At 63.6% G+C, this 56,482-nt stretch carries 54 protein-coding genes and 1 tRNA gene (1 of these 55 cut by a window edge); 36 read left to right on the top strand and 19 right to left on the bottom strand.

The window, feature by feature from the left end; all coding sequences use genetic code 11:
- The 4 genes from AC1DXN_RS22560 to AC1DXN_RS22545 all read right to left on the bottom strand — a co-directional run.
- Positions 1–325: the beginning of a carbohydrate ABC transporter permease gene (locus AC1DXN_RS22560; RefSeq protein WP_477248651.1), read on the bottom strand. Its footprint begins 737 nt before the window's first position; only the first 325 of its 1,062 coding nucleotides appear in the window; the start codon lies at positions 323–325; its stop codon lies beyond the left edge, outside the window.
- An 80-nt stretch (positions 326–405) separates the two neighbouring features.
- The gene (locus tag AC1DXN_RS22555) at positions 406–1,839 is read right to left on the bottom strand and encodes an ABC transporter substrate-binding protein (protein WP_477248650.1); all 1,434 of its coding nucleotides are present in this window, start codon (positions 1,837–1,839) and stop codon (positions 406–408) included.
- A 46-nt stretch (positions 1,840–1,885) separates the two neighbouring features.
- A complete protein-coding gene (locus AC1DXN_RS22550) occupies positions 1,886–2,998 on the bottom strand; it encodes an ABC transporter ATP-binding protein (RefSeq protein WP_477271189.1) in 1,113 nt (370 codons plus the stop codon).
- 430 nt (positions 2,999–3,428) lie between these two features.
- The gene (locus AC1DXN_RS22545) at positions 3,429–4,076 is read right to left on the bottom strand and encodes a TetR/AcrR family transcriptional regulator (RefSeq protein ID WP_477271499.1); all 648 of its coding nucleotides are present in this window, start codon (positions 4,074–4,076) and stop codon (positions 3,429–3,431) included.
- A gap of 105 nt (positions 4,077–4,181) precedes the next feature.
- Between AC1DXN_RS22545 and AC1DXN_RS22540 the strand changes: the two genes are divergently transcribed.
- The 3 genes from AC1DXN_RS22540 to AC1DXN_RS22530 are packed head-to-tail and all read left to right on the top strand — an operon-like array spanning position 4,182 to position 6,676.
- Complete coding sequence (locus AC1DXN_RS22540; RefSeq protein ID WP_477271187.1) at positions 4,182–5,378, top strand: Tm-1-like ATP-binding domain-containing protein; 1,197 nt, start codon at positions 4,182–4,184, stop codon at positions 5,376–5,378.
- Positions 5,379–5,389: 11 nt separating this feature from the next.
- The gene (locus AC1DXN_RS22535) at positions 5,390–6,253 is read left to right on the top strand and encodes a phosphoenolpyruvate hydrolase family protein (RefSeq protein WP_477271185.1); all 864 of its coding nucleotides are present in this window, start codon (positions 5,390–5,392) and stop codon (positions 6,251–6,253) included.
- 3 nt (positions 6,254–6,256) lie between these two features.
- On the top strand, positions 6,257–6,676 hold the full coding sequence (locus AC1DXN_RS22530) for a cupin domain-containing protein (protein ID WP_477271183.1): 420 nt from the start codon (positions 6,257–6,259) through the stop codon (positions 6,674–6,676).
- A gap of 15 nt (positions 6,677–6,691) precedes the next feature.
- Here the strand turns inward: AC1DXN_RS22530 and AC1DXN_RS22525 are convergent, their stop codons facing one another.
- Positions 6,692–7,882: a M24 family metallopeptidase gene (locus AC1DXN_RS22525; protein WP_477271181.1), complete on the bottom strand. Its 1,191-nt coding sequence runs from the start codon at positions 7,880–7,882 to the stop codon at positions 6,692–6,694.
- Positions 7,883–8,259: 377 nt separating this feature from the next.
- Here AC1DXN_RS22525 and AC1DXN_RS22520 point away from each other — a divergent pair, with 377 nt between their 5' ends.
- The 6 genes from AC1DXN_RS22520 to AC1DXN_RS22495 all read left to right on the top strand — a co-directional run bounded on the left by AC1DXN_RS22520 (position 8,260) and on the right by AC1DXN_RS22495 (position 14,055).
- Positions 8,260–9,870 carry an ABC transporter substrate-binding protein gene (locus AC1DXN_RS22520; RefSeq protein WP_477271179.1) on the top strand — a complete coding sequence of 537 codons (1,611 nt, stop codon included), beginning with the start codon at positions 8,260–8,262 and terminating at the stop codon, positions 9,868–9,870.
- A gap of 262 nt (positions 9,871–10,132) precedes the next feature.
- Complete coding sequence (locus AC1DXN_RS22515; protein ID WP_477271177.1) at positions 10,133–11,119, top strand: ABC transporter permease; 987 nt, start codon at positions 10,133–10,135, stop codon at positions 11,117–11,119.
- A complete protein-coding gene (locus AC1DXN_RS22510; RefSeq protein WP_477271175.1) occupies positions 11,116–11,946 on the top strand; it encodes an ABC transporter permease in 831 nt (276 codons plus the stop codon). The genes AC1DXN_RS22515 and AC1DXN_RS22510 overlap by 4 nt, the downstream gene beginning before the upstream one ends.
- Positions 11,943–12,773, top strand: coding sequence for an ABC transporter ATP-binding protein (locus AC1DXN_RS22505; protein ID WP_477271173.1), 831 nt, complete (start codon positions 11,943–11,945; stop codon positions 12,771–12,773). Before AC1DXN_RS22510 ends, AC1DXN_RS22505 begins: the two co-directional genes overlap by 4 nt.
- A complete protein-coding gene (locus tag AC1DXN_RS22500; protein ID WP_477271171.1) occupies positions 12,770–13,552 on the top strand; it encodes an ABC transporter ATP-binding protein in 783 nt (260 codons plus the stop codon). The genes AC1DXN_RS22505 and AC1DXN_RS22500 overlap by 4 nt, the downstream gene beginning before the upstream one ends.
- Complete coding sequence (locus AC1DXN_RS22495) at positions 13,549–14,055, top strand: L-2-amino-thiazoline-4-carboxylic acid hydrolase (RefSeq protein ID WP_477271169.1); 507 nt, start codon at positions 13,549–13,551, stop codon at positions 14,053–14,055. Before AC1DXN_RS22500 ends, AC1DXN_RS22495 begins: the two co-directional genes overlap by 4 nt.
- 62 nt (positions 14,056–14,117) lie before the next feature.
- Here the strand turns inward: AC1DXN_RS22495 and AC1DXN_RS22490 are convergent, their stop codons facing one another.
- Genes AC1DXN_RS22490 through AC1DXN_RS22470 form a run of 5 tightly spaced genes read right to left on the bottom strand, consistent with a single transcriptional unit; the run spans position 14,118 to position 19,160 of the window.
- Positions 14,118–14,900 carry a DeoR/GlpR family DNA-binding transcription regulator gene (locus tag AC1DXN_RS22490; RefSeq protein WP_477271167.1) on the bottom strand — a complete coding sequence of 261 codons (783 nt, stop codon included), beginning with the start codon at positions 14,898–14,900 and terminating at the stop codon, positions 14,118–14,120.
- A gap of 2 nt (positions 14,901–14,902) precedes the next feature.
- Complete coding sequence (locus AC1DXN_RS22485; RefSeq protein WP_477248717.1) at positions 14,903–15,706, bottom strand: HAD-IIB family hydrolase; 804 nt, start codon at positions 15,704–15,706, stop codon at positions 14,903–14,905.
- A 7-nt stretch (positions 15,707–15,713) separates the two neighbouring features.
- A complete protein-coding gene (locus tag AC1DXN_RS22480) occupies positions 15,714–17,006 on the bottom strand; it encodes an iron-containing alcohol dehydrogenase (protein WP_477421664.1) in 1,293 nt (430 codons plus the stop codon).
- Between the two features lie 15 nt (positions 17,007–17,021).
- Positions 17,022–18,476, bottom strand: a complete 1,455-nt coding sequence (locus AC1DXN_RS22475; protein ID WP_477421662.1) for a xylulokinase — start codon at positions 18,474–18,476, stop codon at positions 17,022–17,024.
- 6 nt (positions 18,477–18,482) lie between these two features.
- Positions 18,483–19,160 (bottom strand): 4-hydroxythreonine-4-phosphate dehydrogenase, encoded by a 678-nt coding sequence (locus tag AC1DXN_RS22470; protein WP_477271163.1) that lies wholly within the window; start codon positions 19,158–19,160, stop codon positions 18,483–18,485.
- Positions 19,161–19,305: 145 nt separating this feature from the next.
- Between AC1DXN_RS22470 and AC1DXN_RS22465 the strand changes: the two genes are divergently transcribed.
- From AC1DXN_RS22465 to AC1DXN_RS22445, 5 genes are all read left to right on the top strand, one after another.
- Positions 19,306–20,688, top strand: a complete 1,383-nt coding sequence (locus tag AC1DXN_RS22465; protein ID WP_477271161.1) for an ABC transporter substrate-binding protein — start codon at positions 19,306–19,308, stop codon at positions 20,686–20,688.
- 96 nt (positions 20,689–20,784) lie between these two features.
- Entirely contained in the window at positions 20,785–21,684 is a 900-nt protein-coding gene (locus AC1DXN_RS22460) for a carbohydrate ABC transporter permease (RefSeq protein WP_477271159.1), read from the top strand.
- Positions 21,685–21,694: 10 nt separating this feature from the next.
- Entirely contained in the window at positions 21,695–22,528 is an 834-nt protein-coding gene (locus tag AC1DXN_RS22455) for a carbohydrate ABC transporter permease (protein ID WP_477248631.1), read from the top strand.
- Positions 22,529–22,539: 11 nt separating this feature from the next.
- Positions 22,540–23,595, top strand: coding sequence for an ABC transporter ATP-binding protein (locus AC1DXN_RS22450; RefSeq protein WP_477271157.1), 1,056 nt, complete (start codon positions 22,540–22,542; stop codon positions 23,593–23,595).
- Positions 23,592–23,756 (top strand): hypothetical protein, encoded by a 165-nt coding sequence (locus AC1DXN_RS22445; RefSeq protein ID WP_477271155.1) that lies wholly within the window; start codon positions 23,592–23,594, stop codon positions 23,754–23,756. The genes AC1DXN_RS22450 and AC1DXN_RS22445 overlap by 4 nt, the downstream gene beginning before the upstream one ends.
- Before the next feature lie 12 nt (positions 23,757–23,768).
- Here the strand turns inward: AC1DXN_RS22445 and ggt are convergent, their stop codons facing one another.
- The 5 genes from ggt to AC1DXN_RS22420 are packed head-to-tail and all read right to left on the bottom strand — an operon-like array spanning position 23,769 to position 30,322.
- Positions 23,769–25,355 (bottom strand): gamma-glutamyltransferase, encoded by a 1,587-nt coding sequence (gene ggt, locus AC1DXN_RS22440; RefSeq protein WP_477271153.1) that lies wholly within the window; start codon positions 25,353–25,355, stop codon positions 23,769–23,771.
- Positions 25,356–25,394: 39 nt separating this feature from the next.
- Positions 25,395–26,696 carry an NAD(P)/FAD-dependent oxidoreductase gene (locus AC1DXN_RS22435; RefSeq protein ID WP_477271151.1) on the bottom strand — a complete coding sequence of 434 codons (1,302 nt, stop codon included), beginning with the start codon at positions 26,694–26,696 and terminating at the stop codon, positions 25,395–25,397.
- Positions 26,697–26,698: 2 nt separating this feature from the next.
- A complete protein-coding gene (locus AC1DXN_RS22430) occupies positions 26,699–28,084 on the bottom strand; it encodes a glutamine synthetase family protein (RefSeq protein WP_477271149.1) in 1,386 nt (461 codons plus the stop codon).
- Between the two features lie 5 nt (positions 28,085–28,089).
- Entirely contained in the window at positions 28,090–29,373 is a 1,284-nt protein-coding gene (locus AC1DXN_RS22425) for a glycosyltransferase (RefSeq protein ID WP_477271147.1), read from the bottom strand.
- A 10-nt stretch (positions 29,374–29,383) separates the two neighbouring features.
- Positions 29,384–30,322: a GntR family transcriptional regulator gene (locus tag AC1DXN_RS22420; RefSeq protein WP_477271146.1), complete on the bottom strand. Its 939-nt coding sequence runs from the start codon at positions 30,320–30,322 to the stop codon at positions 29,384–29,386.
- 236 nt (positions 30,323–30,558) lie between these two features.
- Here AC1DXN_RS22420 and AC1DXN_RS22415 point away from each other — a divergent pair, with 236 nt between their 5' ends.
- The 9 genes from AC1DXN_RS22415 (at position 30,559) to AC1DXN_RS22375 (ending at position 38,390) form a co-directional block, all read left to right on the top strand.
- Positions 30,559–31,623: a polyamine ABC transporter substrate-binding protein gene (locus AC1DXN_RS22415; RefSeq protein WP_477271144.1), complete on the top strand. Its 1,065-nt coding sequence runs from the start codon at positions 30,559–30,561 to the stop codon at positions 31,621–31,623.
- Between the two features lie 104 nt (positions 31,624–31,727).
- Positions 31,728–32,570: an ABC transporter permease gene (locus AC1DXN_RS22410; RefSeq protein ID WP_477248716.1), complete on the top strand. Its 843-nt coding sequence runs from the start codon at positions 31,728–31,730 to the stop codon at positions 32,568–32,570.
- On the top strand, positions 32,563–33,357 hold the full coding sequence (locus tag AC1DXN_RS22405; protein ID WP_477248623.1) for an ABC transporter permease: 795 nt from the start codon (positions 32,563–32,565) through the stop codon (positions 33,355–33,357). The genes AC1DXN_RS22410 and AC1DXN_RS22405 overlap by 8 nt, the downstream gene beginning before the upstream one ends.
- On the top strand, positions 33,354–34,427 hold the full coding sequence (locus AC1DXN_RS22400; protein WP_477271142.1) for an ABC transporter ATP-binding protein: 1,074 nt from the start codon (positions 33,354–33,356) through the stop codon (positions 34,425–34,427). Before AC1DXN_RS22405 ends, AC1DXN_RS22400 begins: the two co-directional genes overlap by 4 nt.
- Positions 34,428–34,442: 15 nt before the next feature.
- Positions 34,443–35,717: a glycosyltransferase gene (locus tag AC1DXN_RS22395; RefSeq protein ID WP_477271140.1), complete on the top strand. Its 1,275-nt coding sequence runs from the start codon at positions 34,443–34,445 to the stop codon at positions 35,715–35,717.
- Entirely contained in the window at positions 35,714–36,064 is a 351-nt protein-coding gene (locus tag AC1DXN_RS22390) for a cupin domain-containing protein (RefSeq protein WP_477271138.1), read from the top strand. The genes AC1DXN_RS22395 and AC1DXN_RS22390 overlap by 4 nt, the downstream gene beginning before the upstream one ends.
- Before the next feature lie 79 nt (positions 36,065–36,143).
- Positions 36,144–36,485: a cupin domain-containing protein gene (locus AC1DXN_RS22385; RefSeq protein WP_477271136.1), complete on the top strand. Its 342-nt coding sequence runs from the start codon at positions 36,144–36,146 to the stop codon at positions 36,483–36,485.
- Positions 36,486–36,516: 31 nt separating this feature from the next.
- Positions 36,517–36,861, top strand: coding sequence for a cupin domain-containing protein (locus tag AC1DXN_RS22380; protein ID WP_477271134.1), 345 nt, complete (start codon positions 36,517–36,519; stop codon positions 36,859–36,861).
- Between the two features lie 20 nt (positions 36,862–36,881).
- Positions 36,882–38,390, top strand: a complete 1,509-nt coding sequence (locus AC1DXN_RS22375) for an aldehyde dehydrogenase family protein (protein WP_477271132.1) — start codon at positions 36,882–36,884, stop codon at positions 38,388–38,390.
- Positions 38,391–38,415: 25 nt separating this feature from the next.
- Here AC1DXN_RS22375 and AC1DXN_RS22370 read toward each other — a convergent pair whose 3' ends face one another.
- Positions 38,416–39,102 (bottom strand): GntR family transcriptional regulator, encoded by a 687-nt coding sequence (locus AC1DXN_RS22370; protein WP_477271130.1) that lies wholly within the window; start codon positions 39,100–39,102, stop codon positions 38,416–38,418.
- Between the two features lie 293 nt (positions 39,103–39,395).
- On the opposite strand from AC1DXN_RS22370, the gene AC1DXN_RS22365 reads away from it, so the two are divergent.
- Genes AC1DXN_RS22365 through atzF form a run of 8 tightly spaced genes read left to right on the top strand, consistent with a single transcriptional unit; the run spans position 39,396 to position 47,696 of the window.
- Complete coding sequence (locus AC1DXN_RS22365; RefSeq protein WP_477271128.1) at positions 39,396–40,523, top strand: BMP family ABC transporter substrate-binding protein; 1,128 nt, start codon at positions 39,396–39,398, stop codon at positions 40,521–40,523.
- Positions 40,524–40,550: 27 nt separating this feature from the next.
- A complete protein-coding gene (locus tag AC1DXN_RS22360) occupies positions 40,551–41,675 on the top strand; it encodes an ABC transporter permease (RefSeq protein WP_477271127.1) in 1,125 nt (374 codons plus the stop codon).
- Complete coding sequence (locus AC1DXN_RS22355) at positions 41,675–42,601, top strand: ABC transporter permease (RefSeq protein ID WP_477271125.1); 927 nt, start codon at positions 41,675–41,677, stop codon at positions 42,599–42,601. Before AC1DXN_RS22360 ends, AC1DXN_RS22355 begins: the two co-directional genes overlap by 1 nt.
- 14 nt (positions 42,602–42,615) lie before the next feature.
- A complete protein-coding gene (gene biuH, locus AC1DXN_RS22350) occupies positions 42,616–43,317 on the top strand; it encodes a biuret amidohydrolase (protein WP_477271123.1) in 702 nt (233 codons plus the stop codon).
- A 9-nt stretch (positions 43,318–43,326) separates the two neighbouring features.
- The gene (locus AC1DXN_RS22345) at positions 43,327–44,856 is read left to right on the top strand and encodes an ABC transporter ATP-binding protein (protein ID WP_477271121.1); all 1,530 of its coding nucleotides are present in this window, start codon (positions 43,327–43,329) and stop codon (positions 44,854–44,856) included.
- Positions 44,856–45,524: a cysteine hydrolase family protein gene (locus AC1DXN_RS22340; RefSeq protein ID WP_477421660.1), complete on the top strand. Its 669-nt coding sequence runs from the start codon at positions 44,856–44,858 to the stop codon at positions 45,522–45,524. The genes AC1DXN_RS22345 and AC1DXN_RS22340 overlap by 1 nt, the downstream gene beginning before the upstream one ends.
- Complete coding sequence (locus AC1DXN_RS22335; RefSeq protein WP_477271117.1) at positions 45,517–45,867, top strand: cupin domain-containing protein; 351 nt, start codon at positions 45,517–45,519, stop codon at positions 45,865–45,867. The genes AC1DXN_RS22340 and AC1DXN_RS22335 overlap by 8 nt, the downstream gene beginning before the upstream one ends.
- Entirely contained in the window at positions 45,864–47,696 is a 1,833-nt protein-coding gene (gene atzF, locus AC1DXN_RS22330; protein WP_477271115.1) for an allophanate hydrolase, read from the top strand. The genes AC1DXN_RS22335 and atzF overlap by 4 nt, the downstream gene beginning before the upstream one ends.
- Before the next feature lie 61 nt (positions 47,697–47,757).
- Here atzF and AC1DXN_RS22325 read toward each other — a convergent pair whose 3' ends face one another.
- Positions 47,758–48,627: a helix-turn-helix domain-containing protein gene (locus tag AC1DXN_RS22325; RefSeq protein WP_477271113.1), complete on the bottom strand. Its 870-nt coding sequence runs from the start codon at positions 48,625–48,627 to the stop codon at positions 47,758–47,760.
- Between the two features lie 106 nt (positions 48,628–48,733).
- Between AC1DXN_RS22325 and AC1DXN_RS22320 the strand changes: the two genes are divergently transcribed.
- From AC1DXN_RS22320 to AC1DXN_RS22300, 5 genes are all read left to right on the top strand, one after another.
- On the top strand, positions 48,734–50,005 hold the full coding sequence (locus tag AC1DXN_RS22320; RefSeq protein WP_477271111.1) for an ABC transporter substrate-binding protein: 1,272 nt from the start codon (positions 48,734–48,736) through the stop codon (positions 50,003–50,005).
- Between the two features lie 107 nt (positions 50,006–50,112).
- Positions 50,113–50,973: a carbohydrate ABC transporter permease gene (locus tag AC1DXN_RS22315; RefSeq protein WP_477271109.1), complete on the top strand. Its 861-nt coding sequence runs from the start codon at positions 50,113–50,115 to the stop codon at positions 50,971–50,973.
- Positions 50,970–51,806: a carbohydrate ABC transporter permease gene (locus AC1DXN_RS22310; RefSeq protein ID WP_477271107.1), complete on the top strand. Its 837-nt coding sequence runs from the start codon at positions 50,970–50,972 to the stop codon at positions 51,804–51,806. Before AC1DXN_RS22315 ends, AC1DXN_RS22310 begins: the two co-directional genes overlap by 4 nt.
- Positions 51,807–51,815: 9 nt before the next feature.
- Positions 51,816–52,895 (top strand): ABC transporter ATP-binding protein, encoded by a 1,080-nt coding sequence (locus AC1DXN_RS22305; RefSeq protein WP_477271106.1) that lies wholly within the window; start codon positions 51,816–51,818, stop codon positions 52,893–52,895.
- Positions 52,896–52,929: 34 nt separating this feature from the next.
- Positions 52,930–54,981 (top strand): aldo/keto reductase, encoded by a 2,052-nt coding sequence (locus AC1DXN_RS22300; protein WP_477271104.1) that lies wholly within the window; start codon positions 52,930–52,932, stop codon positions 54,979–54,981.
- A gap of 63 nt (positions 54,982–55,044) precedes the next feature.
- On the opposite strand, the gene AC1DXN_RS22295 is transcribed toward AC1DXN_RS22300, so the two are convergent.
- Positions 55,045–55,980: an ATP-grasp fold amidoligase family protein gene (locus AC1DXN_RS22295; protein ID WP_477271102.1), complete on the bottom strand. Its 936-nt coding sequence runs from the start codon at positions 55,978–55,980 to the stop codon at positions 55,045–55,047.
- Between the two features lie 285 nt (positions 55,981–56,265).
- Positions 56,266–56,342: transfer RNA gene (locus AC1DXN_RS22290), tRNA-Met, on the bottom strand.
- Between the last annotated feature and the right edge of the window lie 140 nt (positions 56,343–56,482).

The following is a 56,482-nucleotide window of genomic DNA, read 5'->3' as shown; positions in this document are numbered from 1 at the left end:
AGCGGATCGTCTGCTGGTTTGCCTGGTAGGCGAAGAACGAAAGGCCCAGCGACCACAGCAGGGGGAAGATATTCATCACAAACAGAACGGCGATTGCCGGAGCGACCAGCAAGGCGCCGAAGTAGTGGCGGCGATACGCGTTGACGGTAAATGCGGCCGCGACCAACGCCGCCATGGCGCCCACCACCCAGAAGGAGACAGCCGCCGGCAAGCCCGCCATTGATATGGCCGACACGACGACAGCGACAGCGATGGCGAGTTTCCAGTTGTGGGCAACAACCGCGGTAAGGCGTGGTGTCTGCAGCGTGCTTGAAACAGCGGTCATGGGAGTCCGAAATATGGAGCGCCTGACGTGGCAATGACGGGGAGCGGCTTTTGCCCGCTCCCCGCAGCTATGTCGGAAGGTTACTGGATAAGACCATCGTTCTTCAGGAGGTCCTCCTGGAACTTGGCGATGTTATCCAGAGTGGTCTTGGCGTCCTGCTTGCCAGTGATGGCTAGGTCGTACTGGTCCTGCTGCTGGGTGAGCAGTTCGAAGAACTGCGGCACGTGCCACATGTCCTTCTGCCAGTCGAGCGAATTCGCCCAGGCGCGGTCCCACGGGCGATAGGTCGCATACTTCGGATCGCTGTAGACAGACTTGATCGCGGACTGGCCGCCGGCGGCGGCGAACTGGTGCTGGATATCAGGCGAGAGCCACCACTTCACGAAGCCCACCGCTTCCTTGATTTGCTCAGGCGTCGTCCAGGTGGTGAGAACGAAAGGCTGTCCGCCGATCTGTGACGTACGATTCACCTTGCCGTCGGCGCCGCGCAGGCCTGGCGCCAATCCGAACACCAGCTTGTCGGAAACCTTCGACGTCTTGGGATCGAGCGAGGCTTCGGCGAGACCGATCCAGTCGATGTTCATGGCCACCTTGCCTTCACGGAACAACTGGTCCGAGACGAAGATGTCCATGGTGCCGGTCTTGACCACCGGCGGCATGTACTTCAGCAATTTGAGGAAATGCTCCATGCCCTCGATGGACTTCGGGGAGTTTACGACGCCTTCGGCATGTCCGGTCGGGGCCTTGGTTTCATCCCAGATGCCGCCGCCATGCTCCCAGACGAACGTGTGGACCGAGCTCGTCGAGAAGTCGTAGCCTTTGCCTGCCTGATAGGCGATGCCGTAGAAATCGTCATCCAGCACCTGGCCGGCGAGCTTGTCGCCCTTCTTGCGCTGGAAGAATTCGCCAACATGCTCGAAGGTGTTCCAGTCCATGGCGTCGATTTCTTCGCCGGTGCAGGGCAGCTTCTCATTGTACTTCGCCTTGTAAGCGGCCTGCTCGTCGGCGTTGCAAAGCACGTCCTTGCGGCCGTAGGTGACCAGCACGTCCGGGAACTGCGGGAAGCCGTAGTAGTTCGGCGTGCTGTTGGGATAGGTCGAGTAGGCGTTGAGCACGGCGGGATGCATCGACTCCATCGTCGCCTTGAGTTCCGGGTCGGCATCGATGAGATCGTTGATCTTGCGGAAGTAGCCGCCTTCGACGAAGGCGCCCAGCCACTGCGAGTCCGACACGATGAAGTTGTACTTCTTTTCGCCCGAGGTCAACGAGGCGTTGACGCGGGTGTAGAAATCCGGCCACGGAATGAAGTCGACATCGAGCTTCACGGTATTGCCAGACTTGGGCTTGTACTGCTCGTCGAAGAACTTCTTCATAATGCGGGTCGGGGGCCAATCCGGCACCGCCATCGTCAACGTCACTTCTTCGGCAGAGGCATAGGTCACGCCTCCCACCAGTAGCGTGGCAGCGAAGCTTGCGGCTGTCGCTAGGCCTTTCACTTTGGTCATCGCCGTCATTCGCGTTTCCTCCCTTGGTTAACCGTATTGCTTCTCGCCGTTCGCGTCAGGTCATTGCCTGGCCGCTCGCGGCGCGGAAGACGTGGATTTTCCTGTTATCGATGGCGATCGATGCCGAATCGCCGGTCCTGATGCTGGCGGCGATCGCTTCCGGCAGCACCATGCGCAACATCTGGCCACCGGCCTCGACCGAGACGATCGTGATGTCGCCGAGCGGTTCGACCAGACGCACATTCGAGGCAACCCCGGCTTCGCCCTTGGCGGCGAGCCGAATGTCGCTCGGGCGAATGCCGATCAGCGCGGCCTCGCCGGCATCGGCAGTCTCTGGCGCCGTCGCCGGAACCAGAGTCCCGAGCGGCGTGTCGAAAGACCTGGTGTCGGCGCGCACCGAGGCCGTGAACAGATTCATGTGCGGCGAGCCGATCTTGCTGGCGACATAGGTATGGATCGGCTGCTCGTAAAGCTCGTCCGGCGTGCCGATCTGGACGATGCCGCCATCGCGCATGACGGCGATCGTCTCGCCCATCGAGAGAGCCTCGAGCTCGTCGGGCGTGGCATAGATCACGGTCATGCCGAACTGGCGGTGCAGCCGCTTCAGCTCGGCGCGCGTCTCGTGCCGAAGCTTGGCGTCGAGATTGGTGAGCGGCTCATCGAGGAGAAGAATCTTTGGCCGGCGGATCAGGGAGCGGCCGAGCGCGACGCGCTGCTGCTCCCCGCCGGACAGGGTTGCCGGCTTGGCCTTCAGGCGGTGTGTCAGCTTCAGGATCTCGGCGGTCTCTTTCACCCGCTTGTCGATCTCGGCGGGCGCGGCTTTCTCCTCGCGCAGCGGATAGGCGAGATTGTCATAGACCGTGAGGTGGGGGTAAAGCGCGAAAGACTGGAAGACCATCGAGATGCCGCGGCCGGCGATCGGCGCATGGGTCATGTCGCGGCCGCCGATCTCAAGCGTGCCGGAGTCGGCCTGGACGAGGCCGGCGATAGTGCGCAGCGTCGTTGTCTTGCCAACCGAGCTCGGCCCGAAGAGTACGAAGAAGCGGCCTTCGTCGACGGCGAAGCTCAGGTCGTTGATGGCGCGCACGGATCCATAGGCCTTGCTGAGCCCATCGAGGCGCAGCGCAATCCCCTTGCCGGCACTTGCGCGAGGCGACGTCTGCGTCACGATGCGCCACCTCGTGCGGACGGAACACGCGCCATCCGTACGATCCTCCTCGCCCTGTCGAAATGGACTGCGGCTGTCATTCCCGATCCGCCTTTTCTTTCCTAATCTGGTATTACCAATTTAAGATGCCCGTCAAGCGCTTTCTTGAAATTCGCCGTCACCAAAATAAGCTGGAAACGTCCGCTATATGTTCGTATTTCCTTCATTTTTGGCAGTTCTCCACCTTCATCCCGTTCGCAAAACGCCAATCCCCAAAATTACTGAAATCGCCGACCTTCAAATCTGGTCGAACCAGATTCGCTCCGAGCTACCGCGGCGACCGCCCCGGATTGCCCTCGACGACCCCCCAATCGGTCCGCATCGGGAGAAGTCTCATATCCTGCATCCGCCTTCGTCCAGCCCTCCTCCATGTGCCCAATTCACGCCCTGGTCAGGGTGGCGTCCGGAGTCGCGCCTGCCGCACCAGCGCTGAGGCCGCCCACTGGGCGACGGCCAGGGTCTTGCCGCTGTCCAGGCCCCAGATGTCCTTCAGCACAATCAGCAGTTCGACGCCGAAAATCAGCGACAGCGCCTGCGCCAGGCGCTCGAATTCGCGCGGCGGCAGCTCGCCCCTCAGTGGCGCAAGCGCATCCTCCAGCAGGTCCATGCGATGGCCGCGGGTAAAGGCCGGCTCGCCGCCCAGCGCGCCTGCCTGCTGGCGGGCCCACTGGTCGAGCGACAATTTCAGCGCCGCCTTGAACGTCGCCTCGAAGGCCTCGATGCGCGGCATCGCGCTGTCTATCAACTCCGCCAGGCGGCGTTCGGCATCGGACGAATCGGATCGCCACTCCAGTATCGGGCCTAGCCCCTCGTCGACGACCGCCTGCACCAGGGCTGTCTGGCTGGGGAAATAGCGGTAGGCGGTGGCGCGCGACACTTCGGCCGCTTCGGCAACCTCGCTGACCGAAGGCGTGACGCCAGCCTGCATCAACCGCGTTGCCGTCTCCAGCATCAGCCGCTTTGTGCGCGCACGGGGCCCACGCTCGGCGGCATGGTCAGCTTCGTCGTTCGCTGCGGCTTGTTGACGTGAGACATCCATGTCAATACGATACGCGCGTCTCAAAAATTTGCAATGGCCTTCGCTTGCCGACGGCTGGCAGAAGCCGATGACAAACGTCGGCCGCATGACGACCGGGGAAACGCCATGAAGCGCATCTATGTGGTGGGCACCGCCGACACCAAGGGCGAGGAACTCGCCTTCCTGGCCGACGCAATCACCGCGGCCGGTGCGGCTGTTGTCCGCGTCGATGTCGGCACGCGGGGCGCGACCGTGCTGGTCGACATTGCGGCACGCGAAGTCGCCGACCATCATCCCTCTGGCCGCAGCGCCGTGCTTGATATCGATGACCGCGGTATCGCCGTCGCGGCAATGGGCATCGCCTTCGCCCGCTTCGCGCAGTCGCGCACCGACATCGCGGCCATGATCGGCCTTGGCGGTGGCGGCGGCACCTCGATCATCACGGCAGGCATGCGCGCATTGCCGCTCGGCCTGCCCAAGATCATGATCTCGACGCTGGCCTCGGGCGACACCGCACCCTATGTCGATGTCTCCGACATCGTCATGATGCCGGCTGTGACCGACATGGCCGGCCTGAACCGGCTGTCGCGTGTCGTGCTGCATAACGCCGCCCAGGCGATATCGGGCATGGCGGCGAAACCAGCGCCGCCGCCCGACGGCAAGCCATCGATCGGCCTCACCATGTTTGGCGTCACCACGCCTTGCGTGACCGCCATCGCCGACCAGCTGCGCTCGACCTATGACTGCATGGTCTTCCACGCCACCGGCACCGGCGGCCGTTCGATGGAAAAGCTCGCCGACAGCGGCCTGCTCTCCGGCGTCATCGACATCACCACCACGGAAGTCTGCGACCTCCTGTTCGGCGGCGTGCTGCCGGCGACCGACGACCGTTTTGGCGCCATCGCCCGCACCGGACTGCCCTATGTCGGCTCTGTCGGCGCGCTCGACATGGTCAATTTCTGGGCGCCGCCGACCATTCCGGAAAAATATCGCGGACGCCTGTTCTACGAGCACAATCCGAACGTGACGCTGATGCGCACAAACGCCGAGGAGAGCCGAGCCATCGGCCAATGGATCGGCACGAAGCTGAGCCTTTGCGAGGGTCCAGTCCGCTTTCTCATTCCCGAAAAAGGTGTCTCGGCGCTCGACATCGAGGGCGGCGCCTTCTTCGACCCGGAAGCCGATGCCGCTCTGTTCGACGCCATCGAGCGCACGATCAACCCAAGCGACGCCCGTCGCGTGACGCGCTTGCCGTTGCACATCAACGACCCCGAATTCGCCAAGGCTGCGGTCGCTGCCTTTCTCGACATCGCCAGACAGTGAGATACGAAGACATGGCCGCGATACCGCGCAAGAAAATCCTGGAAAAGTTTCGCAAGATGATCGCCGACGGTGTGCCGATCGTCGGTGGTGGCGCCGGCACCGGCCTGTCGGCCAAGGCCGAGGAAGCCGGCGGCATCGACCTGATCATCATCTACAATTCCGGCCGCTACCGCATGGCCGGCCGCGGCTCGGCCGCCGGCCTGCTCGCCTATGGCAACGCCAACGAGATCGTCAAGGAGATGGCCTATGAGGTGCTGCCGGTGGTCAAGAGGACGCCGGTGCTGGCCGGCGTCAACGGCACCGATCCCTTCGTCATCATGCCGCTGCTTCTGGCCGAGCTGAAGACGATGGGCTTTTCCGGCGTGCAGAATTTTCCGACCATCGGCCTGTTCGACGGCCAGATGCGGCAAAGTTTTGAGGAAACCGGCATGGGTTTCGGGCTCGAGGTCGACATGATCGCCGAGGCGCACAAGCTCGACCTGTTGACCACGCCCTATGTCTTCAACCCCGACGAGGCGCGCGCCATGACCAGGGCCGGCGCCGACATTGTCGTCGCCCATATGGGGGTAACCACCGGCGGCTCGATCGGCGCCACGTCGGCCAAGTCGCTCGACGATTGCGTGCAGGAAATCGACGCCATCGCGGCTGCCGCGCGCTCGGTGCGCAAGGATGTCATCCTGCTTTGCCATGGCGGGCCGATCTCGATGCCGGACGACGCCCGCTACATTCTCGACCGCTGCAAGGGCCTGCACGGTTTTTATGGCGCCAGCTCGATGGAGCGCCTGCCGGCCGAAGCGGCAATCGCCAGACAGACCGCGGATTTCAAAGCGGTCACGCTTGGCGGCAAAACGACTGCAAAGAAAAAGAAGGGATGAGAGATGACCGACAAGAGCAAGGTATTTGTCTACCCCAAGGATGTTAGCGCCTTCGGCTTCGACTGGGGCCGGCTGGCGCTGACCGTCGCTCCCGAGGTGAACGGTGCGGAGCGCTTTTCCGGAGGGGTCGTCGACCTGCCCTCAGGCAAAGGCCATACGCGCCACAATCATCCAGGCGCGGAAGAGATCATCTTCGTCATCTCAGGCCATGGCGAGCAGATGGTCGAGGACGAGAAGGGCAATCCGGTGGTCGCCAAGGTCGGCCCCGGCTGCACCATCTATGTGCCGGAAAGCCGCTTTCATTCGACGCTGAACACCGGCGACGGGCCGATGCAGCTGTTCGTCGTCTACTCGCCGGCCGGGCCTGAACTGGTGCTGCGCGAGTTACCGGATTTCAGGCTGCTGCCGCCGGGCGGGAAATAATCAACTCCCTATCCGCTAAGCGACCCCACCGCGATTCCACCCCCGCCCCCGGTCGCCGAACATCACATAGCCGGTCTCGGTGACCGCCAGCGTGTCCTCCAGCTTGATGAAGCCGCGCGTCGGATGAAGCATGGTCGTCTCGACCGACAGCACCATGTTGGTCTCCAGCAGCTTGGCCGCATAGGTGCCTTCATAGGTCACCGGATGGTTGGTCATCAGGAACGGCGCTTCATGCGTGATCAGCCCCATGCCGTGGGCGAAGAAATCGGTATAGGGCGCCACCTTCGACGCCTTCAGCACGCCCTCGGCGTAGGAGATCATGTCGCCGCCGAGCGTGCCGGCCCTGACCTTGGAGAAGGCCGCCTGCTGCACCGTCTCGACCTCGGCCAGAAGATCCTCCAGTTCAGCGTCCGGTTCGCCGAGAATCCCCATGCGGCAGAGGTCGCCGATATAGCCGTGATAATTGCCACCGGAATCGATCGACAACACCTCGCCCTTTTTCCACGCTTGCGGTGAAGCGGCGCGGTTGTGGCTGGCGCCCAGCGTCAGCAGGCAATATTCGAAATGCGCGCCGCGATTGGTTTCTTCGCGCCGCAGCTGCTCGATGATCTCGCTCTTGGTCGTGCCTTCTCGCGCCCAGCCGATGGTCGCCAGCATGGAATCGGTGATCAGCTCGGAAGCGGTGCGCAGCTTCTCCAGCTCCGCGTCGGTCTTGATGGCGCGCATGCTCTCCAGCATCGCCGTCGCGTCGATCAGCTTGGCATCCGGCAACGCCCTGCGGATCAGCGTGTAGGCATCCGACGGCAGAAAGCTCGGCTCGATGCCGATGCGGGCTCCTGCCTTTCCGATTTTCGTCAGATGCTGGACGGCGAGATTCGCGGCGTCCAGCGTGCCCCAGCAGGCGGCATGCAGCGTCGGCGTCCAGAACGGGTTATTCTGGTGTTCCGCGCCTTCCATGCGGTTGCCGATATAGGCGGCGTGGTCCAGCCCACCCTTCTCGTAGACGACGACCGGCAGATAGCGGCTGTGGCCGATTGCATCCATGGCGGCGAAGAAGATGAATTTGTAGCCGCCGAGCAGATACTGCGTGTTGTGCTTGGAGGTCGCGAGCAGCACGTCGATGCCGGCCTCTTCCATCAATCGGTCGACCCTGGCGTGGTCGAACGGGATGTTGCTGACGGCAGTCTTGCCCGGGGCGAAGTTCATCTCTCTCTCTCCCTGAATTACCAGCCGGTCGGTCGGATCGCCGGCTGTTTGGTCCTGATCGTCTGGCTATCGGCCAAATCTGCACCAGATTGCCCGGTCTGGTCCAGCCAGAAATAGGTTGTTCTGGCTCAACCGCTCAAGCAGTCAGCTCCACCAGCCGCTTTTGGCCATATCTGGTCTTACCAGATCAGGCGCATGGAACCACTTCCCTATGACTGGTCCAGCGGATGGAATTTTCAAAGCCACATGAAGATGCGCCAATTCCGTCTCTGGCGAAACCCTCGCCAAGGCCCATAATCCCCGCCGCATGGATGCTCGCGAGCGTCCGAGGGATATTGGCGCCCCCGACCAGGTCGCGGAGAGGACGGAGTTCGATCATGTCAGATTTCACGATTTCCAGACGCACGATGCTTGCCGGATCAGCCTTGCTGCTGGCCTCCACCGCCATGCCGACGATAGGCTGGGCGCAGACGCCAAAAAAGGGCGGACGCCTGGTGCTTGCCGCCGATTCCGAGCCGCGCAACCTCAACCCGGCGATCGTCGCCTCCAACGGCGTCTTCTTCATCTCGAGCAAGATCGTCGAAACGCTGGCCGAGGCCTCCTTTGACGGCAAGGACGGGCTCGACCCGCGCCTGGCGCTCAGCTGGGAAGGCGCTGCCGACGGCCTGTCGGTGACGTTCAAATTGCGCGACGGCGTCAAATGGCATGACGGCAAACCCTTCACCTCCGCCGACGTCGCCTTCTCGGCGCTGCAGATCTGGAAGCCGCTGCAGAATCTCGGCCGCACCGTGTTCAAGGACCTGGCCGCCGTCGACACGCCGGACGAGCTGACCGCGGTGTTCAAATTCGCCAAACCGACGCCGTTCCAGCTGATCCGCAACGCCCTGCCGGCGCTGTCGAGCGTGGTGCCGAAGCATATCTACGAGACCGGCGACATCGCCACCAACCCGGCCAACAATGCCCCGGTCGGCACCGGCCCGTTCAAATTCGCCGAATACAAGGCCGGCGAATATTACCGGCTGGCCAGGAACCCCGACTACTGGGGCAAGGACGAGCCCTGGCTCGACGAGATCATCTACCAGGTTCTGCCCGACCGCACCTCTGCGGCAAGCGCGCTCGAAGCCGGAGAAATCCAGCTCGCCGCCTTTTCGGCCGTGCCGCTGGCCGACCTCGACCGCATCTCCAAGGTGGCGGGCCTCAAGGTGATCACCAAGGGCTATGAGGGGCTCACCTACCAGCTCGTCGTCGAGATCAACCATCGCCGCAAGGAGCTCGCCGACCTCAAGGTGCGCCAGGCGATTGCACACGCGATCGACAAGGACTTCGTCGTCAAGACCGTGTTCCTCGGCTATGCCGCCACCGCCACCGGCCCGGTGCCGAAGAACGACCCGCAATTCTACACCGCCGACGTGCCGACCTATGCCTTCGACGTCGCCAAGGCCAACGCGCTGCTCGACGAGGCCGGCTACAAAAAAGGCCCCGACGGCAAGCGTTTTTCGCTGAAGCTGTTGCCGGCACCCTATTTCAACGAGACCAAGCAGTTCGGCGATTATCTGCGCCAGGCGCTGGCCGCCATTGGCATCGACGCCGAGCTGGTCAACAACGACTCGCCTGCGCATATCAAGGCCGTCTACACCGACCACGCCTTCGACCTTGCCGTCGGCCCGCCGGTGTTCCGCGGCGACCCGGCGATCTCGACCACCATCCTGGTGCAAAGCGGCATCCCGGATGGCGTGCCCTTCTCCAACCAGGGCGGCTACAAGAACGACGATCTAGACGCCCTCATAGCCAAGGCCTCGGAGACGCTCGACACATCAGCCCGCACCGACCTTTACAAGGAGTTCCAGAAAAAGGTCGCCGCCGACCTGCCGCTGATCAACGTCGCCGAATGGAGTTTCATCAGCGTCGCCAAGGATACGGTGGGCAACATCGCCAACAATCCGCGCTGGGCGGTCTCGAACTGGGCGGACACGTATCTGGCGGGCTAACCTCCAGACTTGCAGATCATCTGTCCGGGTGCTCAGGTTCGACAATGAGAGTTCCTTCGCGCCCCCCTCTGTCCTGCCGGACATCTCCCCCACGAGGGGGGAGATCGGCTGTCATTGTCGCCTTCGCAAATCGCCAACGTCGCAGGATGGAGCGCCGCGCTGAAACTGCCAATCTCCCCCCAAGTGGGGGAGATGTCCGGCAGGACAGAGGGGGGCGCCGTAGAGCGCGCCCCCAAATGCCCGCCACCGGCGTCCTTACGCCATGACCCGCGCCCTCACCCTCCTCCGTCGCCGTCTCGTCGGCAGCATCTTCGTGCTGGCGATCGTCATCATCGGCACCTTCCTGCTGCTCGAACTGGCACCCGGCGACGCGGTCGACGCCTATATCGTCTCGACCGGCGGCGATGCCGGCATGATCGAACTGCTTCGTCATCGCTGGGGCCTCGACCAGTCGGAACTGACGCGTCTTGCCAACTATCTCTGGGCGCTGCTGCATCTCGATCTCGGCCAGTCCGTGACCTTCTCACGACCGATCCGCGACGTCATCCTCAAGCGCCTGCCCAACACCCTGCTTCTCATGGGCAGCGCCACCGCGCTTTCCTTCGGCCTCGGCTCGGCGCTCGGCATTTATGCCGGCGCCAGACCCGGAAGTTTTCGCGACCGTTTCCTGTCGATCGGCTCACTGGCGCTCTATGCCGTGCCGGGCTTCTGGCTCGGACTGGTGCTGATCGTCGTCTTTGCCGTCGACCTGCGCTGGTTTCCGATCGGCGGCATCGAAAGCATCGCCTCGAACAAGACCGGGCTTGCCCGCGCCGCAGACATCGCCACCCATCTCGTCCTGCCGGTGTCAGCACTCGGCTTCATCTACCTGGCGCTCTATCTGCGCATGATGCGCGCCGGCATGGCCGAGGTCTGGCGGCAGGATTTTGTCCTGGCCGCTCGCGCCAAGGGGCTGTCGCGCCGCCGCATCGTGCTCGCCCACGTCGCCCGCAACGCGCTGTTGCCACTGGTCACCATGCTGGGCCTGCAGTCGGCGCAGATGCTGGGCGGCTCAGTCGTCATCGAAAGCGTCTTTGCCGTGCCCGGCCTCGGCCGGCTGGCGCAGGAAGCGGTAGCCGCGCGCGACACCCCATTGCTGCTCGGCATCATTCTCGTCAGCGCTGTGCTGGTCATCGTCATCAACCTTCTCGTCGACATCGCCTACGCCGTCCTCGATCCGCGCGTCGGCGCCAGCGAGGCCGGCGCGTGAGCCCGCTCCGCCGCTTTCTGCGCACCCCGGAGGCCGTTGCCGGCGCCATCATCCTCGCCGCGCTGTTCGCCATAGCACTGTCGGCGTCGCTGTTTTTTCCCGGTGACCCGCAAGCCATTGCCGGACCGGCGCTGCTGCCGCCGTTCCAGGATTGGTCGCTGCCGCTCGGCACCGACCGGCTCGGCCGCGATGTGCTGGCCGAGCTTTTCCATGGCGCCCGCACCTCGCTGGCGGTCGGGCTGGCGGCGGCAGCTGCATCCCTCTTTATCGGCGCTGTTGTCGGCACGCTGGCCGGCTTTGCCGGCGGTCTCGTCGACGAGGTGCTGATGCGCATCACCGACGCTTTTCAGACCGTGCCGAGCTTCCTTTTGGCGCTGGCCTTCGTCAGTGTCGTCGGGCCGTCGCTCGGCGTCGTCGTCGTGGCCATCGCGCTCAGCGCCTGGACCGGACCGGCGCGTGTCGCGCGCGCTGAAGTGCTGTCGATCCGCGAGCGAGATTTTGTAGCCGGTGCCCGCGTCATCGGCATGCATCCACTGGAGATCGCCTTTCGCGAGGTGCTGCCCAACGCATTGCCGCCGGTGCTGGCGCTGTCCTCGGTGATCGTCGCCGCAGCCATCCTCACCGAAGCGGCACTTTCCTTCCTCGGCCTCGGCGACCCCAATCGCGTCACCTGGGGCGGCATGATCGCCGAGGGCCGCGCTGTCCTGCGCACTGCGCCCTTCCTGTCGATCATTCCGGGCATTGCGCTCGTGCTGACGGTGCTCGGCGTCTATCTCGCCGGCGAAGGCGTCGTCGAGACGACAGCGGTGCGAAGGAGCCTGTCGTGACGGCGCTGCTTTCCATCCGCGACCTGACGGTGACCTATCGGCGCGATGGCAGCGCGGTGACGGCGCTGAGAGGGATCAGCCTTGATGTTGTTGCAGGAGAGCGTCTCGCCATCATCGGCGAGAGCGGCTCGGGCAAGAGCACGCTGGCGCTGGCGATTGCGGGGTTGTTGCCAGCTTCCTCCATAATCGGAGGGCGCATCGAATGGCCGGCGATGGATTTTCAATCGTCGAAGGATCGCCAACCTAAATTCGTCCCCCTCCCCGGTCGCGATATCGGCTTCGTCTTCCAGGACCCTTCGGCCAGCCTCGATCCCGTCATGCCGATTGGCAAACAGATCGCCGAGGTCGCCCACACCCATCTCGGCCTCGGTTGGGGAGAAGCCTTCGCCAAAGCCAAAACCCTGCTCGCCCGTGTCCGCTTGCCTGATCCAGGCGCCGCCATGCGCGCCTTCCCGCATCAGCTGTCCGGCGGCCAGCAGCAGCGTGTGGCGATCGCCGCCGCGATTGCGGCAGTCCCGAAACTCCTGATCGCCGACGAGGCAACCAGCGCGCTCGACACCATCGTCCAGGCCGAGATCGCAGCACTCATCCGGCGACTGGTGGCCGAGGACGGCATGACGCTGCTGTTCATCACCCATGACATCGCGCTGGCCGCCGAGCTTGCCGAGCACATTGCGGTATTTCGGCACGGCGAACTGGTCGAGATCGGTGCAATGACGCAGATCGTCAACGCGCCGCGCCACGCCTATACGCGTTCATTGCTGGATGCCAATCTCGGCCTCGATGCCGAGCCGCTGCTTGGTCGAACAGTCAGGCTCCCGGCATGAGCCTGCTGACGGTTTCCAATCTCGCCAAACGATACCATCGCAGCGGCAAATCGATCGCCGCGGTCGATGATGTCTCCTTCCACATCGAACCCGGTGAGACCCTGGCTCTGGCCGGGCCTTCCGGCAGCGGCAAGTCGACCATCGCGCGCCTGGTGCTGCGGTTGATCGAGCCTGATACCGGTCACATCGAATTCGAGGGTAGCGATTTCCTGGCCTTGAACGGCGCAGCCTTGCGCGCGCGGCGTGCCCGTCTGCAGATGGTGTTCCAGGATCCGCTTGCCGCCTTCAATCCGCGCGCCACCGTGGCGCGTGTGCTCGACGATCCCTTGCGCATCCATGGCATCGCTCCTCGGGCCGAGCGCCCGCGCCGCATCGCCGCTCTGTTGGACCGCGTCGGCCTGACCGCCGACCTCGCCCCTCGCGCCATCCATGAGATCTCCGGCGGCCAGCGCCAGCGCGTCACCATAGCCCGCGCCATTGCGACAAAGCCGTCGCTGATCGTGCTCGATGAAGCCGTGTCGGCGCTTGATGTATCGGTGCGTGGACAGATCCTGGAGTTGCTGCTTGACCTGCAGCGTGAGGAACGCATCGCCTATCTGTTCATTTCGCATGATCTTGGCGTTATCAGAGCGATCGCCCATCGCATCGTCATCCTCGACGCCGGCCGCATTGCCGAGAGCGGCGACGCGCGTGCCGTGATCGAAGCACCGCAATCGGCGATCGGCAAAGCGCTGGTGGCGGCAGCCGCGAAATTGAAAAGAAGCCAGGACGCATCATGACCGACCTCGAAGCCAGGGCCGAGAAACTGTCGCGCGAACTTGATTCTGCCTTCCGCAACCGCGCTGACCTCTATCGCCTGTTCCTCGATGAACTGACGGAAGAACTCGGCGCCGAAAAGGCCGAGGCGATCATGATCCGCACCATCGAGCAGCGCGGCAAAGAGGTGGCGGCCGCCGCCTTCGCCGCCTTCGGTCCCAACGACGCCCGCGCCATAGGCGAGGCGTTTCTGGCCATCAGCCCGGATGGCGGCCGCATGTATCCGACCGATGTCGAACGCAGCGACGAGCGCATTGCCTTCAAGGTCAAGCGCTGCCCGCTGAAGGATGCCTGGGTCGAGGCTGGTGTCGGCGACAAGAAACTCGCCACGCTCTGCCGCATTGCCGGCGCCTTCGACCGCGGCTTGTTCGAGGCGACCAGCGTACGCTTCGACAATGTCACCTGGACGCCGGGCCATGGCTCCGGCTGCTGCCATATTGCGCTGACGAACCGGGATGTCGGCTAGAGCATGATCCCGAAAAGTGGAAGCCGGTTTTCGGAGAAGATCATGCTCAAACAAAGACTCGATCAGCTGGCCGCGAAAACGTGGATTTCCGTTCCGGCCTCTTCGCTGGCCGCACGCAATTCGGCCTGCGGTTCGCGGTCGGTGACGATGTCGGAAATGTCGCGTAGCGCGCAGACGCGCTCGAGGCTGGCGCGGCCGAACTTGTCGTTGGTCACCACCAGGACCGTCGACAGCGATCGCGACATCATCGCGCGCTTGACCGCCGCCGCACCGGAGATCATGTCGCTCGGGCCATCCGCGGTCACACCGGACGCGCCGATGATGGCGACGTCGGCATTGTAGCGGTTGACGAACTCGACCGTGTCTTCGCCCAGCACGCTGCCTTCGCGGCTGTCATAGGTGCCCGGGCACAGGATGACGCGAAAGGTCGGATTGGCGCCGGCCACCGATGCCACACCGGTCGAGTTGGTGATGATGATCAAATCCCGCTTCAACTGGGAAAGGTTGCGCGCCACCTCATAGGTGGTCGAGCCGCCGTCGATCATCACGATCTGGCCTTTCTCGACCAGGCTTGCCGCGCCGCGCCCGATCCGCGCCCGTTCCTCGACCATGGTCAGGCCACGCTCGGAAATCACCGGCTCCGACGTCACCAGAGAGATCGTCGCGCCACCATAGGTGCGGTTGAGAAGCCCGGCCTCGCCCAGTTCGATCAGATCGCGGCGGATCGTTTCGCCGGCGACGCCGATGCGTCTGGCCAGCTTTGAGATGCGGATGGAGGCGGAACGGCGCACTTCCGAGAGGATGAGCTCGTGCCGCTCCTTCTTCGTCAGTCGGCCTGGCTCCATGGCTATTCCCGTTCCTTCACTGCAATCAGCGCCTTCGCAAGTTCGGCAAATCCGTCCGCGCCGCGTCCCCCTGTGACGAAGGCGGGCGACGCCGGAAGTTCGCCGGCGAAGTCGAGAACATTAGCGACGCCGACGCTGTTGGGGAAGAAGCCGAACATCGGTGCGTCGTTTGGACTGTCGCCGACAAAAACAACACTGTCCTTGTCGCGGTCGATGTCTATACCGAAACAGTCCCGCAAGAATAGCCGGCTTGTCGACAGTTTGTCATAGCCGCCGAACCAGCCATTGACGTGGATGGACGAGATTTTTGCCGTCGCGCCATGGCGCCTGAAGATGTCGACGATCCTCAGCACCTCGGACTTGTGAAGTGGCTGCACATCCTCACGGAAATCGATCGCCAGATCGGCCTCGCGATAGGCTTGATCGGCCGCCACCGCGGCGCCTGGAATTTCCGCGAGCACCTCCCGCTCGATCTGCCGAAGCTTTGCGGCATCGGCATGCCGCTCGGTGGCATTTTTGGCGTAGTGGCGAACGATCCGCTTCCTGGCGTCGTCGTAGCGAAAGTAGAAAGCGCCGTTCTCGCCGATCACGCCGTCCACGGGCCATTGCCGTGCGATCAGGTCGCACCAGCCGGCCGGCCGGCCCGTGACCGGGGCAACGATGAAGCCCGCCTGCTTCAGCCGCTCCAGCGCCGTATAAGCTATGGCCGGCAGCCGGCCCTTGTCGGTCAGCGTGTCGTCGATGTCGGTGAGCACGACTGTGATCTTGCGCCGGTCCTCAACCGTGAAATCCGCGAGCGGGCGCAGCACCCGCTCAGGCCCCTGCCGGCACTGGCGCGAGCGACGCCGCCGCAACATCGAGCATGGTGAACCGGTCACGGATCAGCCGCGCATTGGCGACCGCCTCGTCGTAGAACGCAGGCGGTATCGCCACATCCTCGGGCGTGGTCGGTGCACCCACCGCAAGCAGGGCCTGCGCGATCTCACGCGCTGGCCGCGCCGCCTTGGTGAGCCTTTCACGATGCGACGGCCAATGCCTGGCCAGCATGGCGTTGATAACGTCCGTCCTTTCCCGGTCGAAAACCTTGGGCTTGAACGCAGCCCAGCAGGAGCGTCCGAGCGCCTCTCCAAAAATCGCAGTGAAGCGATCCGGCGTGTCGGATGTCGGCGACAGCAGCAGTTCGGGTAGGGCCAGCACCCGCTCCTGCAGCCGTGCCATGGTCAGCGTCGTCACCGCGATGTGTTCGCCGTGATGCGCCTCCGGCAATCCCTGGCCGCGCATGTCGATGTAATGCGCGATGAGATGCTCGCCCTGGCTGGCCGGATAGGAGCCGCCGCACAGCGTCATGCCGAGGCCCGACATGACGAGCGTGCGCACTAGCACTTCCATCGCTGCGAGATCGCCTGTCCTGAGATCGCCGGCCTTTGCGATGAGCGCCTTCTCATCTTCCGCCAGAAGCATGAACGGCGCCTCGCGGTACGGCGTGCCGATCAACAGATGCGCCATCAGCCAATCGGTCTGGGCGGTTGGCCGGGCCATCGAATCGCCGAAACCGGCGGCGATCAGCCGGTGCGGCGCCCGCGCCATCACGTCGAGATCGAGGAAGACGCCGACCGGCAACGTCGCTGTCAGCGACTTCTTCAGGCCGTCCTCGGTGATCGCCGCCGAGACCGATGTGTAGCCGTTCATCGACGGCGCGGTGCCAAACACCGCATAGGGTTTCTTGGAGAGATGCGCGGCATATTTGGTGATGTCGTTGATCGAGCCCGACCCGACCGCAACGAGGCCGCYGGCGTTTTGCGTGCGGGCGATGACCGATCGAACCGCCTCCATGTCGGGATGCGGATGGCGCGGCAGGATGATCTTGTCGACATCGCCCGTGCCGCGCAGTGCGATCGACACCCTTTCGCCCAGCGCCAGCCTTGTATCGGGATCCATGACGACGGCGAGCTTGCGGCCGAGCGGCAGCGGCGCCACCAGCGTGTCGGCCTCGTCGCCAAGGCCGCGGCCGATGACGATGGTTTTCAACGGCACCGACAGCATGCCGCCGCCATCCGGATCAGGCAGCGTGCCGGCGATGAGGCGATCGAGCATTAGTCTGGACATGAGGATGTCGTCCGGTCAGTCGTGGAGTGGTGCCAGCGCGTCGAACAGCGTTCGATAGCGCCGGTAGCTTCTGTCGTAGATTTCCCCGGCTACGGGGTCTGGGTCGATTGTCTCGATGCGGCCGGCCAGCCTTTCGGCGGCTTCCTGCACCGAGGTGGAGAGGCCGATGGCAGTGGCGGCCAGGATTGCCGCCCCGATCGGCGAGGCATCGACGGCGCTGGTGACTTCCACCGGCCTGCCGCTGACATCGGCGCGGATTTGCGCCCATACGCGGCTGCGTGCGCCGCCGCCGGAAAGCCTGATGCGCCGGGTCGCGATGCCGAGGTCGCTCAGCCGGTCGACCACGTCGCGCATGGCGAAGGCGCAGCCTTCGAGAACCGCGCGCGCACAAGCCGCCCTGCCATGGAAGGAGGTCAGCCCATAGAAGGCGCCTCGCGCGCCGGCGATCCAGCGCGGCGCCATGGCGCCGGACAGTGCCGGCAGGAACAGGAGATCGTCACTGCCGGCCACAACCGTCGACGCCAGTTCCGACATCGCCGCCGGCGAGCTGACGCCGAAGGTCGACAGGAACCACGTCACCGCGCCGCCGGAAAGCCATCCTGGATTGGAGACGAAATAGCGGTCGCCGAGGAAGCCGTGTGTTTCGACCAGACCGTTCGGGTCGATGCGAAGCGCATCGGATATCGCGCCGACCACTTCGGCAGTGCCGAGATTGCAGGCGACGACCCCCGGCACGACAACGCCGGCGCCGATAGCGGCGGAAAAGTCGTCGCCAGTGCCGACCGCCAGCGGTATCCCCAGGGGAAGCCCGGTCAGCTCCGCGCCGGCGCGCGTCAAAGTTCCCGCGATCGCCGACGCGTTGTCGATCTCCGGCAGCCTTGTCACATCGATGTCGAACGCGGCCAGCAGATCGCCGGCATAGGCCCGCTCCTTCAGCCCATAGAGCATGGTCGTCGAAGCCAGCGCGTGGTCGATGACGGCGCGGCCACACAAGGCTCCGACCACAAACGACACCGGCTGGTGCCAGCGCACTGCGTGGCGCGCTTCCGGCAGGTTGCGCGAGGCCCAGCGGATCTTGGCCGCCATATGCGTGGCGTCGAGGACAAGACCGGTGCGTTCGCGAATGAAGCCGGCATCGATGCCCGCGGTTTCCGCCCCTGCCCGGCGATCCATCCAGATGATGCAGGGTGCCAGCGCACGGCCGTTGCGGTYGACCGCAATACAGCCGTCGAGCTGGCCGGCGATGGCCATACCCCTAACGTCGGTAGCGTTAAGCCCGGCCTTGCCAAGCGCATCGGCAATGGCGGGCTTCAAGGCAGCGAGCCACAGCGCCGGATCCTGCTCGGCCCAGCCCGGCGCCGGGAAGACCGGGAAGTAGGGCACGCTTGCCTCGCCACGCAGCCGCAAATCGTCGTCGACGACGACTGCTTTCAGGCTCTGTGTGCCGAGATCGATGCCGACGACTGCCATGATGCCTCAAACGCGTTCGCAATCCGCGAGGACATCCCGCAGCTGCGAAAGGATAGAACCTTTCGTCGGCGAATAGGAACCGTCGAAAACCGCGGTGCCGATGGTGAAGGCATCGGCACCAGCCTGCTTGATCGCCTTGATTCGCTCGGCCGAGGCAACGGCGCCGGCAACGATGAGATGCGCGGCCTGGCCAAGCCCGCGGCGGGCGGCGCGAACCAGCTCGATCGGATCGGCCTCGGTGGCGCGGTAGGCGAGGATATCGCATCCGGCACAACCTTTTTCGGCGAAGGAACGGCAATCGGCCTCGACATCGGCGGCGGAGCCGCCGAGCTTGGTCGGGTGGCCGACCGGCTTGCCCGGAAACGGGTAGTATTGCGTGTCGCTGCCATTGAGCAGCTGCATGATCTCGTCGACCTGCGTGCCGCCCAGCAACCGTTGGATGCCGAGATCACGGGCGATGCGCGCCGAGTTCAGGCAGGCCTCGGGCGTCGTCGAAACGACTTCCATGTAAGAGGTCGCGCCGGTCCGGTGGATGGCGCCGGCCAGCGTCTTCAGCACCTCCGGCGCAACGCCGATATCCTTGAAGCCGACATGCTTCAGGCCGACCGGCTCGATCAACTCGACGAGATCGAGACAGTCCTCGACCGTGCGATCGTTGCGCGTCAGCATGAAGATGAAGTCCATTCCAAAATCCCTTGCCGCAGGTGGAGAGCCGGCTAGCATCACCCATCCAATTGTTGCAAGGTGCCACATTTTGATTTGCAGTACTACACATTTTGTGACAGAACGGGCGCCAGCTTCGCCAGGCACGCTCCGAGGAGAGAGAAGAATGCTCAAGTTGCTGACACGCGGGAGTACCGCATCCGGACTGCTCGTTGCCGCCGCCCTTTTGTGGCAAGTCCCACAAGCGGCGGCGTGGAGTTTGGAAGAGGCGTCAAAGCCTTACAGCGGGCAGACCATCCGCATGGTCGGCGAGTCGCTGCCGCCGCTTGAAGCGCTGAAGAAGATGGCGCCGCAATTCGAGAAACAGACCGGCATCCATGTCGAAGTGGAGATGTACGAGCATTCGGAGGCCGTCAACAAGGTCCAGCTCGATCTCAATTCACATCGCGGCCGCTACGATGTCATCATCCAGCCGCACCGCGAACTCGGCAAATTCGCCACCAACAACCATCTCATTGAAATCTCCAAGATGATGGCCGATCCGGTGCTGCGCGATCCGACCTTCGAGCCGGAAAAGCAACTCTACCAGACCGCCTGGCACGAAATCTCCTGGTATGACGGCAAGGAGTACGGCTTCCCCTTCACCGTGCTCAACATGTTCATGTGGTATCGCTCGGACCTGCTGGCCGATCCCAAGGAACAGGCCGGCTTCAAGGCCAAATACGGCTATGACCTCGCCCCTGCCCAGGACTGGAAGCAATACCGCGACATCGCCGAATGGTTCTATCGCCCCGACCAGGGCTTCTACGGCACCGCCTTGCAGGGCAAGCGCCACGAGGCGCTGTGGTACGAGTGGCTCAACTTCCTCTATTCCTTCGGCGGCGACGTGCTCGACGTGAAGAGCGGCTCGGCCTGCGGCCCGGTTATCGTCAACAGCCCGAAGGCCGTCGCCTCGCTCGAATACTACAAAAGCCTGCTGCAGTTCTCGCCGCCGGACAGCCTCAACTATTTCTGGGACGACGTCATGGCGCTGATGCAGCAGGCCAAGGTCGCCGAGCTGATCATGTGGAACGACGCCACCTATGCCGTGTCGGTCGACACAACGGCCTCGACCGTCGTCGGCAAGGTCGGCTTCGACCTCGTGCCGCAAGGCGATGGCGGCAAGATCGGCCAGGTCGAGGGCTGGACCTACCTCATCCCGGTCTATTCGAAGAACCCGCAGGCGGCCTTCCTCTTCGTCCAGTGGATGATGGGCTACGACCGCCAGCTCGAACAGCATCTCAATGGCGGCGCTTCGGGCCGGCCCGATGTTTATGCCTCGCCGGAGGTGCAGAAGCTGCCCTACGCCAAGGCCTCGATGGCGGCCAACGAACATGCCGTGCCAAAGGCGACGCTGCCGCAATCGGCCGAGATGACCGACATTCTGGTGCGCGAACTCTCGTCCTACCTCGCCGGTGAAAAGGAAGCCCAGGCGGCACTCGACACGGCGGCGACCGACATCTCGACGCTGCTCGGTTCTTGCGCACCAATGACCTATCCGGCACGATAGGCCCCAAGCGTCGCGCAGAGGCTACCCGCAGCAGCGGGTAGCCGTTCTTGTACCCAGGAATTGYCCGTGACCAACCGCACTCCATCGTCCCGCGGAATGCCACTCCTTGACCGTGGTGTGGGGCCGCTGCTGATGCTGCCGGCGGCGCTGCTGGTCGTCGTCTTCCTGGTCGGCCCGTTCTATTACATGGTCTATACGGCGCTGACCGATCTCAGCTTCGCCGATGCGAGCCATTCCGGCGCCTTCATCGGCTTCGACAATTTCCGCAAGCTGATGCGCAACGATCCGTTCTTCTGGGCGTCGTTCCTGCTGACGCTGAAATTCGTCGTCATCGCCGTGCTGCTCGAATTCCTGATCGGCTTCGCGCTCGCCTTCCTGATCTTTCGCTTCGTCGCCAGCCAGCGGCTTTTGACCACGCTGCTGCTCATCCCGATGATGATCGCGCCGGTTGCCGTCGGGCTGATCTGGCGCCTGCTCTTGCAGGGCGATTTCGGCATGCTGACTTTCTATATGCGCAAGATCGGCCTGTTGGCGCAGAACGCGGCGGTGCTTTCGGCCCCGGATCTGGTCTTCCCGACCATCGTCGCCATCGATGTCTGGCAGTGGACGCCCTTCGTCACGCTGATCATGCTGGCCGGCATGATGAGCCTGCCGCGAGCACCGTTCGAGGCGGCGATGATGGACGGCGCCAAACCGTTCCAGATCTTTCGCGATGTCATGCTGCCGCTGCTGCGGCCCGTCATCGCCCTGGTGCTGCTGCTGCGCGGCATCGACGCCTTCAAGGAATTCGACAAGGTGTTTTTGATGACCGGCGGCGGTCCAGGAACGTTGACCGAACTGGTGTCGATCTACGCCTACCGCGTCAACTTCCGCAACTGGGACCTCGGCTACGGCGCCGCTGTCGCCTTCATGATCTATCTGGTGGTGCTGATCCTGTGCTCGGTCTTCTACAAGGCCGTCTACTGGACGGGCAGCAAGCCGGCGGCTGCGTTTTGAGGGCGCGTCGATGATCGATCAATCCACCAGCCGCGCCTGGAAGAGCTTTGCCTGGGCGGTGCTGCTGGTTGCCGTGGTGGTGGCGCTCACGCCTTACGTCTGGATGGTGCTGGCCTCGTTCAAGAACCGCGTCGACCTATTGTCGTCGGTGCCGAAATGGATCTTTTCGCCGACGCTCTCCAACTATCCGGCCGTCTTCATCGACAAGGAATACTGGCCGCTGGCCATCAACTCGGTGCTGATCTCGGTGTCATCGACCGTGCTCTGCATCCTCATCGGCGCGCCGGCCGCCTATGGCTTTGCCCGTTCCGACTTTCCCGGCAAGGAAGACCTGTTCTTCTTCTTCCTGACCACGCGCATGGCGCCGCCGATCTCGATCGCCGTGCCGCTGTTCCTGTTCTTCACCTCGCTTGGCCTGATCGACACCATCTATGCCGTGGTGATCGCCCACACGTCCTTCAACCTCTCTCTGGTCGTCTGGATGATGCGTGGCTTCTTCGCCGAAATTCCCAAGGAGATCGACGAGGCGGCGATGATGGACGGCCGCTCGCGGCTCGGCGCTTTCTTCTTCGTCGTCGCGCCCCTGGCCGCACCCGGCATCGGCGCCACAGCAGTGCTCTGCTTCATCCTGTCGTGGAACGAGTTCCTCTATGCCTTCATCCTCGTCGCCTTCGATGGCCGTCCGCTGACCGTCGGCATACCGGGACTGGTGACGCCGCACGGCACGCTTTGGGGCCAGGTCGCGGCGGTTGCCATCGTGGCGACGCTGCCAATCGTCCTCTTCACTTTCCTTGTCCAGAAACAGCTCGTGCGCGGTCTCACCTTCGGCGCGGTCAAGGGCTGAACGGAGTTTGCATGGCGATTGTTTTCGATGGCGTCACCAAGGCCTTCCCGGACGGGACGGTGGCGCTGCAGGCGCTGGACCTCGCTTTCGAGCCGGGCGAATTCCTTGTCCTGCTCGGCCCCTCGGGATCCGGCAAGACGACGGCCTGCCGGCTGCTCGCCGGCCTCGAACGTCCGACAGCCGGCCGCATCATGGTCGAGGGCCGTGATGTCACCGACCTGCCGCCACGCCTGCGCGGCATGGGCATGGTGTTCCAGAACTACGCGCTCTACAGCCACAAGAGCGTCTACGAGAACATCGCCTATCCCTTGCGCATAAGGAAAATGCCGGCCGCCGAGCTCGACCGCAGCGTGCGCGCCATGGCTGAGCTGCTCGAAATCACCCGTTACCTCGACCGTCGCCCGTCGCAACTGTCAGGCGGACAGGCGCAGCGCGTTGCGGTTGCCCGTGCGCTGGTCTGGCAGCCCAGCCTGTGCCTGATGGACGAGCCGCTTTCCAACCTCGACGCGTTGCTGCGCCTTCACATGCGCACCGAGCTGAAGCGGCTGCATCGCGAGTTGAAGAAAACCTTCGTCTTCGTCACCCACGACCAGGAAGAGGCGATGACCTTGGCGACAAGGGTCGCGGTGCTGCGCGAGGGCGCGCTGATCCAGTTCGACGATCCGCGCGAAATCTATCGTCGGCCTGCCAATCGCTTTATCGCCGAATTCATCGGCCGCCCGGCGATGAACACCTTTGACGGCCATGTGCGTGGCGGCATCTTTCACGCCGACGGTTTTTCCTGCCCCTTGCCAGGTCGGCCGGATGGTCCGATGGTGCTTGGCATCCGTCCGGAGCAGATTCAGCTCGTCGACGCCTCGGTAAGCGACGCCATCAACTTCGCCGTCGATGTCGTCGAACTGGTCGAGCCGGATGTGCTGATCTTCGCCAAGAGCAAGGCCGACTCCCTGATCGTCAGGACCGTCAACGACGATCGCGCCTACGATCCCGGCCAGACGCTGCATCTGCGCTTTCCCGCGGCGGCGCTGCACGTCTTCGACGCAGCGTCGGGAGCGCGCCTGCCGTGAGCACGCTGCTTGCGTTTGTCCCACTGGTTGCCGCAGCTTCCGTCTGGTGGCTGTTCTACCGCTTCAACAATTCGAGGCGCTGGTTCTCGACAGGCGAGCTGATTTTCTGGGACGCCATCGCGCTGGTCATCCTGCAACTCGTCTGGCTGATCTGGTTCTAAATCTACGCCTTGTCAGTAGCCCAGCGCGCAGCCGTCCTTGCGCGGATCGGAGGCGCCGGTGAGCGTTCCCTTGTCCCAGTCGATCAGCACCAATTGGCCGCCGCCATGCGGCTCTTCCGCAATCGATACCTGATGGCCCCGCTGGCGCAAGCCGGCGATCGCGTCAGTCGGAATGCCACGCTCCGCCAGCACTGCATTGTCTTTGTAAAACACCCGTGGTGCATCGAGTGCCTGCTGCGGATCCATGCCGAAATCGAATATGTTGGTGAGCAAGTGAACATGGCCGAACGGCTGGTAGCCGCCGCCCATCACCCCGAACGGCATCACCGCCCGGCCGTTTTTTGTCACCATGCCCGGCATGATGGTGTGCATGGGACGTTTTCCCGGCGCGATGCGGTTCGGGTGGTCCGCTGCCAGCTGGAAGCTCTTGCCGCGATTCTGCAGCACCACCCCGGTCTTCGGCCCGACCACGCCGCTGCCGAACGAGCCGAAAGTCGAGTTAATGAAGCTGACCGCATTGCGATCGCGATCGACCACGGAGATGTAGACCGTATCGCTCGGCTGCAGTTCAAGCCGGGGCAGATGCGTCATCGCGCGCACCGGATCGATGGCGGCGCGCAGCCGGTCGGCACGAGCGCTCGACAGCAACTGCTCCACCGGGACATGGACGAAATTCTGGTCGCCTATGAAATTGTCGCGGTCCTGATAGGCGAGCCGGCCGGCTTCGATCTCAAGATGCAGCCGCTCGGCGCCGTTCGACTCCAGCGAGCCGAGCGCAAAGCCGGAAAGCACATTGAGCATGATCAGCGCCGTCATGCCCTGATTGTTCGGCGGCATCTGATGGATGTCGTAGCCACGATAGGACGTGCTCACAGCCTTGACATAGTCACCTTTGGTTGCCGCGAAATCCTCAAGTGCGTGCAGCCCGCCAAGCGCGCCAAGACGCGCCACCAAGTCATCCGCGACCGCGCCTTCATAGAAACCGGCGCGTCCCTGCCTCGAGACGATACGCAAGGTTTCCGCCAGCTCGGGTTGTCGGTGCAGGTCACCGGCCTGCGGAGCCCGGCCGTTCGGCAGGAAGATCCGCGCGGCATGTTCGTCGGCGGCGAGCAGGGCGACCTCGTCAGCCCAATCGACGGCGACGCGGTCGTGAACGATATAGCCCTGTTCGGCATAGCGTATGGCGGGCGCCAACGCGGCGTCGATGCCCTTCCTGCCATGATCGTCGAGCAGCCGGCACCAGGCGTCGATGGCGCCGGGCACGGTGACCGCATGCGGGCCGGTCTCGGGCAATCCATCATACCCCTTGCCCAAATACCATTCGGCCGTCGCCGCAGCGGGTGCGCGGCCCGAACCGTTGAAGGCCAGAACCTCACCCTCGCCTTTCGGGCAATAAAGGACAAAGCAGTCGCCACCGATGCCTGTCGATTGCGGCTCGACGACCGCTTGTACCGCTGCCGCGCAGACAGCCGCATCCATCGCGTTGCCGCCGGAGCGCAGCATGTCGATCGCCGCCAGTGTCGCCAGCGGATGCGATGTCGCCGCCATCGCTTCCGTCGCGCGCACCGGCGACCGTCCGGGGAATTGAAAATCACGCATGCAATCGCCTCCGATGGTCCCCGCCCGCCAACAGTAACGTCAATGCTTGATACGGTCGCGCATCGCGTACCACAGCATGCCGAGCACATAGAGCGGACCGCGCAGCGCCGTGCCGCCGGGGAACGGCATGGGCGTGAGCGTCGAGAACAGGTCGAGCCGCGACGCATCGCCGGTGATCGCTTCGGCCAGCAGCTTGCCCGACAGCGTCGACAGGATGACGCCCTTGCCGGAATAGCCATGCGCGAAATAGACCTCGCCATAGTGCCCAACATGCGGCAGCCGCGACGTCGTCACCGAAACCAGCCCACCCCAGGCGTGGTCGATGCGACAGCCCTTCAGTTGCGGAAATGTGGCTTCCATATGCGGCCGCACGAAGCCGGCAATGTCGGCCGGCGGCGACGGCGTGTAGCGTTCGCCGCCACCGAACAGCAGGCGCCCATCCGCCGACATCCGGTAGTAGTTGACGACGAAGCGTGTGTCGGACACCGCGACATTGGCCGGAATAACGTTGCGTTTGCCCTCGAGCGGCTCGGTGGCGACGATGTAGTTGCCAACCGGCATGATGCGGCTGTTGACGCGCGGCTCCAGTCCGTTGAGCAGCGCATCGCCCGCCAGCACGACATGTTTTGCGCGGACCGAACCCTTTGCCGTCGAGACCCGGATCGAAGGTTCGCGCTCCAGCTTCACTGCCACCGAATTCTCGTGGATGACGACACCAGCGGCCACGGCCGCGCGGGCAAGCCCAAGCGTGTAGTTCAGCGGATGCATATGGCCGCCAAGCGGCTCATACATGGCGCCATGATAGGGCGTGTCGACCTTGCTGCGTGCCTGCGCTGCCGACAGGATCTCGACGTCACGGAATTTCATCACGCTCTCGAGGCACCTGGCCTCGTCCTCCAAGTCTTTGAGGTCAGAACCGTTGACCGCACCGACCAGATGTCCGGTCGGCCTGAGATCGCAATCGATGCCATGGCGCTCGATGACGTCGAGCACCAGCCCGCGTGCCTCGAAGGCGAGATCGAACAGCGCCTTTGCACGCTCCGAGCCATAGAGCTTGACCAGCCCCTTGGCGCCCTTGCGCAGGCCGGGGATCATCTGACCGCCATTGCGGCCCGACGCCCCCCAGCCGATCTTGCCGCCTTCGAGCAGCACCACTTTCAGGCCGCGCTCGGCGGCGTGAAGGGCGGCGGACAGGCCGGTGCAGCCGCCGCCGACCACCACCAGGTCAGCGTCGACATCTCCCACCAGCGCCGGATGGTCCGGCGCCGGATTGGCTGTCGCGACATAGTAGGATTTGCCGATATCGAGACCAGAATTGAAACCCGTTGAACTGGAGGCCATGATCACACCTTCAGCAGCAGGTGGTCGCGTTCCCAGCTCGTCACCACGCTCTGGAACAGGTCGAGTTCGACGCTCTTGACGCGCAGATAGGACTGGAAGAAATCCTCGCCGAGCAGCGCCCGCACCGGGTCGCAAGCGGTGAACCGATCGAGCGCCTCCTCCATGGTTTTCGGCAGTGTGCTTTTGATCTTGTAGGCATTGCCCGACGCCTCGGCCGACCGCGCCAGCTTCTGTTCCACGCCGAGATAACCCGCGAGCAGCGAGCCGGCGATGGCCAGATAGGGATTGGAATCCGCACCGGGCAGCCGGTTCTCAATTCGCCGCGCCGCCCGACCGCCGGCCGGCACGCGCAAACCACAAGAACGATTGTCATGCGACCATTCGATGTTGGCCGGCGCGCTGTGGTTCGGCCTTATCCGGCGGAACGAGTTCACGTTCGGCGCAAACAGCGGCATGATTTCCGGGACATATTTCTGCAGCCCGCCGATGAAATGCCCAAACATCTCGGTATCCGCATCATCGCTGCCGGCAAACAGCGTATTGCCGGCCTCGTCGATGACCGACATGTGCAGATGCATCGAGCTGCCGGCCTGCGCGGCGATGGGCTTCGCCATGAAGGTCGCATGCATGCCGCTCTGCTGCGCGGCCTGGCGCGTCAATCGCTTGAACAGCAGCACCTTGTCGGCCAGCGGTAGCGCGTCGCCATGCAGGAAGTTGATTTCCAGCTGCGCCGTGCCCGATTCATGGATCAGCGTGTCGAGCGGCAGGCCGGCGGCAGCGGCATAGTCATAGATTCGCCGGATCACCGGCTCGAACTCCTCGAGTGCGGCCATGTCATAGGGATGCTGCACAGTCTCCGTGCGGCCATTGCCCCCGATCGGTGCGGTCAACGGCCGGTCGGGATCGGGATTGGGCGCGGTGAGATAGAATTCGAGCTCCGGCGCCACCACTGCCCGCCAGCCGCGCTGGCGGTAGAGATCGAGCACGGCCCGCAGCACATGACGCGGCGAGGCCATCCACCGCCGGTCGTCCATGTGGAATGCATCGGCAAAGACGTAGGCCTTGCCAGCACCGCCGCCGGGCGCCAGGCAGAGCGTCGACACATCAGGCGCCATGCGCATGTCCGGATCCGCATAAGCAAAACCTTCGTCGATCGAACCGGAATAGCGGCCATCGATGCTGACCAGAAAGGCGCTGCTCGGCAGATAGAGCGCGCGGTCTTCCAGCGCCTTGAGGAATTTGGCAGCCGGCAAGGCTTTGCCGCGCAAAACGCCATTCAAGTCGGGCACCAGGCACTCGACTTCGCTGATCGCATGCGCGGCCAGCCAGCTTTTCGGGTCGATAGTACCGCCCATAGGCGGAAAATTGATTGTGTGGTCTTCAGGCATTTTGGTCATGTCCGTACAAGAGAAAGAATGGCTTCAGCGGCCACATCCGTTCCGGGTTTCAGCGCCATCTCGGCTGCATTCTCCTTCAGGCGGGCGCGCATCGCATCGTCGGCCAGCAGGCCGAGAATGGCTCTCTCCAATCCTCCTTCGGTCCAGGCGTCACGGCCGATATGGTCGCCTACGCCGGTCTCTCGCGCGCGGCGCGCATTGTCGTGCCCGTCCCAGCAATAGGGCATGATCAGTGACGGCACGCCGAAGCGCAGCGCTTCGCAAAAACTGTTGTTGCCGCCGTGATGGATGAACAGGTCGGATTTCGCCACCACCGAGGGCTGCGGAAACCAGGCATCGAGATAGACATTGTCGGGAACCGCGCGATAGGCGTCGCGCAGGCCACCGACATTGACGATGAAGCGCGCCGGCAGCCTGTCGAAAACGGCAAGCATCCGCTCGATCAGCCCGACATCCATGGCGCCCAGGCTGCCGAAGCTGACATAGACCAGCGGCCCACCCTTGCGCGGAAACACCGGCACCTCGAATGGCCCTTCCGAACGCACGCAGCCCTCGAGATAGATGAAGCGGGAGGGGTCGAGCGGTTCGGCGCGCTGGCGGCGCACGATCGTCGGTGTCAGCAGCAGATTGAGGTCGGGCGAGGTTTCGAGGAACAATCCCTTCGGCAGCGGCGCAAGGCCGGAATCGACCCGGAAGCGGTTGAAGCGGTCATGTGCTGGTGCCGAGGCCGAAAGATACCGAGCCTCGAACGCCGCGCGTTGCGGGTCGTCAGTGCCAAGTCCCGAGAGATACGGAGGGACTTTTGCGTCGGGAAGTTCGGTCTCGGCGCAGGAGACGACACGCACCCACGGACAGCCGGCGGCGGCCAAGGCCGGAAACATGATGACGTTGTCGAGCACCACCGCGTCCGGCTTCAGCCGCGCCAGCAGCTGTCGCAGCGGCACCTCGGCACTGACCGCGGTGTCGACGATCGCCTCCCAGGTCGGCGCGACATAGGTTTCAAGCTGGTCGATCGGGCTCAGCCTGAAATGCGGCAAATGCCGGCGCACGAAGGCTTGCCAATAGCTCTGCCGCTCGCTGTCGCTCAGCGGATCGTCGGTCGGCAACTGGTATTCCTGAAAACCGTAATCGGCAAAGACGCCGGAGAAGCCGGCATGGCAGATGAAAACCGGCCGCGCGCCGCGGGCGCGCAAGGCTTGCGCGATGCCAACGCAATTCAACGCCGCGCCAAAACTCGCTTCGGGAAACAGCGCGATGGTCGGGCTGGCTTTGCGCGTCAACTCGTCCTCATCAATCCGGCCGGCTGATCATGCCGAACAATGCGGGAGCCCCGCGACTGGCCGCCTGCGGGCGCTGGCTGCGCGACAAGCGCAGATGCACGCGAAGCAGATCGGCGGCAACCTCATACTGCCGGCTTTCGAGATGGTCGAGTATCGTCAGGTGCTCGCGCAGCGACTGCTTCAGCCGGAAGACGTTGACGCCGGCATAGGTGCCCGGCAGCCGGCGCAGCCTGAGATGATCGGACAGCGCATCGGTGACGAAGCGGTTGCCGGCGCCATCGGCGATCATGCCGTGAAATTCGATGTCCAGCCGCTGGAACTCTCTGCCGTCGAACGCCGCATCAGGCAGTGCCGCCAGCGCTTCCATGCCCTGCCGCAGCGCTGCCGCACGCGCACCATCCAGCCGAAAGCCGGGCGCCACAATGGCGGCAGGCTCCAGCAGCAGACGGAACTCGTAGCTTTCGCCTTGCGCCTCGGGATCGTCCGGTGCCCGCCGGAAAAGCCAGGATTGCCCCGGCGCGCGGTCCAGAAGATTCTCCTCCGTCAGTCTCTGAAGCGCTTTTAGTACCGTCTTGCGTTCGGAGTTGTACCGCTTCATCAGCCCGCCGACGGTCACCGTCTGATCGAGCCGTCGTGCTGACCGGTCGCGCAGGATCGCTTCGGTAAGCTCATCCTCCTCGGTAACAGGCAATTCCCTTGCGATCGCCGCCTGCGCGGCAAGATCGACGGCCAGGCGGTAGCCGGTTTCGGCCTCCCAGCGCACCACGCCCTGTTCGGTGAGCAGGCGCAACGCCGCTCGCACGGGCGTCCGCGAGACATTGCAGAGCGAGGCGATCTGCTGTTCCGGCAAATGCGCACCAGGCCCAAAGCCGCGCTGCCGGGCGACATCCAGGATGCGCTGTGCCAGATCGAGATGGTTGGTGCGGGGGCGTCGGGCTGCGGCTTGCATGACTGGTCTCGGGGAACGGACGTGACGGCCAAGGTTTGGACGATCGCCGTCGCCGACGCAATCAGCCAGATTCCTTGGTCGTTTGTCAGATTATGGATTGACGTACTTTTTTCTGCAATAGTACTGTCAGCTCAATCGGCGATAAAGACCGGGGAACTGGATCGAGGCAGCGGCACGGGCCGCAAACGCCGGTCCGACGAAAGAAATTCGACGATCAACCGGAATGGGAGTCTGTCATGACCGCCACTTTTCTGCGGCACCGTTCGCTGAAGATGTCTTCAATCGCGCTTGGCCTTGGCCTGGCGCTGTCGGCGCCAGCCACTGCGGCCGACCTCGTCATCTCCAACTGGGATGGCTATATGGCGCCCGATGCCATGGCCGCCTTCAAGACCGCCACCGGTGTTTCCGGCGAAGTCGTGGTGCACGCCACCAACGAAGAGATCATGGGCAAGCTCATTGCCGCCGGCGGCAAGGGCTATGACGTCGTCTTCGTCTCCTCGCCCTTCGCCGAGGTGCTGAACAAGCTCGGCCTGACCGAGCCGATCGACCACGCCAAGGTCCCCAACCTTGCCAACCTCTATCCGGAGGCGACCAAGCTGCCGCACGATGTCGGCAATGCTTTTTCGGTGCCCTACACCTGGGGCACCACCGGCCTCTGTTACCGCTCGGATCTGGTGAAGGTGGCGCCAACCAGCTGGAGCGATCTGCTGGCTCCCTCCGACGACCTCAAGGGCAAGACCACCATGCTGGCGACCGATCGCTGGCTGCTGGCCGCCGGCCAGCTCGACAAGGGCTATTCGGTCAACGAGACCGATCCGGCCAAGATGGCCGAGGTCAAGGACCTGCTGATCTCCGCCAAGAAGACCTTGCTCGCCTATGACGACACCACCTTCTATTCGAAGCTGGTGTCAGGCGAAGCGTTGATGGTGCAGGCCTGGGACGGCTGGTGCAACTACGGCATCGCCGACAAGCCCGAGATCAAATATGTGATTCCGAAGGAAGGCTCGGACCTGTGGGTCGACACGATGGTGGTGATGAAGGCTTCCGAGCACAAGGACGCCGCCTTCCAGTTCATCAACTTCATGCTCGACGCCAAGAACCACGCCTGGGCTGCGCAGAACATCGACTACAAGGTGCCGAACAAGCCGGCGATGGAAAGCCTGCCGGCCGATTTCCTGGCCAAGTTCCCCAACATGGCGATGCCGGTGGCCGACCTCGTCAAGTTCGAACAATTGCGTGACGTCGGCGAAGCCCAGCGCGACTATTCCAAGATCGTCAGCGAGATCAAGGCCGCGCAGTAAGCCGCGGCAAATCAGAGATCACAACCGACGGCGGATTTCCGCCGTCGGCTGCTGAATGCGGTACCCCAATCGTGTCCTCAACCAGACTTCGCTCCTCCTTGCTGATGGCGCCGGCACTGGCCTGGCTGACCGCCTTGATGGTGGTGCCATGCGCGCTGGTGCTGGCGCTCGCCTTCTTCCGGCGCGGCATCTATGGCGGCATCGAATACACCTTCACGCTGGAGAATTTCGGGCTGGTCTTCGACCCGCTCTATGCCGGCATCTTCTTGAACTCGGCGCGCATTGCCGGCACCGCAACCCTGATCGCGGTGGTGATCGGTTACGCCGCGGCTTATGCCATCGCGGCTGCGCCCCGCCGGCTGCAGCCGGTGTTCCTGTTCTTCGCCGTGCTGCCCTTCTGGTCCAACTATCTGATCCGCACCTATGCCTGGATCGTGCTGCTCAACCGCGAGGGCCTGATCACCCAGCTCTTGCGCTGGTTTGGCTACACCGGCGAGCCGCCGTCGATGCTCTATACCGAAGGCGCTGTCATCGCCGGCCTCGTCTACAACTATCTGCCCTTCGTCATCCTCGCCTGCTACGCGCCGCTGTCGCGGCTCAACCCGGAATTGGCCGAAGCCTCGCGCGACCTCGGCGCCTCGGCCACAACCACATTTCGCCGTGTCATCCTGCCGCTGACCGTGCCCGGCATCGCCGCCGGCGCCGTCTTCGTCTTCGTACTGTCGATCGGCAATTTCGTCACCCCGGCGCTGCTCGGCGGCGGCCGCTTCCAGATGATCGGCAACCTCGTCTACGACCAGTTCCTCACCGCCAATGACTGGCCTTTCGGCGCCGCACTCGCCATGGCGCTGATCGCCATCATGCTGCTGGTGCTGATGGCGCAGGCGCTGGCCGCCAATCGCGCCTCGGGCCAAACCGCGCAAGCCGGGGGCGACGCCGATGGCTGAGCGCTCCCCCGCTACGCGGCGCACGCTCTGGCTGGTGCTCGGCCTCGTCTTCGCCTTCCTCTACATCCCGATCGCCGTGCTGGTGGCGCTGTCGTTCAACGAGGGCGGGCTGCCGACCGCATGGTCCGGGTTTTCGCTGAAATGGTATGTCTCGCTCGCCGGCAATTCCGCGATCCTCTCCGCTGCACTGAACACGCTGATCGTGGCGCTGGTCTCGACCGCCATCGCCACCTTGCTCGGCACGCTGCTGGCGATCGGCGTCGAGATGCGCCGGCAGTACGGCAAAGGACTGGAAGCACTGATCTTCGCGCCGATGATCATTCCCGACATCGTGCTGGCGATCGCGCTGCTCTCGTTCTTCTCGATGCTCAACATCACCATGGGCCTGCACACCATCATCCTCGCGCATGTCGTCTTCAACCTCGCCTTCGTCTGCTCGGTGGTGCGCGCGCGGCTGAAGAGTTTCGACTGGTCGATCGTCGAGGCCTCCGCCGATCTCGGCGCCTCCGCCATCACCACCTTTAGGCGCGTCACCTTGCCGGTCATCCTGCCGGCGGTGATCGCCGGCGCGCTGCTCGCCTTCACGCTGTCGGTCGACGAGTTCATCATCGCTTTCTTCACCGCCGGCGCCGGGCGCACCTCGACCACGCTGCCGATGCAGATCTACGCGATGATCCGCTTCGGCATCACGCCGGAGATCAACGCGCTGGCGACCATCGTCATGGCTGTCTCGATCACCGCGCTGACCCTGTCGCAGCGGCTCAACCGTGGGATCATCGGCCAATGAGCGAACCGCGTACGCTGCTGGCCATCGATCATGTGTCGAAGAATTTCGGCCGCGTCACCGCGGTCGACGGCATTTCGCTCGACATCCGCGAGAACGAGTTCTTCGCGCTGCTCGGTCCGTCCGGCTGCGGCAAGACCACGCTGTTGCGCATGCTGGCCGGCTTCGAGACGCCCAATGACGGGCGCATCCTGCTCGATGGCAGGGACATCGCGAAAATCCCGCCCAACAAGCGGCCGGTCAATCTGATGTTCCAATCCTACGCGCTGTTTCCGCATATGAGCGTCAGGGCCAATGTGTCCTACGGCCTCGAAATGGAGCGCTTGCCGACCAGCGAAATCCGCTCCCGTGTCGACGCCATCCTGGCGACCACCGAACTCGTCGCCTTCGCCGATCGCAAGCCGGAGCAATTGTCGGGCGGCCAGAAGCAGCGCGTTGCGCTCGCCCGGGCCTTGGTCAAGCGGCCGCGGCTGCTGCTGCTCGACGAGCCGCTCGGCGCGCTCGACAAGAAACTACGCGGCGCCATGCAGCTTGAGTTGAAGCGCCTGCAGCACGAGGTCGGCATCACCTTCGTCATCGTCACCCATGACCAGGAGGAGTCGCTCGTCATGGCCGACCGCATGGCGGTGTTGAAAGACGGCAGACTGCTGCAATGCGATACGCCACACGCGATCTACGAACATCCGGCAGACCGTTTCGTTGCCGACTTCATCGGCGTGATGAATTTTGTTCCGGGCAAGGCCACGGCTGACGGCGTGGTGGCGGCCAACGGTGCACGGATCGCTGGCAAACTTCCCGCCACGCTTTCGCCGGGCGCCGCTGCGGTCGCGTCGGTGCGGCCCGAACGTATCCGGCTGTTTCCGTCAGTTGAGACAGTCAACCGTGTTGCCGGCACCGTTGAGGCGCTCGCCTACCACGGGCTCGACCTGCAACTGCATGTCCGCACCGCTTTGTCGCCAAAACCATTCCTGGTGCGCGTCACCGCTGACGCCGCCGACCGCCGGCCGGTTTCATCAGGCGACGCTGTCGAACTCGGCTGGGACGCCGCCGACGTCAGAATTTTCGCAGAGTGATTGAAGGAGAGCTTGATGGCGCAGAAGACGATCGCGTTTTTCCCCGAAGCGGCCTTTGGCCCGGCGCTCAATTCCGTCGGCATCGCCCAGGCGGTCGAGGCGCGCGGCCACAGGGCGGTGTTCCTGTCCGATCCCGGCTTCGTCGATGTCTACAAGGGTTACGGCTTCGAGGCCCATCCGGTGAACCTGTCCGAGCCGATGCCGCCCGAACAGATGGCCAAGTTCTGGGAAGACTTCATCAACGGCCACATCCCGAATTTCCGCAAATCGCCCTACGACCAGGTCGACAACTACGTCAAGGATTGCTGGACGGCGATCGTCGACAGCGCCAAATGGGCGCAGAAGGATCTGCCGCGGGTTCTCAACGCCATCAAGCCAGACGTGATCTGCGTCGACAACGTCATCCTGTTTCCGGCGATCAAGCAGTATGGCAAACCCTGGGTGCGCGTCATCTCCTGCTCGGAAAACGAGATCGAGGACGAGGATATCCCGCCGCATCTGTCCGGCTGCGGCGAGAACGACCATGCCGGACACCAGCGCTACCGCGATCATTTCAACGCCGTGATCAAGCCGATCCATGACGACTTCAACGCGTTCCTCAACGCCAACAACGAGGCGCCCTATCCGATCGGCCAGTTCTTCGAGGCTTCGCCCTACCTGAACCTGCTGCTTTATCCAGAGGCAGCAAAATTCAAGCGCCGCCATCCGCTCGATCCGGCAAAATTCCAGTACCTGGAAGGCTGCGTGCGGCAGGAGAAGCCCTACACTGTGCCGACTTTTGCTGAGTATAATGACGGGCCGCTGCTCTATGTCTCCTTCGGCAGCTTAGGGGCCGGCGATGTCGAGCTGTTGAAGCGCATCATCACGACGCTCGGCAAGACCCGCTACCGCGCACTGGTCAATGTCGGCGGCTACAAGGACCAGTACACCGACGTGCCCGGCAACGTCATCGTCGACAGCTGGTTCCCGCAGCCCTCGGTCATCCCGCAGGTCGATGCGGTGATCCACCATGGCGGCAACAACTCGTTCACCGAGTGCCTCTATTTCGGCAAGCCGGCCATCATCATGCCCTATGTCTGGGATGGCCACGATAACGCCACGCGCGTCGAGGAAACCGGCCACGGCTTCGGCATGCCGCGCTACGACTGGACCGATGCCGAGCTGGTCGCAAAGCTGGAAGCTTGCCTGACCGACCCGAGAATGAAGGCGAAGCTGGGGAAGACCTCGGCGCAGATGCAATCGCAGAATGGACCGGAGAAAGCCGCCTGCCTGCTGGAGAAGCTGCTGTGACCTCCTCCGTGCCACACCTCTACCAAGCCTCCACCCGCACCGACCTCGTCGACTGGGGCGCGCAGCCGGATGCGCTGGAAGGCGCTTCGCACTCGACCGGCAGGCTGGTGCACAAGGGGCCGAACAACCAGCCGGAATCCGGTATCTGGGTCTGCACCCCCGGCCGCTGGCGGCTGGCGATCCCGCGCGACGAATTATGCCATTTCGTCGCCGGCCGTGCGACCTACCGATCTGATGTCGGCGAGGTGATAGAAGTCGCCGCGCAAACCGTGGTCATGTTCCCTGCCGGCTGGGCCGGCGAATGCACCGTCCACGAGACCATCCGCAACATCTACATGCTGGCCTGAAACATGATCCCGAAAAGTGGGAACCGGTTTTCGGACAAGATCATGCTCAAGCAAGAATCAGCGACTGGAGCTTCATGACATGCCGACACCTTATTGGCCGAACGTCGCCTCGGTAGCGCTGGACGATTGGGGCGCAAGCTCGTCGCCGCTCGCCGGTTCGCCACACGCATCGGGCAAGATCCTGTCCCAGAACTCGGACGGATCGAGCGAATGCGGCCTGTGGTCATGCACGCCGGGCACGCGCCACATAATCTTCGCAGCCGATGAGTTCTGCCATTTCCTGTCTGGGCGCGGCAGCTATATCAGGGAGAATGGCGAACAGGTCCCGGTCGAGGCCGGCACGCTGGTGTTCTTCCCCGCCGGCTGGACCGGCATCTCCATCATCACCGAAACGCTGACCAAGGCCTTCATGTGCCGGTGAGCACCCAGTAACAGTTTCAAGGAATATTTGTATGACCACGCCGATCATGAAATCGCCGCTCACTATTACCGACCTCGTCGACTGGGGCGTCATCCCCACCATGATCGAAGGCGAATCCCGCACTTCGGGCAAGCTGCTGCACAAGGGGCCGGAGGGCCGTTCCGAATGCGGTCTATGGGTCTGCACGCCCGGCAAATGGCACTGCCACGTCACCCGCGACGAGTTCTGCCATTTTCTCGAGGGCCGCTGCACCTACGTCCACGAATCCGGCGAAGTGATCGAGATCGAGCCCGACACGGCGGCGTTCTTTCCACAGGATTGGAAGGGCATCTGCACCGTCCATGAGACGATCAAGAAGGTCTACATGATCCGCTGAGCGGATCTGAGAGGATGTCCATGGATTTCTCCGCTGACCGCCCAACCTTCTTCGTCAATCCGGACTACCGGCCGATGGCCGGCGCCAACAAACCGGTGATCGATCCGGCGACGCTGGAAACGGTTGGCGCCATCGCTGCGGCCAGCGATGGCGAGATCGACGCCGTGCTCACCGCCGCGACCAAGGCGCAAGCGGCGTGGAAAAGGCTCGACGCCAAGAGCCGCGCCAAACATCTGCATGCCGTCGCCAATGCCATCGAAGCCGCCGACTTCACCCGCTGTGCCGAGCTGATGGTCCGCGAGATGGGCAAGCCCTATCCGGAAGCCATCGGCGAGATCGCCAATTGTGCACCGATCTTCCGCTACTATGCCGAAATGGCGCGCGACGATGCGGGCAAGATTGCCGGCACGACGCAGGCGGGTTCCTTCCAGTATGCGCGCTACGAGCCCTATGGCGTCTCCGTCCACATCATGCCGTACAATTTCCCGATCCTCTTGATGTGCTGGACGGTCGCCGCCTCGCTTGCCGCCGGCAATGCCTGTGTGATCAAGCCGGCCGAAGCGACGACGCTGTCGACGCTCGATTACATGACGGTGTTCCGCTCCTTGCCCGAAGGCCTGGTTTCCTGCCTGCCCGGCGGGGCGTCCACGGCGCAGGCTTTGATCGCCTCCGACCGCACCCATGCCGTCGCCTTCACCGGCTCGGTGGCTGCCGGCAAGGCCGTCGCCGTGGCTTGCGCCGAACGCATGAAGCCTTGCGTCATCGAGGCCGGCGGCAGCGATCCCCTGATCATCTCCGCGCACGCCCCACTGGACATTGCCGCTGCAGGCAGCGTCACCGCCGCCTTCCACCTCACCGGCCAGGTCTGCACCTCAGCCGAACGGTTTTTTGTGGTCGATGCCGTTCATGACCGCTTCGTCGAGCTATTCGCCGAAAGGACGCTCGCGCTGCGGATCGGCAACGGGCTGGACAAATCCGAGATCGGACCGCTGGTCAGCGAGGCGGCGCGGGCGAAGGTCATGCGGCTGGTGGACGACGCGGTCGCGCACGGCGCAAAGGCGGTCATCGGCGGGCGCATTCCGCCGGCGCACACTATCGGCTGGTTCTACGAGCCGACGATCCTGACCGGCGTCACCCCCGATATGGCGATCGTGCGCGAAGAGTGTTTTGGGCCGGTCGCCGCGATCTGCCGGGTGAAAGATTTCGACGAGGCGATCAGGCTCGCCAATGACAGCCCGTTCGGGCTCGGCGCTTCCGTCTTCACCACCGACCTTGCCGAGGCGCATGAGGCGGCCGAACGGCTCGAGGCCGGCATGGTCTGGGTCAACAATCCGCTGATCGACAATGACGCGCTGCCCTTCGGCGGCTGGAAGGCCTCCGGTCTCGGCCGCGAGCTCGGTCGCCAGGGGCTCGATGCTTTCCGCCGCTCGAAGATGGTGATCATCGACCACAAGCCTGAGATCCAGGGTTGGTGGTATCCCTATCCCGACAGCTGGTTCCGCGAAGCCGGCGGCCGCAAGCATGTTTGAGATGAAGGGTGAAGGGTCGGGTTCGCTAGCGGGATAGGCCGGCCAAATCGGGGGCCGGATGCACCGGGTCAACACTGGCAAAAACGGCGCTCGCCTCACTGACGATGGAAACATGATCCCTGGCGGCTTTGCCGGCGGCAGTGCCGTCACCACGCATGATCGCGGTTACGATCGCGTCATGCTCCTTCCAGGATTTGGCGAGGCGGCCCGGCAGCATGAATTGAGCACGGCGGAAGGGCGCCAGGCGGCTGCGTGTCATCACCGTCATTTCGTAGATATGCGTGTTGTGGGCGCCGCGATAAAGCCGGCTGTGGAACTCGGTGTTGAAGTATTCATAGTCCTCCTCGGCGCCCAGCTGCACCAGCCGCGCCGAGCCCTGATGTTCGATCTCGAGCGTGCGCCGCTCGCCGCCGGTCATCCGCTCGGCGGAGAAGCGAGCACAGATCGCTTCCAGTTCGGCCATGCTTTCGAACATCGAGGCGAGGTGCTCCTGCGTCACCACGGCGACGATGGCGCCCCGGTTGGGCCGTCTTTCGACCAAGCCCATGGCGCTGAGATGACCAAGCGCCTCGCGCACCGGCGTGCGTGAGACGTCGAAGCGGGCGGCGAGCGAAGCCTCGTCGAGCTTTTCGCCGGGGCGCAGGAAGCCGGTGACGATGCGGTCGCCGATCGCCCTCACCATCTGATCGACGGTCGTGCCCGACCTGATCAAGCTGCGCTTTCCCGACACATCTCCTCCGTCCAGTCTTTTTGCAGGGTTGGCTCGCGGGCCAGTCCCGACTCGGGTCGCCTCAGTCTATGCCTCAATTTTAATCTACATGTCAAACTGGCTATTTTCAAGGCAAAAAGTGTATGCAATTGCCTTTCGCTTGTGCAGTCACCATCCGAGTTTTCACTGATTTTGTTGGATAAATTACGATTTTGGAACTGGCACGCTGATTGCATGCACTTTCCTGACAAGGCGTTAACCGACCCGGAAAAGGGTCCTACAGGGGAGCATAAGAGATGACCGACAGATTCATGCTTAGCCGCCGCCAGTTGCTCAAGACCTCCGCCGCCGGAGCAGCCCTTGGTCTTGCCTCGGCAGCCTTTCCCATCAACAGGGCCTTCGCCGCGGCCGCCACCGTCGGCTTCATCTATGTCGGGCCGAAGGACGACTACGGCTACAACCAGGCGCATGCCGAGGGTGCGGCGGCGCTGAAGGGCATCGAGGGCATCTCCATCGTCGAGGAGGAGAACGTCCCCGAGACGGTCGACGTCCAGAAGACTATGGAATCGATGATCAACCTCGATGGCGCCTCGCTGATCTTCCCGACCTCCTTCGGCTATTTCGATCCGCATATGCTGGCCATGTGCGCGAAATTCCCCGACGTGCAGTTCCGCCATTGCGGCGGCATGTGGAACAAGGACAAGCATCCGATGAATGCCGGCTCCTATTTCGGCTATATCGGCATGGGCCAGTATCTCAATGGCGTCGTCGCGGGCCACACGTCGAAGACCAAGAAGCTCGGCTTCGTCGCCGCCAAGCCGATCCCGCAGGTGCTGCTCAACATCAATTCGTTCCTGCTCGGCGCGCGCTCGGTCGACCCGACCATCACCTGCCAGGTGATCTTCACCGGCGAATGGTCGCTGGCGGTCAAGGAAGCGGAAGCCACCAACGCGCTGGTCGATCAGGGCGCCGACGTCATCACTTGTCATGTCGACAGCCCGAAAGTGGTGGTCGAGACGGCGGCCGGGCGCGGCGCCTTCATCTGCGGCTATCATGCCAACCAGAGCCCGCTGGCGCCGGAAAAATACCTGACCGGCGCCGAATGGAACTGGGCCAAGGTCTACAAGATGTTCGTCGACGACCTCGTCGCCGGCACGCCGCTGCCCAATTTCACCCGCGGCGGACTGGCCGATGGTTTCGTCAAGATGAGCCCGCTTGGTCCCGCCGTAGGCGAGCCGGCGCACAAGCAGTTCGACGCCACGCTGGCTGAAATGATGAAGGGTGGCTTCTCCGTCATCAAGGGTCCGTTGAAGAGCAACAAGGGCATCGTCGTCGCCACCGAAGGCCAGGCCTTCGTCGAGACCGCCATCGAGCTCGAAAGCATGGACTATCTCGTCGAGGGTGTCGTCGGTTCGACCGCCTGAAGCTGAACGCGCGCACGGAGACGGGCCATGGCAGATACGGTCAGCAGCGCGGATGCACCGGCGGTGTTCGGCGCCAGGGGATATTCGGCGGCGCTGGAATGGATCGCCAGGCGGGCGGAAGCGTTCGTCATTCCGCTCGCGGCGCTGATCGTCGGCATGGTGTTGTTCAGCCTGTTCATTGCGCTGGTCGGCAAGTCGCCCGTCCAGCTCTATGAAACCATGTGGCGCGGCGGTTTCGGCTCGTGGTTCTCGATCCAGAACTCGCTGTCGCGCGGAGCGCCGCTCTTGCTGGCGGCGCTCTGTGTGGCGCTGCCAGCCCGGCTCGGCCTCGTTGTCATCGGTGGCGAAGGCGCCATCGTCCTCGGCGGCGTCGCTGCCGCTGCCACAGGCGTGGCGCTGGGCGGCACGCCATCATCAATCGTCATTCTTGCCATGGGCGTGGCGGGCATGGCCGCCGGCGGCATCTGGATCGGTGCCGTCGGCGCGCTTCGCCACTACCGCGCTGTCAACGAAACCATCTCCAGCCTGCTGATGGCCTATATCGCCATCGCCCTGATGAACCATCTGGTGGAAGGGCCGCTGCGCGATCCTGCCTCGCTCAACAAACCCTCGACCCAGCCGCTGGCCGATATCTATCGCATCGGCAACATTCCCGGCATGGAGGTGCATTGGGGCCTCGTCGTCGGCATCGTCGCCTGCATCCTGTCCTGGCTGCTGATCGAAAAGACCCGCTGGGGCTTTGCCGCCCGCATCGCCGGCGGCAATGTCAGGGCAGCCCAGGTGCAGGGGCTGGCCGTCGGACCGCTGATCGTCGGCTTCACCGCGCTTGCCGGTGGCTTCGCCGGCCTTGCCGGCATGCTGGAAGTCGGCGCCGTGCAAGGCAGCGCCAATGCCTCGCTCGCCGCCGGCTACGGCTATACCGGCATTCTTGTCGCCTTCCTTGCCCGCCACAACCCGTTGGCGATCATCCCCGTCGCCATCCTGCTTGGCGGCATCAACGCGTCCGGCGGCCTCATCCAGCGCCGCATGGACCTGCCCGACGCCACCGTGCTGGTGCTGCAAGGCATGCTCTTCGTCGTCATCCTATTCAGCGAAACCTTCTACGGCCGCTTCAAGGCCTTCAATCCCGACCTCTGGAAGCGAGGCGCCTGATGGACGCGACCGAGATCGGCCTCTGGGGCGTTCCGCTCGCCATCCTCGGCGGCGCCATCCGGGTTTCGACACCCTTCATCTTCGTATCGCTTGGCGAAGCCATCACCGAGCGCTCCGGCCGCATCAATCTCGGCCTGGAAGGCACGCTGGTCTTCGGCGCCATGACCGCCTATGCGGTGGCGGTGATGACCGGCTCGCCCTGGCTCGGCCTGCTGGCGGCCGCCGCGGCCGGCCTCTGCTTCGGCCTGTTCCACGGCTGGATCTGCAAATTTCCTGGCGTTAACGACATTGCCATCGGCATCGCCCTGATGCTGCTCGGCTCGGGTCTTGCCTTCTTCTTCGGCAAGCCGTTCATCCAGCCCTCGGCGCCCGACCTGCCGGCCATCCCTTTCGGCGGCTGGTCGGATATTCCGCAGGTTCAGGCGGCACTCAACGTCAATGTGCTGTTCCTGATCGGCGCGGCACTGGCGGTGATCCTGTGGTGGGCTTTCCGCAACACCCGCGCCGGCCTGATCCTGCGCGTCGTCGGCGACAGTTCCGATGCGGCGCGCGCCATGGGCCTCAACCCCAACACCGTGCGCCTCATCGCCACCGGGATCGGTGGCGCGCTCGCCGGCATCGGCGGCGCCTATCTCTCCCTCTACTATCCCGGCAGCTGGACCGAACGCATCTCGTCGGGTCAGGGGTTGATGGCGGTGGCGCTGGTCATCTTCGCGCGCTGGAATCCGCTCGGTTGCTTTGCCGCCGCCTTGCTGTTCGGCGGCGCCGGCGCGCTCGGCCCGGCGCTGCAGTCTGTTGGCGTCACGCAAGGCTACTATCTGTTCTACGCCGCTCCCTACATCCTCACCCTGATCATCATGATCGCCACTTCGTCGCCGAGCCGCTCGCTTGCCGGCGCGCCGGGCGAATTGTCGATCACCAAGTAACTGGAGTTTTTGCCATGAACGCCAGAGCCGAGATCACCCAGCGCTACATCGACGCCGACCCCTATCCATGGCCCTACAATGGCGAACTTCGGCCCGACAATACGGCGCTGATCATCATCGACATGCAGACCGATTTCTGTGGACCGGGCGGCTATGTCGACCATATGGGCTACGACCTCTCACTGGTGCGGGCACCGATCGAGCCGATCAAGTCGGTGCTGTCGGCGATGCGGGCGAAGGGCTACACCGTCATCCACACACGCGAAGGCCATCGGCCCGACCTCGCCGACCTACCGGCCAACAAGCGCTGGCGCTCGCGCCGCATCAATGCCGGCATCGGCGATCCCGGCCCTTGCGGGCGCATCCTGGTGCGTGGCGAACCAGGCTGGGAAATCATCCCCGACCTCTATCCGATCGAGGGCGAGCCGATCATCGACAAGCCGGGCAAGGGCTCGTTCTGCGCCACCGATCTGGAACTGATCCTCAACCAGCGCGGCATCGAAAACATCGTGCTCACCGGCATCACCACCGATGTCTGCGTGCACACCACCATGCGCGAGGCCAACGACCGCGGCTTCGAATGCGTCATGCTGGAGGATTGCTGCGGCGCGACCGACTACGGCAACCACCTCGCCGCGATCAAGATGATCAAGATGCAAGGCGGCGTGTTCGGCGCGGTGTCGAATTCGGTATCCTTCGTCGCCCAACTGCCATGAGGTTCGACCATGAGTGAAGGCGGCAGGAAAGCAGTCGGTGTCGAGACCATCGGCATGACCATGCGCTTCGGCGCCTTCACCGCGCTCAGCGACGTCTCGATCAAGGTGCCAGCCGGATCCTTCCATGCGCTGCTGGGCGAAAACGGCGCCGGCAAGTCGACGCTGGTCAAATGCATGATGGGTTTTTACCACCCGACCTCCGGCGACATCCTGGTCGACGGCCGCGAGGTGGCGATCGCCAGTCCCCGCGATGCCTCGGCACTCGGACTCGGCATGGTCTACCAGCACTTCACCCTGGTCCCGTCGCTAACCGGCGCGGAAAACCTGGTTATCTCGCGCGAAAAGGTGCCTGGTATCATCGACTGGCGCAAGGAGCGCGCCGACCTTGCTGCCTTCATGGAACGGATGCCGTTCAAGCTGCCGCTCGACGTCAAGGTGGCCGAACTCGCGGCCGGCGAAAAACAGAAGCTGGAGATCATCAAGCAGCTTTATCTCGGCCGCAGCTTCCTGGTGCTGGACGAGCCGACTTCCGTGCTCACCCCCGGCGAGGCGCAGGAAGTGCTTGGCCTCGTGCGCGACATGACCAGAGCGGGCGGTCTCACCGTGCTGATGATCTCGCACAAATTCCATGAAGTGACGGCGTTTGCCGACGACATCACCGTGCTGCGCAAGGGCAGGCTGACCGGAACCGGAAAAGTGTCGGAGCTGTCGCACAGGGAGATGGCGGCGATGATGATCGGCGACCAGCCGATCGCCGCGCTCGACAGCCGCGCGCCGGTGCCGACCGACGCCAGGCAGATCCTGACGGTGAAGGCGCTGAAGGCGCCGGACCGGACAGGCCTGAAAACCATCAACATCGGCGAACTCGATGTGAAGTCCGGCGAAATCGTCGGCGTCGCCGGCATCTCCGGCAACGGCCAGAAGGAGTTTCTCGAAGTCCTGGCCGGCCAGCGCACGCGCGACGGTGGCGACGTTCTGGTCAAGGGATCGCCCTACGGCGCCAGCCGCAGCGAGGCGCGCACGCTCAATGTCCGCTTCATTCCCGAGGAACCGTTGCGCAACGCCTGCGCGCCGAAGATGACGGTGGCCGAAAACATGGCCTTCCGGACCTTCGATTTGAACGACGCCGGCAAGCCGATCAGCTGGATCAGGATGAGCGCCATCCGCGACTATGCGACCCGCCTGGTCGAGCAGTTCAAGGTCAAGACCGCTTCGCTCGCCTCGCCGATTTCGTCGCTGTCGGGCGGCAATGTGCAGCGCGCCGTGCTGGCGCGCGAACTCACCGGCGAGGTTGACCTGCTGATCGTCTCCAACCCCTGCTTCGGCCTCGACTTCTCGGCGGTGGCCGAAATCCGCGCCCGCATCATGAAGGCGCGCAATGCGGGTGCCGCCGTGCTTCTGATGTCGGAAGACCTCGACGAGCTGCTGGAGCTTTCCGACCGTATCTTCGTCATGTCGGATGGCGCCTTGGTCTATGAGACGCCGATTGCCCAAGCCAGCGTGCAGACGATCGGCGAGCACATGGCGGGACATCACTGATGGCGGAAATAGACGCGCTGCCGTTTTCCTTCACCTTCAAGCCGCAGACCATGGCGCTGGTCGTCATCGACATGCAGCGCGACTTCGCCGAGCCTGGCGGCTTCGGCGCCAGCCTCGGCAACGACGTCAGCCGGGTCGTGGCCATCGTGCCGACGGTGAAGCGGTTGATCGAAGGGTTCCGCGCAGCCGGCCTGCCGGTGATCCACACGATGGAGTGTCACCGGGCCGACCTTTCGGACCTGCCACCGGCCAAGCGCAATCGCGGCAATCCATCGATCCGCATCGGCGATGTCGGCCCGATGGGCCGCGTGCTCATCGTCGGCGAGCCGGGAACGGCGATCCTCGACGAGCTTGCCCCGCTGCCCGGCGAGATCGTCATCGAAAAGCCCGGCAAGGGCGCGTTCTATGCCACGAGCTTCGGTGAAGACCTCAAGCGGCTCGGTGCGCAACAACTCGTCTTCRCCGGCGTCACCACGGAGGTCTGCGTGCAGACGACGATGCGCGAGGCCAACGACCGCGGCTATGAGTGCCTGCTCGCTGAGGACGCCACGGAGAGCTATTTCCCGGAGTTCAAGGCGGCCGCATTGGCCATGATCCGGGCGCAAGGCGCCATCGTCGGCTGGACGGCGACGACCGACCAGGTGCTTCAGGGAATTGCCAATGCCTAATCTTGCTTTTGCTGGCCTCGTCAATGGCGGCTGGCGCGATCTGACATACGAGCATTTCCGCGACGGCATCTCCGTGCATTGGCTGCTCAAGGGCGGGCCTGTCGAGCCGTCGGTTGCCATCCTCAACTACCGGCCCGGCGCCGGCGTGCCGCGCCACCGCCATGTCGGGCTGGAAACCATCGTCGTGCTCGAAGGCATACAGAGCGATGAGAACGGCGACTATCCCGCGGGCAGCGTCATCCTGAACCCGGTCGGGACCGAGCATTCGGTGTGGACGAAAGACGGCTGCGTCGTGTTGATCCAGTGGGACCTGCCGGTGATCATTCTGGGGGAGGCCAAATGAGCGACATCCGCTTCGACATAGGGAGTTTGCACGCGGCCTATCAGGCCGGCGTCAGCATCAGTGAGATGATCGATACGGTCTGCGCCCGCATCGCGGCGGCGGAAGACCCCGGCATCTTCATCCATCTCGTGAGCAAGGCAGAGATGCTCGCGGAAGCAGAATGGCTCGGCCCCTTCGATCCCCAGACAAAGCCGCTGTGGGGTATTCCCTTCGCCGTCAAGGACAACATCGACGTTGCCGGCATGCCGACAACGGCCGCTTGCGCCGAATATGCCTACACACCGGGGATGGACGCCACGGTCGTGGCGCGGCTCAAGGCCGCCGGCGCGCTGGTCGTCGGCAAGACCAATCTCGACCAGTTCGCCACCGGCCTCGTCGGCGTCCGCACGCCCTGGCCGATCCCTCGCAACGCGATCGATGCAAAACTGATACCGGGTGGGTCCTCGTCCGGTTCGGCGGTGGCGACAGCCCGCGGCATCGTCTCGTTTGCGCTCGGCACCGACACTGCCGGCTCCGGGCGCATCCCGGCTGGCCTCAACAACATCGTCGGGCTGAAGCCGACCGTCGGCGCGCTGTCGACGGCAGGCGTCGTGCCGGCGTGCCGCACGCTCGACTGCGTCTCGATCTTCGCGCTGACCGTCGACGACGCCTATGCGGTCCTCGCAGTGGCTGCGGCAAAGGACGCGGCCGATCCCTATTCGCGCGCCATCGACATCCTGCCGCTTGCCACGCGCCCGCCGGGGCTGACAGTCGGCGTGCCGGCCAGGGCCGATTTGAAGTTCTTCGGCGACACCTCGATGCAGGCCGGCTTCGACGCGGCTCTAGCCGCGTTGGAGACTCAGGGCTGCAGGTTGGTCGAAATCCCCTTCGGCGATTTCTACGCCACCGCCAATCTTCTCTATGAGGGCGCGTGGGTCGCCGAGCGCTATGCAGCGATCCGGGAGTTCATGGACGCCAGCGAAGCGGCCCTGCATCCGGTGACGCGCAAGATCATCGGCGGCGCCCGCAATCTTTCGGCGGCCGACGCCTTCAAGGGCCTCTATGCCTTGCAGGCTTACAAGGCGAAACTCGCCCCTGTCGTCGCTTCGGTCGACCTGTTCTGCGTGCCGACCGCGCCGACCCACTACTCGGTCGATGCGGTGCTTGCCGATCCGATCGTTACCAACAGCCGGCTCGGCACCTACACCAATTTCGTCAACCTGCTCGACATGTGTGGCATCGCCGTGCCGACGGGACAGCGCGATGACGGCCTGCCGATGAGCGTCACCTTGCTGGCGCCTGCGGGAAGGGATGCGCTGACGGCGGCGCTTGCCCGCGACCTGCATGCAGCGAGCGGCCTCCCGCTCGGCGCGACGGGCTGGCAGCAGCCGCCCCCTCTCCCGGCTCCGTCGCCAAGCGCCGACGGCATGATCGACCTGGTGGTGGTCGGCGCGCATCTCTCGGGCATGCCGCTCAACGGCCAGCTGAAACAGCTCGACGCGCAATTCTCGAGAGCCGTGAAAACTGCGCCCGCCTACAAGCTCTATGCACTCGCCGGTCAGTCTGTACCCAAGCCGGGACTGGTGCGGGTCGCCAATGGCGGCATGGCGATCGATGTTGAGGTCTGGCGACTTGCGACAGACGCATTCGGGCGCTTCGTCGCGGCAATCCCGTCGCCACTCGGCATCGGCACAATCGACCTCGCAGACGGCACGTCGGCCAAGGGCTTCCTGGTCGAAACCGCCGGGCTGGCGGCAGCAACCGACATCTCGGCTTATGGCGGCTGGCGCAGCTTTGTTACCAGCGCCCGCGAACCGCAACAGCGCTTGGAAAGCGCTCCTGCCAATTGACCCGCTGGCCGTTGATGCGGGATGGAACGGGCCCTGGCCGGTCGATCGCAGGTTCATGGAACTACCTGATGCCTGCGCCCTTGCGGAAATCGGAAGGCGACATGCCGGCAAGCTTGCGGAACGACTTGTTGAAGGCGCTGAGCGAACCGAAGCCGGAGTCCATGGCGACCCTGAGCACATTGGCGTCCTGGTGCATCAGCATCGCCTGGGCGTAGCTGAGCCGCAACAAATTCACATATTCGTTGAGCGTCATGCCGGTCGATTTCTTGAACGTGCTCATGGCGTATTTGGGATGAATGTCGGCCGCGGCCGCGATGTTCACGCAGTCGATGTCGTAGAGAAAGTTCTCCGCGATGAAGTCGCACATCCGCCCAACATTGCGTGAAGACTGCTGATCGAAGGGACTGCCGGCTGCCTGTCCGATCGGCGTTTCCGGTACGAGCCGGTACGGCTCGAACCGCATCCGTTCCAGCCGCAGCAGCAATTCGTTCACGGCATGCTCCGCCTTTGCCGGATCGCCGGAACGGACATAGCGGTTCCAGCGCTCGAAATTGTCGTCGTCCGACCGGTCGGTCGCATTGCTCACCAGTGTCGCACCTGTCATCAGCCGATGCCGGACGTCGGTCGGCAGGTGCAGCCGGAAGAAATGCACCAGCGGCAGATGCGCGCCGGCATAGACGGCATCGTCGCTGAGATCGTCCATCTGGTGCGGTAGGCCGCCCCAAAACAGGCACATCTCACCGGCCGACAGCGAAATCTCATGGTCGCTCATGCGGTAGTGAACGCTGCCACGCACAATGAAATTGACCTCGACCTGGGCGTGCCAATGCGGCTTGAGCATAACCAGGGGCTGTGTGTGAAACATCTGCAGGAGCAGCGGCAGGCCTTCCACGCTGCTGGCGCCAGGCTGATAAAACGGCCGATCCGGCATCTTACTTTCCGCCAATTCCGTATTCCCTTTGACGGCGACAAGCCTTCCGCACCGCATAGTCTACCCACGCTCACCAAGACAGAGCAAATGAAATGGGAGGATTTCAATGCGCACCCTACTGACCTGCGCCGCGCTCGCGCTTGCTCTGGGCTCCGGCCCGGCCCTTGCGCAGTCTGGCGAAATCACGATCTGGAGCTGGAACATCGCCGCTTCATCGTTGAAGGCGACTGTCGCCGGCTTCAACAAGCAGTACCCCGACGTCAAGGTGACGGTCGAGGATCTCGGCAACCAGCCGACCTATGACAAGTCGATCGCCGGCTGTGCCGCGGGCGGCGTCGGCCTGCCCGATATCGTCTCGATCGAGAACGGCGAGGCCGAGAACTACTGGAGCCAGTTCCCCGACTGCTTCGTCGACCTGCATACGCTCGGCTACACCGCCGAGGACCAGGCAAAATTCCCCGACTTCAAGCGCACCGAACTCGAAGTGGGCGAAAAGGCCTATGCAATGCCATGGGATTCCGGCCCGGTCGCTGCCTTCTACCGGCGCGACTTCTATGAGAAGGCTGGCGTCGATCCCGCCTCGATCAAAACCTGGGACGATTTCATCGCCGCCGGCAAGAAGATCCAGGCCGCCAATCCGGGCGTGACGATGACCAATGCCGACTTCAACGGCGACTCCGAATTCTTCCGCATGATCTCGAACGAGCAGGGCTGCGCCTATTTTGCCGCCGACGGACAGTCGATCACGGTCAACCAGCCCAAATGCGTCGACTCCATGACCAAGCTCAAGGAGATGAAGGACGCCGGGATCATCTCCTCGGCCGACTGGGGCACCAAGATCACCAACAACACTGCCGGCACCGTCGCCACCCAGATCTATGGCGGCTGGTATGAGGGCACCGTTCGCACCGAATCGGCCGGCGAAAACGGCAAATGGGGTGTTTATCTCATGCCGAGCCTGACCGCCGACGGCCCGCGCGCCGCCAACCTCGGCGGCTCCTCGCTTGCCATCACATCGGCATCGAAGAACAAGGAGGCCGCCTACGCCTACTTGAAGTACACGCTCGAGACCAATGAAGGCCAGATAACGATGCTGAAGGACTTCGGCCTCGTACCCTCGCTGATCTCGGCGCTGAATGACCCCTATGTCTCCGAAGGCCTGCCCTATTGGGGTGGCCAGGCAGTGTGGAAGGACATCCTCGCCACCTTGCCCAAGGTCGTTCCCAGCCGCGGCACGCAGTTCCAGAGCGACGCCGAAATTATCGTCCGTGCCGTGCAGACGAAATATCTGGCCGGCGGCTATCCGGACGCCAAGGCAGCGCTCGACGATGCCGCCAATCAGATTGCGGCAGCGACCGGACTGCCCGTCAAGTCCTGATCTGGACGAGATGGTCCCGGGCGGCATCGATGCTGCCCGGGACCATTTCCAACGCGCTGCGTGTTTGAGCACGCGTGCTCACCCGCCAATGCGGAAAGGAGGCAACCATGCGCTATCAGAACGCCACGGCGTATCGCTTCCTTGCGCCTTATCTGCTGATCTTCGCGATCTTCTGGCTATGGCCGATCATTGACTCTTTCCTGATCTCCTTCCAGGCGACGCGCACCGTGCCATGGCGGTTCGCGCCCGGCTTCAACTGGGGCCGGCTGATCGGCGACCCCGCCTTCTTCAATGCGCTGGAGAACACGCTGCTCATCCTGGTCATCCAGGTGCCGGTGATGATCGCCCTCGCCACGGTGATGGCCGTGCTTTTGAATTCGCCGCTGCTGAAAGCCAGAGGCCTCTTCCGCTTCGCTTTCTTCGCCCCGGTGGTTGTCGGCGAAGTGGCCTACTCCGCGGTCTTCCGGCTAATGTTCAACCTCAATTTCGGCATCATCAACAAATTGCTGAACAGCGTCGGCCTGCCCAGTGTCGACTGGTTTTCCAACGTCACGCCGGCGATGGCGCTGATCATGATCGCGGTGACCTGGCGCTGGGCCGGCTACAACGCCATCATCCTGCTGGCCGGCATGCAGTCCATCCCTCAGGATGTCTACGAGGCGGCGACGCTCGACCGCGTCAGCAAGGTGAAGCAGTTCTTCTACATCACCCTGCCATTGCTGAAGCCGATCATCGTCTTCTGCTGCGTGCTGTCGATCATCGGCACCATGCAGCTGTTCACCGAACCGTTCCTGATCACCGAACGCGGCGGCCCAGGCGGCGGCACCGAAACGCTCGGGCTGCTGCTTTACCGCCAGGGTTTCAGGTCGCTGAACTTCGGCTACGCCTCGGCCGTCGCCTACACCATGGCCGGGCTGGCCATCGCCATCACGCTGGTGCAACTCTGGCTGACGAAGGAGCCGAAATGAGTTCGCGTTCGCAAGCCAAACTGGGCCGCAGCATCGCGCTGCATCTTTTCCTGACGCCGCTGGCGCTGATCTGGCTGTTTCCGCTGTGGATGATGACGATCTTCTCCACGATGCCCGACAACGGCATCTTCAGCCCCGGCATCGAGCTGCTGCCGCACGGCAATTTCATCGAGAATTTCAACAATCTGCAGCGCGACACCGATTTCATCCGCGCCATCGGCATCTCGGTTTCGGTGGCTGTGACCTACACCGGGCTGTCGGTGCTGCTCACCTCGATGGCTGGCTGGGCGCTGGCGCGCTACCAGTTCTTCGGCAAGGGGGCGGTCGTGGCAATCATCCTCGGCACCATCACACTCCCCTATGCGGTCGTGCTGATCCCGCAATTCATCATGGTGGCGCGCGACTTCAAGCTCGCCAACACGTGGGTGGCGCTGGTCGTGCCGCCGCTTTTCAATTCGCTGGGTGTCCTCTTCATGCGGCAGAGCTTTTCGATGATGCCGGCCGATCTGTTCGATGCCGCACGCGTCGAAGGGGTCAAGGAATGGCGCATCTTCCTGTTCGTGGCGCTGCCTTTGGCGCGGCCGACACTGGCGGCACTTGCCATCATCCTGTTCCTCGCCTCCTGGAACAACTATCTCTGGCCGTTGCTGATCAACAGCCAGCCCGGCTCGATGACCGCACCGGTGGCGCTGGGCACGCTGATCGGCCTCACCAAAGTGTCATGGGGCGGCATCATGGCAGGCTCGATGATGCTGACGGCGCCGATGCTGGTCGTTTTCGTGCTCTTGCAGCGTCATTTCATCGCCGGCATTGCCGCCGGCGCCATCAAGTAAGGATCGGCAATGGCGGCGGTTACACTCAGCAATGTCGTCAAGCGTTTTGGCAACTTCGAGATCGTTCATGGCGCGAACATCGATGTGAGCGACGGCGAATTCGTCGTCTTCGTCGGTCCCTCCGGTTGCGGGAAATCGACGCTGCTGCGGATGATCGCCGGCCTTGAGGACATCAGCGGCGGCGAGATCGCCATCGGCGGCAAGGTGGTCAACGATGTCGAGCCGGCCGACCGTGGCATCGCCATGGTGTTCCAGTCCTACGCGCTCTATCCGCATATGACCGTCGAGCAGAATCTGAGCTTCGGCCTCAGGATGACCGGCAATCCGAAAGCCGATACCGAGCGGCGGGTGAAGCGGGCGTCCGAGATCCTGCGCATCACCGAGTTGATGGCGCGAAGGCCGCGTCAGCTTTCCGGCGGTCAGCGCCAGCGGGTCGCCATCGGCCGCGCCATCGTGCGCGAACCCCAGGTTTTCCTCTTCGACGAGCCGCTGAGCAATCTCGATGCCGAACTGAGAGTGCAGATGCGCGTCGAGATCTCGCGCCTGCACAAGGAACTGGGCACGACGATGATCTACGTCACTCACGACCAGACCGAGGCGATGACGCTGGCCGACAGGATCGTGGTGCTGCGCGGCGGCCATGTAGAGCAGATCGGCCGGCCGCTCGATCTCTACGACAATCCCGACAACCAGTTCGTGGCCGGATTTGTCGGCTCGCCAAAGATGAACTTCATCAACGGCCGCGTTGTCGGGCGCGATACGCACGGCATCGTCGTCGAGTTGGCGGGCCAGGAAAGGACCCGCATCACGCAGCCTCTGATCGGCGCGGCACCCGAAACGGGAAGCAAGGTCATCGTCGGCGTGCGGCCCGAACATTTCGGCAATGCCGGAGAAGGCGATGCCGACCTTGTCGTTCGCATCGACGTGGTCGAGCATCTCGGCGGCACCAGCTTTCTCTATGCCAGGACGACCAACGGCGAAGATGTGGTGATCCAGCGCGACGCGGCAAAGGTTCCCGACACCACCGAGGTCACCGTTTCCATCCGCAAATCCTACCTGTTCGACGAAAACGGGCTGCGGCTGCGCTGACCGTTTTCCCTTTCCAGCTTTAAGGAGAATGACAATGACTTCAACCGCGCCCATCCGCTGGGGCATTCTCGGGCCGGGCAGCATAGCGCTCGCCTTTGCCGGTGGCGTGGCCCAGTCGCGCACCGGCAAACTGGTCGCCCTCGGCGCCCGCAACCCAGGGAAATCGGGCCTTGCCGAAAGTTTTCCCGGCGCCCGCATCCTCGACGGTTACGACGCTTTGCTCGCCGACCCGGATGTCGATGCGGTCTATATTTCGATTCCCCATCCCGGCCATGCCGAATGGGCGATCAAGGCAGCCGAAGCCGGAAAGCATGTGCTTTGCGAAAAGCCGATGGGGCTGACCGCCTTCGAGGCCGACGCGATGATCCATGCGGCGCGCAAGGCCGGCACTTTTCTCGGCGAAGCCTTCATGTACCGGTTGCATCCGCAGACGCTGAAGCTGGTGGAGTTGATCAAGTCGGGCGTCATTGGCGAGGTCCGCATGATCAAGTCCAGCTTCGGTTTCGCCATGCCGGGCTTCATGCCGGAGCACCGGCTCTATGCCAACGACCTCGCTGGCGGTGGCATTCTGGATGTCGGCGGCTATCCCGTGTCGATGGCGCGGCTGATTGCCGGCGCCGCTGCAGGAGTTCCCTTCGCCGAGCCCGACAAGGTGACCGGCGCCGCGCATCTTGGCCCCTCCGGGGTCGATGAATGGGCCTCGGCGCTGCTGCATTTTCCAGGCGGCATCGTCGCCGAAGTCTCGTGCAGCATCTCGCTCAACCAGGACAATGTGCTGCGCATCCTTGGCACCAAGGGCCGCATCGAGGTACCGGATTTCTGGTTCGCCGGCGGCAATCGCGACGTCGGTCTGGGTCAAATCGACGTGATCCTGTTTGACGGAACGCGCGACACCATCAGCGTCAATGAAACGCGCCATCTCTACTCTTTCGAGGTCGACGCCGCCGGCGAGGCCATCCTGGCCGGTAGCAAGGAATTTGCCTGGCCGGGCATGGGCTGGGCCGACAGCCTCGGCAATTTGCGCGTGCTCGACAAATGGCGCACTGCCGTCGGGCTCGAATACGAGATCGAGAAGCCAGCAAAACGCATCAACACGATTTCCGGCCGGCCGTTGCGCTCTAACGGCACCGCCATACCGAAGCGTCAGATTCCGGGCTTGCAGCGACCGGTCTCGGTGCTCGCGCTCGGCTTTGAGGATTTCCGCACGTTTTCCTCGGGCTCGATCCTGCTCGATGGTTTTTTCGAAGCGGGCGGCAATCTGTTCGACACTGGCTATGTCTATGGCGCCGGCTATACCGAGGCGCTGCTTGGCCAGTGGTTGAAGAACCGCGGCGTGCGCGAGCAATCTGTGGTCATCGGCAAGGGTGCACACTCGCCACTCTGCTATCCCGATGTGATTGGCAAGCAGCTTGCGCAGTCGCTCGACCGGCTGCAGAGCGATTATGTCGATATCTATTTCATGCACCGTGACAATCCGGATGTGCCGGTCGGCGAGTTCGTCGACGCAATGGACCAGGAGGTCAAGGCCGGGCGCATCCGTGGCCCGTTCGGCGGCTCCAACTGGACGATGGAGCGCATGGACGAGGCGATTGCCTATGCCGATCGCACCGGCAGGCAGAAGCCCGGAGCTCTTTCGAACAATTTCTCGCTGGCCGAGATGCTGGAGCCGATCTGGGCCGGTTGCGTCACCTCCTCCAGCGATGAGTGGAAAGCCTGGCTCACATCCAGGCAGATGCCGAATTTCGCCTGGTCGAGCCAGGGGCGCGGTTTCTTCACCGACCGCGCCGGCCGCGACAAGCGCGACAGTGAGGAGCTTGTCCGGGTCTGGTACTCGGAGAAGAACTTCGGCCGCCGTGACCGGGCGATCGAACTCGCCGGCAGGCTGGGCAAGAGCCCGATCCACATCGCGCTCGCCTATGTGCTGGCGCAGCCCTTTCCGTCGGTTCCGCTGATCGGCCCGCGCACGCTCGGTGAACTGGAAGACAGCCTGCAAGCGATCGATATTTCGCTCCCACCGGAGGATCTCGAGTGGCTGGACGGCGGTTCGGATCGAAACCAGCCAGCCAGAGCCCAATCATCCCGATAGGATCGGGACGAGGCTCACTTTGCTGTTCGACCATGATCCCAACCCGAGGGGTGGGGTCATGGTCTATGTCTGCAGCGTTTCCAGACGCGGGGTCCCGGCAAGATGGGCCGCGTGCAAATTGCCAACGTCCGCCATGCATTTCGCACGCAGCGCATTTGCATAGAGCCGGGCAATGCCCTTGTGTCGCCGCCGCAAATAATCCGATTGATCGAGCCGCCAGTGCCGCTCGATATCCGCCATAATCGCCGGATTGCTCCAGACGGAGTAGCCGCCCCCCGTATAAACGGTGACCTCGCCGGCGAACAGCCGCTCGTCGGTGACCAGAAAATCGACACGGACATAATCGAGATCGCCCGCGATGCGCGGTGCGATGGCGACTGCCTGACGAATGAATTCGACCAGGCGCCTCGTCACAGGCAGCGCCTGGTCCTCGCGCGGATAGTCGACATCTCGGCCGGGCAAGGGATTGCCCTCAGGGTCGAACAGCCGCGACATGCCCACCTTCTTGTCCTCGGCCCTGACATGGCAAACGACACCGCTGCACATCTGAACCTTGATCTCGGTGGCGATCTCGCCGCCGCTGAGCGGCAGCCGTTGTTCGACGAAGGCCGTCGGCGTAATCGACCAATAGGCCCATTCGCCGTTGTGCCGTCCTTGACGTTTCCTGAGCCAGCGTTTCGTCTGGCTTACGATGGTTGCGCGCTCCGGCTGGCCGCCGGAAACGAATATGTTCATGTCGCAGCCATGGTTCGTCTTGACCACCACGTCTTTGGCCAGCAGGTCGAGCGGGATGTCATCGGGATCGTGGCCCGACCACAGCGTCTCCGGCACCATCAATTCCGGGCAAACCTCGCGGATGTAATCCTTCACAGCGAGCTTGTCCGACAACGTCACGAACAATGGATTGTGGTCGACGATTCTTCGCCACAACATCCGCTCGTGATAGCTCTCCGGCGCCGCAGGGTTGGGCAGATAGCCAAACCTCCTGGCAAGTCGCATGACGAGCATCGGGTGTCGAACAGTCAGCAGCAGCCGCGCGATTGCCAGAATAAGGCGGTGTTTCGCAGGAATATTGGCTCTCGACTTCATTGAAAGGATTCAATCACCCTGAGCAGAGCGCTTCTGCTGCCAAGCAGATTGCTGGGCCACGGTTTGCCTCGCCCTTTGGTCATGCAGCTAGCATCGACGGAGCGTGCCTACAAGCGCACCGGCCAAAGCCCTATCGGTTCGAACGGCCATAGCCGCATAGCAAAACGGCCCGCACAAGGCGGGCCGTTTTGGATTTGGTTGCGGGGACAGGATTTGAACCTGTGACCTTCAGGTTATGAGCCTGACGAGCTACCGGGCTGCTCCACCCCGCGTCAACCTTAGAGGTAAGTTTTACCTTACCGGAATCAAGAGCCACCAAATGAAAGGGCCGCTTGCGCGGCCCGTGTTCCCGTTGGCGGGCCTGTTCGTAAGGAGAAGATTTCACTGACATCCGATTGGATGTGAGTTCAAC

The organism is Mesorhizobium sp. P2_H9, assembly GCF_056403215.1.
The sequence above is the reverse complement of the archived record's forward strand: the minus strand, read 5'-3'. Positions and strand labels throughout refer to the sequence as shown.

What these genes read in the sequence shown, in the direction of transcription:
- AC1DXN_RS22555 (WP_477248650.1), bottom strand. Translation starts at nt 1,839, where the DNA reads ATGACGGCGATGACCAAAGTGAAAGGCCTAGCGACAGCCGCAAGCTTC.
- AC1DXN_RS22545 (WP_477271499.1), bottom strand. Translation starts at nt 4,076, where the DNA reads ATGGATGTCTCACGTCAACAAGCCGCAGCGAACGACGAAGCTGACCAT.
- AC1DXN_RS22540 (WP_477271187.1), top strand. Translation starts at nt 4,182, where the DNA reads ATGAAGCGCATCTATGTGGTGGGCACCGCCGACACCAAGGGCGAGGAA.
- AC1DXN_RS22535 (WP_477271185.1), top strand. Translation starts at nt 5,390, where the DNA reads ATGGCCGCGATACCGCGCAAGAAAATCCTGGAAAAGTTTCGCAAGATG.
- AC1DXN_RS22530 (WP_477271183.1), top strand. Translation starts at nt 6,257, where the DNA reads ATGACCGACAAGAGCAAGGTATTTGTCTACCCCAAGGATGTTAGCGCC.
- AC1DXN_RS22525 (WP_477271181.1), bottom strand. Translation starts at nt 7,882, where the DNA reads ATGAACTTCGCCCCGGGCAAGACTGCCGTCAGCAACATCCCGTTCGAC.
- AC1DXN_RS22520 (WP_477271179.1), top strand. Translation starts at nt 8,260, where the DNA reads ATGTCAGATTTCACGATTTCCAGACGCACGATGCTTGCCGGATCAGCC.
- AC1DXN_RS22515 (WP_477271177.1), top strand. Translation starts at nt 10,133, where the DNA reads ATGACCCGCGCCCTCACCCTCCTCCGTCGCCGTCTCGTCGGCAGCATC.
- AC1DXN_RS22500 (WP_477271171.1), top strand. Translation starts at nt 12,770, where the DNA reads ATGAGCCTGCTGACGGTTTCCAATCTCGCCAAACGATACCATCGCAGC.
- AC1DXN_RS22495 (WP_477271169.1), top strand. Translation starts at nt 13,549, where the DNA reads ATGACCGACCTCGAAGCCAGGGCCGAGAAACTGTCGCGCGAACTTGAT.
- AC1DXN_RS22490 (WP_477271167.1), bottom strand. Translation starts at nt 14,900, where the DNA reads ATGGAGCCAGGCCGACTGACGAAGAAGGAGCGGCACGAGCTCATCCTC.
- AC1DXN_RS22470 (WP_477271163.1), bottom strand. Translation starts at nt 19,160, where the DNA reads ATGGACTTCATCTTCATGCTGACGCGCAACGATCGCACGGTCGAGGAC.
- AC1DXN_RS22465 (WP_477271161.1), top strand. Translation starts at nt 19,306, where the DNA reads ATGCTCAAGTTGCTGACACGCGGGAGTACCGCATCCGGACTGCTCGTT.
- AC1DXN_RS22460 (WP_477271159.1), top strand. Translation starts at nt 20,785, where the DNA reads ATGCCACTCCTTGACCGTGGTGTGGGGCCGCTGCTGATGCTGCCGGCG.
- AC1DXN_RS22455 (WP_477248631.1), top strand. Translation starts at nt 21,695, where the DNA reads ATGATCGATCAATCCACCAGCCGCGCCTGGAAGAGCTTTGCCTGGGCG.
- AC1DXN_RS22450 (WP_477271157.1), top strand. Translation starts at nt 22,540, where the DNA reads ATGGCGATTGTTTTCGATGGCGTCACCAAGGCCTTCCCGGACGGGACG.
- ggt (WP_477271153.1), bottom strand. Translation starts at nt 25,355, where the DNA reads ATGCGTGATTTTCAATTCCCCGGACGGTCGCCGGTGCGCGCGACGGAA.
- AC1DXN_RS22435 (WP_477271151.1), bottom strand. Translation starts at nt 26,696, where the DNA reads ATGGCCTCCAGTTCAACGGGTTTCAATTCTGGTCTCGATATCGGCAAA.
- AC1DXN_RS22430 (WP_477271149.1), bottom strand. Translation starts at nt 28,084, where the DNA reads ATGCCTGAAGACCACACAATCAATTTTCCGCCTATGGGCGGTACTATC.
- AC1DXN_RS22420 (WP_477271146.1), bottom strand. Translation starts at nt 30,322, where the DNA reads ATGCAAGCCGCAGCCCGACGCCCCCGCACCAACCATCTCGATCTGGCA.
- AC1DXN_RS22415 (WP_477271144.1), top strand. Translation starts at nt 30,559, where the DNA reads ATGACCGCCACTTTTCTGCGGCACCGTTCGCTGAAGATGTCTTCAATC.
- AC1DXN_RS22410 (WP_477248716.1), top strand. Translation starts at nt 31,728, where the DNA reads ATGGCGCCGGCACTGGCCTGGCTGACCGCCTTGATGGTGGTGCCATGC.
- AC1DXN_RS22405 (WP_477248623.1), top strand. Translation starts at nt 32,563, where the DNA reads ATGGCTGAGCGCTCCCCCGCTACGCGGCGCACGCTCTGGCTGGTGCTC.
- AC1DXN_RS22400 (WP_477271142.1), top strand. Translation starts at nt 33,354, where the DNA reads ATGAGCGAACCGCGTACGCTGCTGGCCATCGATCATGTGTCGAAGAAT.
- AC1DXN_RS22395 (WP_477271140.1), top strand. Translation starts at nt 34,443, where the DNA reads ATGGCGCAGAAGACGATCGCGTTTTTCCCCGAAGCGGCCTTTGGCCCG.
- AC1DXN_RS22385 (WP_477271136.1), top strand. Translation starts at nt 36,144, where the DNA reads ATGCCGACACCTTATTGGCCGAACGTCGCCTCGGTAGCGCTGGACGAT.
- AC1DXN_RS22380 (WP_477271134.1), top strand. Translation starts at nt 36,517, where the DNA reads ATGACCACGCCGATCATGAAATCGCCGCTCACTATTACCGACCTCGTC.
- AC1DXN_RS22375 (WP_477271132.1), top strand. Translation starts at nt 36,882, where the DNA reads ATGGATTTCTCCGCTGACCGCCCAACCTTCTTCGTCAATCCGGACTAC.
- AC1DXN_RS22365 (WP_477271128.1), top strand. Translation starts at nt 39,396, where the DNA reads ATGACCGACAGATTCATGCTTAGCCGCCGCCAGTTGCTCAAGACCTCC.
- AC1DXN_RS22360 (WP_477271127.1), top strand. Translation starts at nt 40,551, where the DNA reads ATGGCAGATACGGTCAGCAGCGCGGATGCACCGGCGGTGTTCGGCGCC.
- AC1DXN_RS22355 (WP_477271125.1), top strand. Translation starts at nt 41,675, where the DNA reads ATGGACGCGACCGAGATCGGCCTCTGGGGCGTTCCGCTCGCCATCCTC.
- biuH (WP_477271123.1), top strand. Translation starts at nt 42,616, where the DNA reads ATGAACGCCAGAGCCGAGATCACCCAGCGCTACATCGACGCCGACCCC.
- AC1DXN_RS22345 (WP_477271121.1), top strand. Translation starts at nt 43,327, where the DNA reads ATGAGTGAAGGCGGCAGGAAAGCAGTCGGTGTCGAGACCATCGGCATG.
- AC1DXN_RS22335 (WP_477271117.1), top strand. Translation starts at nt 45,517, where the DNA reads ATGCCTAATCTTGCTTTTGCTGGCCTCGTCAATGGCGGCTGGCGCGAT.
- atzF (WP_477271115.1), top strand. Translation starts at nt 45,864, where the DNA reads ATGAGCGACATCCGCTTCGACATAGGGAGTTTGCACGCGGCCTATCAG.
- AC1DXN_RS22325 (WP_477271113.1), bottom strand. Translation starts at nt 48,627, where the DNA reads ATGCCGGATCGGCCGTTTTATCAGCCTGGCGCCAGCAGCGTGGAAGGC.
- AC1DXN_RS22320 (WP_477271111.1), top strand. Translation starts at nt 48,734, where the DNA reads ATGCGCACCCTACTGACCTGCGCCGCGCTCGCGCTTGCTCTGGGCTCC.
- AC1DXN_RS22315 (WP_477271109.1), top strand. Translation starts at nt 50,113, where the DNA reads ATGCGCTATCAGAACGCCACGGCGTATCGCTTCCTTGCGCCTTATCTG.
- AC1DXN_RS22310 (WP_477271107.1), top strand. Translation starts at nt 50,970, where the DNA reads ATGAGTTCGCGTTCGCAAGCCAAACTGGGCCGCAGCATCGCGCTGCAT.
- AC1DXN_RS22305 (WP_477271106.1), top strand. Translation starts at nt 51,816, where the DNA reads ATGGCGGCGGTTACACTCAGCAATGTCGTCAAGCGTTTTGGCAACTTC.
- AC1DXN_RS22300 (WP_477271104.1), top strand. Translation starts at nt 52,930, where the DNA reads ATGACTTCAACCGCGCCCATCCGCTGGGGCATTCTCGGGCCGGGCAGC.
- AC1DXN_RS22295 (WP_477271102.1), bottom strand. Translation starts at nt 55,980, where the DNA reads ATGCGACTTGCCAGGAGGTTTGGCTATCTGCCCAACCCTGCGGCGCCG.